Source organism: Mycobacterium sp. (assembly GCF_044370595.1).
Taxonomy (GTDB): domain Bacteria; phylum Actinomycetota; class Actinomycetes; order Mycobacteriales; family Mycobacteriaceae; genus Mycobacterium.
In genome coordinates, this window is the sequence record NZ_JBILVF010000011.1 from 1 (window position 1) to 49,001 (window position 49,001).

The following is a 49,001-nucleotide window of genomic DNA, read 5'->3' on the forward strand; positions in this document are numbered from 1 at the left end:
CCCGTCCCAGCCGCAGCGGGACGCCATCGTGCCGCACCGTGCCGGCCCGGTACACCATCGCCCACTCGTGCATCCCGAAGCAGCCGAATCGGGCCGGCCGGGAGGCGGTGGCGCGCAGCAACCCGGCGACGAAGCCCACCGTGGGGATCCGGGAGTGCAGATAGCGATCGCTGACCGTGACCCCGTCGCTGGTCTGCGCGTACCCGACCCGCCTCAGGTAGACCGTCGCGCCCGGGCCGGTCAGAACAGTCCCGTATCCGGGGTGCCAGACCCGCAATTGACGCGGGCGCTGGCTGTAGTAGGTGAAGAGGAAGTCCCACACGGGATGACTCTGACCAGTGCGGGCCCTTGCCCGGTGCGCGACCGTGAACTCATCGACTCTGTTCTGGTGGTCCTCGGCCCGGCGGGCCCAGTCCGCCGCAGATTCAGGCACGGTGCATGCCGTCGCGGACCGTGCCTACCAGGTCCTCGACCAGATCCTCCAACGTCACCATGCCGCACACCGCGCCGTCGTCGGTGGTGAGCAGGGCCAGATGGCTGTTGCTCTGGCGCAGTCGCGACAGCGCGTCGGGCAGTGCCATGTCGGCGGCAAGCCGCGGCAGGTGGCGAACGGTCGAGGCGCTGACCGCAGCGTCCGGGTGCTCGACGAGGTCGAGCATGTCCTTGATGTGGATGAATCCGGTGAATCGGCCGGCGTCGTCGACGACCGGGAAACGCGAATACCCGGTCTCGGCCAGTGCCTGTTCGATGGCCGCCACGCTCGGTCCGGTGCCGTCGGAGGCAGTCGGTATCGAACGGATCTTCTCCGCGGGGACCGCCACGTCACTGACCGCCCGATTGCGGATCTGCAAGGCGCGGGACAGCCGCTTGTGCTCCTCGGGGTCCAACAACCCCTCCGAGCGGGACTGCGCGATCATTTCCACGAGTTCCACCATCGAGACGCTGTTCTCAAGTTCGGTTTTGGGGGTGACGCCGACGGCCCGCAGTACAGTGCGTGCACACCAGTCGTAGATTGCGATGATCGGCCGAGTTAATTTGACCCACAACAGGTATGCGGGCACCAGCAGCATCGCGACCTTTTCCGGCCCGGCCAGGGCGATGTTCTTGGGCACCATTTCACCGAGCAGGACGTGCAGCACCACCACGATGGTGATGGCCAACACGAACGACACCGTGTGCAGCACCGCGTCGGGAATGCCGATCAGGTGAAAGACCGGCGACAACAGATGGGCGATCGCCGGTTCACCCACCCGGCCCAGGATGATCGAGCCGATCGTGATGCCCAACTGTGCGCCGGCCAGCATCACGGCCAGATTCTCGCCGGCCCGGATTACCGTCACAGCACTGCGCTTACCCTGCTCGGCCAGCGCGTTGAGGCGGTCGCGGCGGGCCGAGATCAGGGCGAACTCGGCGGCGACGAAGAATGCGTTGGCCGCGATCAGCAGCACCGTGAGCACCAGTGCGAAAAGGTCACCGCCCATCAGTGCCAGGCCCCTCTGCGGTCGGTGGAGTGAGGCGGACCAGGTCGAGCAGGTCGATGCGGCGGCCGTCCATTTTCGCCACCGTGGCCCGCCACACCGGTGGTTTGCCCAGGACGTCGGGTTCGAAGGCGGTGAGCTCCACCGACTCGCCCTCGGCAGGGATGTGCCCAAGGGCGTTCATGACCACCCCGCCGATCGTCTCGTAGTCGCCCTCGTGGGCCCGATAGCCCGTCTGGTCGGCCACCTCGTCGATCCGCAGTAGTCCTGAAACCCGGTGTCCGCCGGTGATTCTCACGACTTCAGGACTGAACGGGTCATGTTCGTCGCGGATGTCGCCGACGATCTCCTCGATCAGGTCCTCCACGGTCACCATCCCGGCTATACCGCCGTACTCATCGGCGACCAGCGCGGTCTGCAGGCCGTTGGCCCGGATCCGGTCCATCAGCGCGTCGCCGTCCAGAGTGGAGGGGACCACCGGCACGCTCATCGCGAAGCTGCCTACCCGGGTGCTGGACCGCTCGCCATGGGGTATCTCGAAGACCTGCTTGATGTGCACCACCCCGATGGTTTCGTCGAGATCGCCGCGGGTGACGGGGAAACGGGAGTGGCCGGTCTGGCGAACCTTCGCCAGCAGATCGGCAACCGTGTCGTCGGCCCCCAAGGATTCGATCTTAGAGCGGGGGGTCATGAATTCCTCAGCGCTGCGGGCACCGAACTGCAGGGACCGGTCGACCAGATCGGCGGTGGCCTGGTCCAACGAGCCCTGCTTGGCCGAGTTACGGACCAGCGAGGCCAATTCCTGCGGCGAGCGAGCCGAACTGAGTTCGTCGGCGGGTTCGATCCCGAAGCGGTGCAATATCCAGTTGGCTGTCCCGTTGGTCAGCCGGATCAGCGGGGTGACCGCCGCAGAGAAGAACACCTGGGGGCCGGCGACCACCCGCGCGGTCTGAAGCGGAACGGCGATTGCGAGGTACTGGGCCACCAACTCGCCGAACACCATGGACACCGAGGTCGCGATGACCAATGCCGTGATCAGGGCCACCCCCTCGACCCAGCCCGCAGGAACGCCGATCGCCGACAGCGGCGGCGCCAGCAGTCGCGCGATCACCGGTTCGGCCAGATAGCCGGTGATCAGCGTGGTGATCGAGATGCCGACCTGGGCACCGGAAAGCTGAAAGGACAGGGTTCGGTGGGCCCGCTGAACCATCCGGTCGCGGGGGCCGCCGGTGCGCGCATTGGCATCGACGGTGCTGCGTTCGAGTGCGGTCAGGGAGAACTCTGCCGCGACGAAAACCGCGGTGCCCAGGGTGAGGAGTACGAAGACGAGCAGGCTCAGCCCAACGGAGACGGTGCTCATCCGGTCTCCGCTGGGCGCACCAAGCAATTCAGACTGGGGGCCTGCGGCACGCCGACCCCTTTCCGCTCACAGGACAGACGACCATGGTAGCCGCTCGCGGTTCCCGCAGTTCCGGTTACCAACCCGTGGGCAACGGGTGGCCCTCGGCAAACCCGGCCGCCGACTGCACCCCGAGGATCGCCCGTTCGTGCAGTTCGGTGATGGTGCGGGCGCCGACGTAGGTGCAGGTGCTGCGCACCCCGGAGGTGATGTGGTCGAGCAGGTCCTCCACGCCGCCGCGGGACGGGTCCAGCGACATCCGGGAGCTGGAGATCCCCTCCTCGAAGAGTGCCTTGCGGGCCCGATCGAAGGCGCTGTCACCGGCGGTGCGGGCGGCGACGGCACGTTTGGAGGCCATCCCGTAACTCTCCTTGAACGGTCTGCCGTCGCGGTCGAACATCAAGTCCCCCGGGGACTCGTAGGTGCCCGCGAACCACGACCCGATCATCACGTTAGCCGCACCTGCTGCCAGGGCCAAGGCAACATCACGGGGGTGGCGCACACCGCCGTCCGCCCACACGTGTCCGCCGAGTTCCCCTGCCGCCGCTGCGCATTCGAGCACCGCAGAGAACTGAGGACGCCCGACTCCGGTCATCATTCGGGTGGTGCACATCGCACCCGGGCCCACTCCGACCTTGACGATCGACGCCCCCGCGGCGAGCAGGTCCCGGGTCCCCTCGGCGGAAACCACATTGCCGGCCGCCAGCGGAATGTCCAGATCCAGTGCGGCGACCGCCTTGATGGCCTCCAGCATCTTCATTTGATGGCCGTGGGCGGTGTCGATGACCAGCACGTCGATGCCCGACTCGGCCAGTGACCGTGCTTTGGCCGCCACATCGCCGTTGATGCCGACGGCCGCCGCGATGGCCAGCCGGCCTGCGCCGTCCAAAGCGGGGGAGTAGATGCCGGTCCGCACCGCGCCGGTGCGGGTGAGCACCCCACCCAGGGAGCCGTCCGGTGCGGTGAGTACCGCCACGTCGATCGGTGCGTGCTCGAGCAGTTCGAACACCGCGCGGGGGTCGGTATGCACCGGAGCGGTGACGAAGTCGCGTACGGCGATATCCCGGACTCGGGTGAACCGGTCCACCCCGGCCGTCGCGGCCGCGGTGACCAGTCCGACCGGTTTGTTCCCGTCGACGACGACGGCCGCGCCGTGGGCCCGCTTGTGGATCAGTGCCACCGCGTCGGAGACCGAGTCCTCGGCGGTCAGAGTGACCGGGGTGTCGGCGACCAGATCACGGCTTTTGACGAAGCCCACGGTCTGCCGAACCGCCTCGATGGGCAAGTCTTGGGGGAGCACCACCAGACCGCCGCGGCGGGCGACCGTCTCGGCCATCCGGCGGCCGGCCACCGCGGTCATATTGGCGACGACGACGGGGATGGTGGTGCCGGTTCCGTCGACGGTGGACAGATCGACGTCGAATCGCGAGGTCACCTCAGAGCGGCCCGGCACGATGAAGACGTCGTCGTAGGTCAGGTCTCCGTTCAGGCCGGAGCCTGGTCGGTGACCTTCGAGGAAGCGCACTGGGCAAGCCTAATCAGCAGGGCACTCGGAGACCGATGCCGGTGCGGTTCCCTCCAGTAGGTAGGTGTCGACGATACGAACGACGCACCGGTTGTAATCGGGGTACACCGCGTGCACGTCGGTATCGGCGACGATCAGGCGGGCCGATACCAGTTGGCTGGCCAGTGCCTTGGACCACTCGATTGGTGTGGCTCCGTCGTAGCGGGCGCCGACGACGAGAACGGGCGCGGCGCCGTCGCCGCGAACCGGTCGCGGACCAAGGGGGTCGCGCGCCGGAAAGTCGTTGCAGCGCAATCCTCCCCAGGCGTTGTTCGAGCCGAATATTGGCGCTTCGCGGTTCCAGTCCAGTGCCAGGTCCAAGGTCCCATCTAGGCCGGGGGTGGGTGTGGAATCGTAACAGTTGATGGCGTATAGGGCGTTGAGCATATTCGACGGCTTGGAGTCGGGGTTAACGCGTAGCCCGCCCAGTTCGGCCAGTTGGCGGCCATCGCCGGCCAGTCCGGCACGTAGGGCTGCGAGCAGTGCGGGAAAGGTGTTCGGTGGTACGTACATCGCACGGCTCAGAGCCGCCATGGCGTCACCGCGGGTGGCGACCGTGGGCGCCTCGGTCTCGGCCGGCAAACTCAGCAGGTAGCGCTTGAGGGTGGCCGTGGCAGCATCGGGATCGGCGGGAAGTGGACATTCGCCGGAACCGGTGCAGTAGTTCACGAAGCGCATCAACTGGGCCTCCAGGGCCCGTGACTGTCCCCGGTTGTAGTCGCTGATCGACAGCGAGGGATCGATGCCGCTGTCGAGCACCATGCGCCCTACTGAGCGCGGATACATGTCGATGTAGAGGGCCCCCAGTTTGGTTCCGTGCGACCAGCCAAGGTAGTTCAGTGTCGGCTCGCCGAGTGCCACTCGTAGGGATTCAAGATCCCGTGCGGAGTCGCGGGTGCCGATGTGCGGGAGAAGTCCGGGGTTGCGCTCGGCGCATCCGTCGGCGAAGGCCTGGGACTGCTCGGCCCATGCCGTGATCGCCCCGGCGGTGATGGCGGTCTCCCACTGAGCCGCGGCCAACGCGCGGGCGTAGTCACCCATCTGCTCCGGCGTGCGACACCACACCGGGTTGCTTGTGCCCACCCCACGCCGGTCCCAGCCCACCACGTCGTAGCGGGCCTCGACCTCGGGGCTCAACTGTTTGGGCAGCGACAGTATCTCGTCGACCCCGGAGATTCCCGGCCCGCCCGGATCGACCAGGATCGAGCCCAGGCGGGTGCCGGGACCCCGGGCCGGGATGCGGGCCAGCGCCAGCGTGATCGTCGGCCCCTTCGGATCGGCGTAGTCCAGTGGAACCTGCACGCTGGCGCATTCACGCACCTGACCGGCCAACTCACCACAGCTCGTCCACTCCAGGATCGGCGGACTCGCCGGCGGGGTAGCACATGAGGTAACGAGGACGACGCCGACCGCGGCTGCCGCTGCGAGGGTCCGCATTTCTTCTACATCTGTACTTCGGTGCGGTCACCACTCCACTGGGTATGGAACCGCGCGGCGGTGTCAGCGTCGATGCGGCCGTAGGTGTGGGCGCCGAAGAAGTCACGTTGACCCTGGATCAGAGCAGCCGGGAGGCGGTCGGTGCGCAGTGCGTCGTAGTAGGACAGTGCCGAGGCGAAACCGGGGATCGGAATGCCCAACTCGGTGGCCGTCACCACCACCCGCCGCCAGCCGTCGACGCTCGACTCGACGGCGCTACGGAAGTAAGGGTCGGCAATCAGGGTCGGCAGCGCCGGGTCGGCGTCGTAGGCGTCCTTGATCCGGTTGAGGAATTTCGCGCGAATGATGCAGCCACCACGCCAGATCGTGGCCAGGTCGCCGGGCTTGATGTCCCAGTCGTACTCGTCGGATCCGGCCTGGATCTGGTTGAAGCCCTGAGCGTAAGCAATGAGCTTGGAGGCATACAGCGATTGGCGGACGTCTTCGATGAATTGATGTGCGTCGGAGGGCTTTTGGCCCAGCTTTCCGGATGCGAATCCAGCTACCGCACGGCGCTGCGGCACCGATCCGGACAGTGCGCGGGCGAACACCGCCTCGGCGATACCGGTGACCGGGACACCGAGATCCAGCGCGGACTTCACCGTCCAGCGTCCGGTGCCCTTCTGCTCGGCCTCGTCGACGATCACGTCGACCAGCGGTTTACCGGTCTTGGCGTCGGTCTGGCGCAGCACCTCGGCGGTGATCTCGACCAAGAAGCTGTCCAGGTCGCCGGAGTTCCACTCGGTGAACACCTCGGCGATCTGCGGCGCGGTGAGTCCCAGACCGTCGCGCAGCAACTGGTAGGCCTCGCCGATGAGTTGCATGTCGGAGTACTCGATGCCGTTGTGCACCATCTTGACGAAGTGGCCGGCACCGTCCGGGCCGATATGGGTGCAGCACGGGACACCGTCGACATGGGCGGAGATCTCTTCGAGCAACGGCCCTAGCGATTCGTAGGATTCCCTGGGGCCGCCGGGCATGATGGACGGCCCGTTGAGCGCCCCTTCCTCACCACCGGAGATGCCCGCGCCGACGAAGTGCAGGCCGCGGTCAGCCATGGCCTTCTCCCGGCGGATGGTGTCGGTGTAGAGCGCGTTGCCTCCGTCGATGATGATGTCGCCCGGTTCCATGGCGTCGGCGAGTTCGTTGATCACCGCGTCGGTGGCCTCACCGGCCTTGACCATGATGAGAACCCGGCGCGGTCTTTCCAGCGCGGCCAAGAACTCCGCGACGCTTTCGGAACGGACGAAGTCGCCCTCGGCGCCGTGTTCGGCGAGCAGCGCGTCGGTTCTGGCGATGGAGCGGTTGTGCAGCGCCACGGTGTAGCCGTGCCGGGCGAAGTTGCGGGCGATATTGGAACCCATGACCGCTAGACCGGTAACACCGATCTGCGCGGTCGCCTTCTGCGAGGAGCTCATTGATCGCCTTTCTTGTTCGGGGCCCGTTACGGCCACAGCCGTTGCAGTTCAGTGAGCCATGGGATTGCCACCGCGATGGTCGGAATGACCAATACCGCCGCGGCGGACAGGTAGGCGGCGACGGCGACTCGCAGGCTGTTGGGGGGTCCGGACAGCCGCCGTACCCGGATCACCGTGCTAGGACCGCCGGCGGCCAGGGCACCGGCGGGGGTCGGTCCGCACGCGCAGGTCACCAGGGCCCGGGCCAGCGGCTTCGGGCCGGCCGCGTGCACAGCGGCGTCGTCGGCGAGTAGTTCGACCAGCAGTCGGACCGCGTTCAGAGCGCTGCCGCTGCGAACGAAACGCGGGAAGGCGGTGTGCACGGCGATGAACGCTTCGAGCACCAGATCGTGCCGGGCCCGCAAATGCGCCCGCTCGTGTCGAAGGATCGCGGCCAGTTCCGGCGCGCTCAGCGCCGCCAGGGTGCCCCGGCTGAGCACCACCCGGCTGCGTACGCCGGGCAGGCAGTAGGCCAGCGGTTCGGCGACGTCGAGGACCCGAACCCCGCCAAGTTCGCGGTGTCGTTCGGCCAGCAGGTCGACCAGCATGCGGTGGTGCGCCCGGCGCCGCCGGGTGCCGATACCCACCGCCGCGACGGCCACCATCAGGCGCGCGCCGATCAGCAGCGTCAACACCAGGACCAGCACCGCCGACAACCACAGCGGCCAGCCCAGCGCCGCGATCTGGTCGGCGTGATCGGCGGTCGGTCGGCCGTCGGGTCCGGGTACGAACAGCCGAACGGCCAGCGCCAGTCCGGCGCTGAACGCCGACAGGACCGCCGCCAGTGCAACGGCCTGCCAGAGCACCACCGCGGCCCGGGGCGCTCTCATCGGCCACTCGGCCCGGGCCAGCAGAGCCGGGACCGGCCCGGTGAGCACCAGGGCGAGGAGAGTGAAGGCCAGCGCTGACACGCCGCCAGTCTCCACTAGGTGCAGCGCTGGGCGCTAGCAGATCCGGTGTTTGGCTTCCAGGTCGGCTAAGGCGCGGCGCAGGGCATCGGCCTCGTCGGCGCCAACACGTTCGACGAAGTGCACGAGGGCTGCCTGGCGGTCGTCGGAATCGGCGGCCTGGGCCAGGGCGTCGACCATCAGGCCGGCCACCAGTTCATCGCGTCCGTGGGTGGGCGCATAGCGATGCGCGCGGTCGTCGCGGATCTGCACCACGAGGTCCTTGCGGGCCAGCCGTTGCAGCACGGTCATCACGGTGGTGTAGGCAAGGTCGCGCTGGGTGCACAGGGATTGGTGCACCTGGCGGACCGTCTGTGGCTGATCAGCACCCCACAGGTGATCCATCACGGCGCGTTCCAACTCCCCGAGTCCGGTCAGCTTTGCCATGTCCTCGTCGTCTCCTCGAACTGAGACTACTCCCGTTTACTACCGGTCGTCGTACCCAAACCTCTTCCATCAACTCGGCCGGCAGCGGGAAAGTTCCGCCAGCGGTGTAAACAAGGGGGCGTGCACTCGCCGGATGTCCCCGCCCCCGAACTGTCCGCTCCCTTCGACGCCGAGATCGGGTTGACCTACACCGAAGTGACTCCAGACGGGATCAAGGCCGAACTGACGGTCAAGCCCACGCTGTTGCAGCCGATGGGCATTGTGCACGGTGGGGTGTGGTGCTCGATGGTGGAGTCGCTGGCCAGTGTGTCGGCCTACGTCTGGTTGTCGGCCAATGGTGGCGGGAATGTGGTCGGGGTCAACAACAACACCGACTTCCTGCGGGCGGTCACCGGCGGCACCGTCTACGGGATGTCCGAGCCGGTGCACCGCGGCCGCCGTCAGCAGTTGTGGTTGGTGACGATCCGCGACGATCGGGATCGACTGGTCGCCCGCGGCCAGGTCCGGCTGCAGAATCTGGATTCCGACGCCTAACCGGCCCTAACCCGTATCGGTGGCCAAGCGCAGCGTCAGTCGCGCCCCACCGAGCGGGCTGGTGTCCAAAGATGCAGTGCCGCCATGTAGTTCGGCTTGTTGAGCGACCAGGGCCAGCCCGAGTCCGGAGCCGGCATGGATGACCTTGGAGCCGCGGGAGAAGCGTTCGAACACCGCGGTCCGCTCCTGCTCGGCTACCCCGCTGCCGTTGTCGTCGATGGTGACCTCCACCGCCGCGGGGGACTTGTGCACGGCCAACTGCACTTCGGTGGCGCCACCGTGTCGGACGGCGTTGACGATCGCGTTGTCGATGACCAGACGGAGGCCGGCCGGTAGCCCGACCATCGGTACCGCCGGCGAGGGCACCAGCGACACCGCGAGATCGGAGTAGATGCGCTCGGCATCGTGGGCGGCACGGTCGAGCAGTTCGGTGATATCGAAGGAGACGAAATCGTCGGCGGTGGTGAGTTCCCCTTGAGCGAGACGCTCCAGTGCGGTCAACGTCGCCTCGATACGGCTCTGCGTGCGCATGGTGTCGCCGATGACCTCCTTACGCTGTTCGTCACCGAGGTCGAGGGTGGACAGCACCTCGAGGTTGGTCCGCATCGCGGTCAGCGGTGTACGCAGTTCGTGTGAGGCGACCGCGGCGAAGTCGCGTGCAGACTCAAGGGCCGCTTTGGTTTTGGCCTGTTCGTCGCCGATGCGGGCCAGCATGCCCTCGACCGCCTCGCCGATCTCCACCGCTTCTCGTACCCCGCGGACCTGTACCTCATCGGGTTTGGACTGAGCGTTGATCGCCCGGGCCTGCTGGGCCAGCAGACGGAACGGGTCGATCATGATCAGCGAGAAGAACCAGCCGATCACCACCGTGCCGATGATGACACCACCGCAGATTCCCATTACGCGCCAATGCAATTCGGTGATTCGGCGCTGTGTCTCGGCCACCGGCGCCCCCAGCGCGATCGACGCGCCGCCCACCGAGAAGGTGCGGACCCGGTACTCCACGCCTTCAATGGTGGTGTTGGCGTACCCGTCGGGCAGCGCTGGTAGCACGACGCCGGTGGGTATCGACGTCGTTGAGGACCCGACCCGGACGGTGCGCACCAGATTCCCGTCCGCGCTCGGCGGGCCGGACGCCGGGGGACCGGTGAGCAGCGTGCTGAAGTCACCGAGGCTGCTCACAGAGTCCAGTCTCCGGTCCAACTGGCTGTACTGATCGTTGGTGACACCCACCCAGACCCAGGTTCCGAGGGTCAGCACCAGAACGACGACGGCGAGGGCCGCTGTGATGACGATGGTCCGCAGCGACAGCATTCGGTTCGGCAGCCGTTGCAGCAGCCGGTAGACGATTTCGTTGGGTTTCACCATGGCTGAGCAATGGCTACGCCGGCGGGGCCGGCAGGCTCGGCTAGATGAGGTCGGCGAGGATCAGCGCACGCTGGGGCAGATTGCAGCGGTCGCGGAAATCCCGCGAGGGTTTGCGGATGGCTTCGATCTCGTCGCGCACATCGGGGTTGGCGTTCAGATAGTCCTCGGTCTGCTCGCGTACCTCGGTCTTGGGCAGCCCCTGCAATCCGCTGAAGAACGCGTTGACGTCGGGATGGGTGAACAGGTACGCCGACATCGCCGCGGAGATCCCCGACATGACACCGGTCATATCCGCAGTGGTACAGCCTGGCGGGAGGTCGTCGGCGCGACTGAGACCTGCGGGTGCCATCAGGATCGCGCTGGCACCAAGAGTGATCGCGGCGCCCAGCAGCAGTGGCTTCATGGCTTCCCCTCATCGGATCAGTGCGGCTGAACACCATGCTATTTGCAGCGCAGCGATAGTTCGCGGCGGCCCTTTATCAGGAGGAGGCGGTGATCTCGTTGTCCTCGACCTGTTCGACTATTTCCTCAAGCTGCTCAATCCGGGTGCGGGCATAGGCCTGCTGCTCGGTGATGGTGAGCTGGCCGCGGTGGCTGCCGATGAAGGTCCCGACCCACGACAGCGCGGTGGTGAGGCGCGCCTTGAAACCGACCAGATAGAGCAGATGCAGGAAGAGCCAGGACAGCCAGCCGATGAACCCGCCGAACTCCAGTGGGCCGACCTGGACGACCGCCGAATAGCGCGACACGGTCGCCATCGAGCCCTTGTCGAAGTATTTGAAGGGGACCCGGGCCGCCGGGTCGGCGCCCTTGAGCTCGGCCTTGATCAGCCGCGCCGCGTACCGAGCCCCCTGGATCGCACCCTGCGCCTGCCCGGGGACGCCCTCGACTGCCGCCATATCGCCGATCACGAAGACCTCCGGGTGGCCCGGCACCGTGAGGTCCGGTAGCACCTTGACCCGACCGGCCCGGTCGGCCTCGGCGCCGCTCTGGTCGGCGATGTGCTTGCCCAACGGGCTGGCCGCGACACCGGCCGACCACACCTTGGTCTGGCACTCGATGCGCTCCTCGCGCCCGTCGCTGTACTTGACGTTGATCCCGTTGCGGTCGACGTTGGTGACCATGGCACCGAGTTGGATTTCCACTCCGAGCTTTTCCAGCCGCGCGGCGGCCTTCTTGCCCAGCTTCTCGCCCATCGGCGGCAGCACGGCCGAGGCGGCATCGAGCAGGATCACCCGCGCCTTGGTGGAGTCGATGTGCCGGAACGCGCCCTTGAGGGTGTGGTCGGCGAGTTCGGCGATCTGGCCGGCCATCTCCACGCCGGTGGGGCCGGCACCGACGACCACGAAGGTCAACAGTTTGGCCCGGCGCTCCGGATCGCTGGAGCGTTCGGCCTGCTCGAAGGCGCCCAGAATGCGGCCGCGCAGTTCCAGGGCGTCGTCGATGGTCTTCATGCCGGGCGCCCATTCGGCAAAGTGATCGTTGCCGAAGTAGGACTGGCCGGCGCCCGCCGCGACGATCAGGGAGTCGTAGGGGGTCCGGTAGGTGTGGCCGAGCAGCACCGAGTCGACAGTCTTGCGGGCGAGGTCGATGTAGGTGACCTCGCCGAGCAGCACCTGGCAGTTCTTCTGATTACGCAGGACGACCCGGGTCAGCGGCGCAATCTCGCCTTCGGAGATGATGCCGGTCGCCACCTGGTAGAGCAGCGGCTGGAACAGGTGGTGGGTGGTCTTGGCGATCATCTTGATGTCGACGTCGGCCCGCTTGAGCTTCTTGGCGGCGTTGAGACCGCCGAAGCCCGAGCCGATGATGACGACCTTGTGCTTATCCGACGGAGTGGCACCGGGGTGGGTCATCTTCGCTCCTCAGGTCTATCTCACGTGGTGCAGGCGCCTACCGAATTACATGCATAAGGTAACCCCGCCAGGTCATCGTCCCACGACCGGTCTGAGCGCCTCGCCGACCGCCGCGATCGAGCCGGGGACGTAGCTGGGCAGATTGACGATGACACCGTCGATACCGGCATCGACCACGCTGGTCTGGACCGCATCGGCGATCCGTTGCGGGCTGCCGACCACCATCCGACCGCGCATCGGCGCGGGGACCATCTCCGCGGTGAAGTTCGGGTCGGGAATCGCGGTCAGCAGGACGCTTGTCTCCAGGCTGGCCGGATCTCTCTCGACCTCTTCGCAGCGGCGCGCCAGAGCCGCCACTTTGCCGGGGAGTTCGTCGAGAGCCGCAATGATGTTGAGGTGGTCGAAATAGCGCGCTGCCAGGCCGAATGTTTTCTTTTCACCACTTCCGCCGATCAGCAGCGGAATGCGGTCACCGAAACGCGGCACCGCGACGGCATCTTCGGTGCGGTAGTACCGCCCGGCGAAACTGACCCGCTCGCCGCCAATCATCGGCAGCATGATGTGCAGCGCCTCATCCAGCTTGGCGAACCGCTCGGTGAAGGTACCGAACTCGAAACCGAGTTGGGTGTGCTCGAGTTCGAACCAGCCGGTCCCCACGCCCAGCACCGCGCGGCCCTGGCTGACGACGTCCAACGTGGTGATGATCTTGGCCAGCAGGGTCGGGTTGCGGTACGTGTTGCCGGTTACCAGCGTCCCCAACAGAACCCGTTCTGTGGCCGTCGCCAGTGCACCGAGGGCGGTGTAAGCCTCCAGCATCGGCTGATCGGGTGAGCCCAGCATGGGCAGTTGGTAGAAGTGGTCCATCACAAAGACGGCGTCGAAGCCGGCAGCCTCGGCCTCCCGGGCCTGGGCGACCACGGTGGGGAACAGCTCGGTCACCGGTGTGCCGTAGGAGAAATTCGGGATCTGCAGGCCCATTCGGATGGTCACGCCTGCACAGTAGCGGTGGGACCTGACCGCTGGCCTGCGGCCGAACCGCAGCCGGTGCCGCCGGCTTTAGGCTGACACGGATGAGGGCGATCGTGTCGTCGCCAGTGGGTCTGCCGCGCTGGGTCTACCTTCCGGCCGCGGCCGGGGTTGTGTTTGTGGCCTTGCCGCTGGTGGCGCTGGCCGTCAACGCCGACTGGGCGCGGTTCGGGTTCCTCGTGACCAGTCCGACCTCGCAGACCGCGTTACTGCTCAGTTTGCGGACCGCGGCCGCGAGCACCCTGCTGTGTTTGGTGCTCGGTGTTCCACTCGCGCTGGTGCTGGCCCGCCACGACGGCCGGGTAGCTCGGCTACTGCGTCCGATCGTGCTGTTGCCGCTGGTGCTGCCGCCGGTGGTGGGTGGTCTTGCGCTGCTGTACGTGTTCGGCCGACTCGGCTTGCTCGGCCAGTACCTGGAGGCGGCCGGAATCCGGGTCGCGTTCAGCACCGCAGCGGTGGTGCTGGCGCAGACTTTCGTGTCGTTGCCGTTCCTCGTCATCGCCCTGGAGGGTGCCGCCCGCACCGCCGGGCGCGGCTACGACACCGTGGCCGCCACGCTGGGTGCGCGCCCCTCGGCGGTGTGGTGGCGGGTGACCCTGCCACTGCTGGGACCCGGACTGGTGTCAGGGGCGGTTCTGGCCTTCGCCCGGGCCCTGGGAGAGTTCGGTGCGACGTTGACCTTCGCCGGCTCCAGACCGGGTGTCACCCGCACTCTGCCCCTGGAGATTTATCTCCAACGCGAGGCCGACCCCGACGCGGCGGTGGCGCTTTCGGTCCTGCTGGTCGCTGTCGCCGCGGTCGTCGTCCTGGGATTGGGTTCCGGCCGCATCACCGGACGGCGAAGCGGTGTCTGACCTCGAAGTGACTGTCGCGGTAGCGGACCGCGGCGTGGACGTCGCCTTCACCGTCGCGGCTGGGGAGGTCCTGGCGGTGGTCGGGCCCAACGGTGCGGGGAAGTCCACCGCCGTGTCGGTGGTGGCCGGGTTGCTGCATGCCGACCGGGCGAGGGTGCGAGTTGGGGACCGGACCCTGACCGATACCGACACCGGGGTGCACGTTGCGGTGCACGACCGCAGAGTCGGCCTACTGCAGCAGGATCCTCTGCTATTCCCGCACATGACGGTGATGGACAACGTGGTGTTTGCCGCACGGCACGGCAGGCGGGTGACGAGGTCTGGTCCCGGCGCCCAGCACTGGCTGGATTGGGTGGGGGCGGCAGAAATGGCAAACCGGCGGCCCGCGGAATTGTCCGGTGGGCAGGCCCAGCGGGTAGCCCTGGCCCGTGCGCTGGCCGCCGACCCCGACGTGCTGCTGCTCGACGAGCCACTCGCGGGACTTGACGTGGCCGGCGCGGCGGCGGTGCGTCCGGTGCTGCGCGACGTGCTCACCCACGCAGGCGTGTCGTCTCGGCCCGCGGTCCTGGTCACCCACGACCTGCTCGACGTGCTCGGCATCGCCGACCGAGTCCTCGTGCTTGAACGGGGAGTCGTTGCTGAATCGGGGCCGGTAGCCGGCTTTCTGGCCGCGCCGCGGAGCCGGTTCGGCGCCCGGATCGCCGGAGTCAACGTGGTGCGGGGCGTTCTTACGGGCCCGACCACCACAGGCCCGACCAGGCTGAGCAGTGCCGGCGCGGTTTGGCACGGCGTTCCGGCTGAAATCCTGGCGGAGACATCGGAGGTGGTGGCGGTCTTTCCCCCGGCCGCAGTCGCGGTCTATCCGGACAAGCCGCGTGGCAGTCCGCGCAACAGCATCGAGGTCCGCATCGCCGCGATCGACATGACCGGCGGGGCGATCCGGGTGCGAGGCACCGAGCAGCCAGACGGAGCGCCGGGTCTGGCCGCCGACATCACCCCCGAAGCGGTTGCCGAATTGCGCTTGGCTGTCGGGAAAACCGTGTGGATGGTGGTTAAAACGCAGTCGGTGAGTTTGCACGGCGGTCATCGTTCGGTTCAGTCACCATGAAATGTCACCGTTGTGACTCGACAGCCGACACAGCCCGCCACGAACTTGCGTCATGGCGGCAACACGGTAGGTTTTGCGCCATGACGCAGTCGGACCCGACTTCACGACGCCCGAAACTGTGGTCGGCCTTGGCCGCCACGGCCTTAGCTGGTGCCACCGTGGTGACGATGGCGCTGCCGCCGATCGCGGCAGCTGAACCCGTTCCTCCGCCGCCACCTCCGGCCCCCACAACCGCACCTCCGGCCGCCCCGGCGCCTCCACCGGCTCCCGCGCCGCCCCCGCCTGCGCCGACGCCGGCACCTGCCGGGCAACCGGCGCCCCCCGCGCCCCCGGCAGATCCCAACGCGCCTGCCCCGGCCCCCGCCGCGCCGCCGCCTGCGGCTCCTGTCGATCCGGCGGCACCGCCACCGCCTGCGGCCCCACCTGCGCCCGGCGCCCCTGCTCCCGGGCCGCTCGACCCCAACGCACCTGCGCCGGCAACTGCGCCCGCAGCCGAGGCCGGCCGCGTCGAGAACGCCGCCGGTGGGTTCAGCTACGTCCTGCCCGCGGGCTGGGAGGCGGCCGACGCCTCCCGGTTGAGCTACGGACAGGCTTTGCTGCTCAAGCAGATCGGCCCTGCCCCGCTGCCCGGTCAGCCCGCCCAGACCGCCACTGACACCAGCATTCTGCTGGGACGGCTGGACATGAAACTGTTCGCCGGTGCTGAGCAGGACAATGGCAAGGCCGCCGTTCGACTCGCCTCGGATATGGGCGAGTTCTTCATGCCGTTCGCCGGCACCCGCCTCAATCAGCAGACCACCAGTCTCCAGGCCGGCGATATGCCCGGCTCGGCATCGTCCTATGACGTGAAGTTCACCGACACCGCCAAGCCGAACGGCCAGATCTGGGCCAGTGTGGTTGGGACGGCGGGGGGCGGCAGCGATCCGGGCAACCGGTGGTTTGTGGTTTGGCTGGGTACCGCCAAGGATCCGATCGACACTGCGTCGGCGAAGGCGTTGGCGGAGTCGATCCGGCCGTACACCTCACCGGCGCCCGCTTCGGCACCGGCCGCGGACCCCAACGCGCCGGTACCACCGGCGCCGCCCGCGGACCCCAACGCGCCGCCGCCACCGCCGCCGCCCGCGGACCCCAACGCGCCGCCGCCACCGCCGCCACCGGCCTGATTGCCCGCAGCGGATCGTCCTTGGGCTGTAGCGTTCACAAGACACGGCCGGTGCGCACGTCGGCCGACGAACTGAGGGGATCCTCGGATGGACATCATCGCTGCAACTGAACTGCTGGCTCGGTCGTCGACGACCACGAGCGTCGGGTGGATCGGTTACATCATCATCGGCTCGATCGCCGGGTGGATCGCCGGCAAGCTCGTCAAAGGTGGCGGCTCCGGCCTGCTGATGAACATTGTCATCGGCATCGTCGGCGCTCTGATCGGCGGTTTCCTACTCAGCTTCTTCCTGAACACCGCCGGTGGCGGGTGGTGGTTCACACTGTTCACTGCGATCCTGGGCTCGGTGGTTCTGCTCTGGATCGTGGGGAAGGTTCGCAGCAGGGCCTGATCGACTCCGGGCGTGCAGCATGGGGGTATGACGGTTCCCACCACGATGCGTGCCTGGCGGGTGCGTGAACCCGGACCGGTCCGCAGCCGCCCGCTGGAGTTCGACGAACGCGCTGAGGTTCCCCAACCCGCTGCCGGTGAGTTGTTGGTGGCGGTTCGTGCCTGCGGCGTGTGCCGGACCGACCTGCACGTCGCCGAAGGAGACCTTGCAGTCCACCGGCCGGGTGTCACGCCCGGGCATGAGGTTGTCGGCGAGGTGGTGTCGCTCGGGGCGGGTGCTGAGCGTTTCTCGCTCGGGGACCGGGTAGGCATCGCCTGGTTGCGGCACACTTGCGGCCGGTGTGTCTACTGCCGGCGTGGTGCGGAGAATCTGTGCCAGGGCTCTCGCTACACCGGATGGGACGCCGACGGCGGTTACGCCGACTTTGCCACGGTGCCAGCAGCTTTCGCGCATCGACTGCCCGGCGGGTACAGCGACGCCGAACTCGCACCGTTGCTGTGCGCCGGCATCATCGGCTTCCGCGCGCTGATGCGCGCGGATCTTCCGCCGGGCGGCAGACTCGGTTTGTACGGGTTCGGGGGCAGCGCCCACATCACCGCGCAGGTGGCGCTGGCTCAAGGCGCCGAGGTTCATGTGATGACCCGTGGCGGGCTGGCCCGCGACTTGGCGCTGGCATTGGGGGTCGCCTCGGCCCAGGGTGCCGCGCAGCCCCCGCCGGTCAAATTGGACGCTGCGATCTTGTTCGCTCCGGTCGGAGATCTGGTGCCGCCAGCGCTGGAGGCGCTCGATCGGGGCGGCACGCTGGCGGTGGCGGGTATCCACCTCAGCGATATCCCGGCACTGAACTACCAACGTCACCTTTTCCAGGAGCGTCAGATCCGCTCTGTGAGCTCCAACACCCGCGCCGATGCCCGGGAGTTTCTGGCCTTCGCGGGACGGCACCACATCGAGGTGACTGCGCCGCAATACCGGCTTACCGAGGCTGACCGCGCGCTGTCAGACCTCGCCGAAGGCCGCATCGCCGGGGCGGCTGTGCTCGTGCCGTAACGCCACCGGTCGCGCAACCAGTCCTAGGAGAGCTGCCAGACCAGGGCGGCCGCGAGTGCGCCCATGCCGTTGAGCGACCAGTGCAACGCGATCGGTGCCAGCAGGCTGCCGCTGCGCCGCCGCAGCCAGGTGAAGACGAAACCGGCCGCCGCGGTGGCCAGCACAGCGCCCAGTACGCCGGCGATCATTCCGAACACGCCGCCGCCGAGGATCCGGGTGAAGCCGGCGTTGCCGGCGGTCAAACCCAGCGACGACGCGATATGCCACAGGCCGAACAGCAACGAACCGGCGGCAGCCACGCCGCGGAAACCCCAGGCCCGGTCCAGAGCCCCGTGCAGAACTCCGCGGAAAGCCAGTTCCTCGGGGATGACCGTCTGCAGTGGAATGATGATCATCGACGCCACCAGCGCACCGGACAGGGTTGCGTAACGGTCATTGAGGAACATCGGCCGCGTCCACGGCAGCAGCGCCCCGATGGCGATCACGGCGAGCACCAGCCCGACCGCCGCGGCCGCGTAGCCTGCACCGGATTTCCAATGTTCGCGGCCCAGACCGAGTTCCGACCAGCCCAGTCCGCGGGCGCGCACCAGCAGCACCAGCATCAGCGCGGCTGCCGGGACGGTAGCGATGTTCGCCCACGGGGTGGTGAAGTGGGCGATCAGGTTCGAGATCGCCAGCACCACGATCACCACGGCGATGTCGAGGTACACCCGCAAGTGGTGCAATGCGGCCAATTGCGCCAGCGCAGGGTGAGGCGGCGCGGCCTCCGCGCTGTGATTAGGCATTTGCTCTTCATTCTACCTGCGGTTCCGACACCTCCAATACGACGTAGAACACACCGATTAAGCTCGTCGCGGACGACGGAAGAGGCTGCCTTGGTCGACAATGACACCGGAAATGGGCCGCTGCTGGCCGGACTTCGGGTGCTCGATCTCTGCGACGGTCGCGCCGACACCGTCACCCGGTTGCTGGCCGACCTGGGTGCCGACGTCCTCAAAGTGGAACCCCCCGGCGGTAGCCCGACTCGGCGGCAGCTACCCACAGTGGGTGGGGTCAGCATCCCGTTCGCCCTGCATAACGCCAACAAACGCACGGTCATGCTCGACCCGGCCGGGGAATCCGACCGGAACAGGCTGATCGCCCTGGCCGCCGAAGCCGACATCGTCATCGACACCGGATCACTTGCGGGCTACGGCACCTCCTGCGCAGATCTGGCCGACCGGTTCAGCCACTTGGTCACCATGCTGGTCAGCGACTTCGGCAGCACCGGACCGTACGCATCGTGGCGGGCTACCGACCCGGTTCTCTACGCCATGTGCACCGCGCTGTCCCGGTCGGGTCCGACCGTCGGTACGCCCGTGTTGCCCCCGGACGGCATCGCGTCGGCGACGGCCGCGGTACAGGCGACGTGGGTGCTGTTGGTGGCCTATTTCAACCGGGTGCGCTGCGGAGCGGGTGACTACATCGACTTTTCCCGGTTTGACGCGGTGGTTATGGCGTTGGATCCGCCGTTCGGAACCCAGGGCCAGGCGGCCACCGCCCGCAAGGGCGGCGAACGCTGGCGGGGCAGGCCGCGAAACCAGGACCTCTATCCCATCTTCAAGTGCAGCGACGGGTTCGTCCGGATTTGTGTGATGGCGCCCCGGCAGTGGCACGGCTTGCGCGCCTGGCTCGGTGAGCCGGAGCGGTTCCAGGACCCGCGCTTTGACACCCTCGCCGCCCGGGCCCAGGCGTTCGACGAACTCGGCGCGCTGATCGGCGCGATGTTCACCCAGCGCACCAGAGACCAACTGGTCGCCGAGGGGCAACGCCATGGCGTCCCGATCGCCGCTGTGCTGACCGCCTCGGAGGCACTGCACTCCGACCATCTCGACGCCGTGGGCGCCCTCACCGACGCCGAACTGGCCCCCGGCGTGACGGCCCGGGTACCGGTCGGGTACTGGTCAGTGGACGGCGAGCGGGCCGGTTTCCGGACCGCCGCCCGGCCGGTCGGGGCCGAGGAGCCCTGCTGGCGGGGGGAGCGGTTCGACCCTGTGCCGGGGGCGCCCGTCGGAGGCCTGCCGCTGGAGGGCATTCGGGTCGCCGACCTCGGCATCATCGTCGCCGGCGGCGAATTGAGCAGACTATTCGGCGACCTCGGTGCGGAGGTCGTCAAGGTCGAAAGCGCCGCCTACCCGGACGGTCTGCGGCAGAAACGTCCCCACCAGGCGATCGGCGACTCCTTCGCGCGCGCCCACCGCAACCATCTGGGTTTCGGTGTCGATCTGCGCAACCCGGCAGGTGCGGGGGTATTCGCCGAACTCGTCGGGACCGCCGACGCACTCTTCGCCAACTTCAAGCCGGGAACGTTGGCCGCCTTGGGTTTTGGACCCCAACGGCTCGAAGAACTCAACCCCTCGCTGGTGATCGCCGAGAGCAGCGCCTACGGCGATCAAGGGCCGTGGAGCACCCGACTGGGCTATGGGCCGCTGGTGCGGGCCGCGACGGGTGTTACCAGCCTGTGGACCTCTGATCAACCCAATCCCGCTGCGCGCCATCCGTTTTACGACGCCACCACCATCTTCCCGGATCATGTGGTGGGCCGGATCAGTGCGATCGGAGCGTTGGCCGGGTTGATCCGCAGGCGGCGCAGCGGGGTGGGAGCGCGGATTCACGTTTCGCAGGCCGAGGCGGGCATCAACCAGCTGGACACCCGGTTCGTGCTGCTGGCCGCCGAGGCCGCCGAGGCCGCCGGCGACGGCACGTCCATCTGCCACGACGAGGAAGTGCACCTGGTACTGCGCTGCGCCGGGGACGATGAATGGTGTGTGGTGTCGCTGCTGTCGGAGTCCGACAAGCGCGCAGCGGCCACTATCAGCGGCGGTGTGGAACTGAGCCGGTGGGCGGCGCAACACCCACCACAGGAGGTGGCCGAACGGCTGCAGGCCGCCGGCGTCGCGGCGGGCCCGATGAACCGGCCCGACGAGGTCTACGACCATCCCCAGTTGCGCTGGCGCAATGTGTTGGTGGACATGACGCATCCCCTGTTCGAGATGCCCTTACCTGCTGAAACCGGGCCGGCCCCGTTCCGGAACATTCCGGCGTCGCCGCAACGTCCGGCGCCACTGCCCGGCGCAGACACCCGTCGGGTGTGCCGCGACGTGCTGGGGATGACGGCGACACAGATCGACGAGTTGATCGCCAGCGGCGCCCTGTTCGCCGCCGAGGATCGAGAAGGGGTTCCGCAATGAAAACCACCAACAGCTCGGCCACCGACGGCCCGCAGTTGTACATCGACGGGAGGTTCCGGATCGCCGACAAGGCCGAACCGGTTCTCGAGGCGGCGACCGGTGAACTTCTCGGTGACGGCGCCAGCGCAACTGAGGCCGACATCGACGCGGCCGTGGCCGCCGCGCGGGCGGCGCTGCCGGGCTGGCGATCGGCCTCACCGGATCACCGGGCGAAAGCATTGATGGACTTCGCTGCGGCACTGCATGCGCGTGCGGCCAGCACCACCGAATTGGTGACCCGCGAGAACGGCATGCCGATGCGGTTGTCCCGCGGCGCCAATGGCCTTTTCCCGGCCGCTCTGATGGCCTACTACGCCAAGCTGATCACTGAAACGCCCATAGAGGAAATCCGGCCGAGCAGGACCGGCCACACCATCGTCCGCCGGGAACCGGTCGGAGTGGTCGCTGCAATCGTGCCGTGGAACTACCCACAAGCCCTGGCCGCGTTCAAGCTGGCCCCGGCGCTGGCCGCCGGATGCACGGTCGTGCTCAAGGCGTCACCCGAAACCGCCTTGGATGCATTGGTTTTCGCGGAAGCCGCAGAGGAAGCCGGAATCCCCCCCGGTGTGCTCAACGTGGTCCCGGGTGCAACGCAGGCCGGTGCCCACCTGGTGTCCCACCCCGGTGTCGACAAGGTCAGCTTCACCGGTTCGACGGCGGTCGGCCGGATCATCGGCGAGGTGTGCGGCAGGTTGTTGCGGCCGGTCACCCTCGAACTTGGCGGCAAGTCAGCCGCCATCATCCTCGACGACGCCGATCTGGACGCCACCATGGCCGGCCTGAAGTCGGTATCGCTGGTCAACAACGGCCAGACATGCTTCCTGGGTTCGCGGATCCTGGCGCCTCGGTCCCGCTACGGCGAGGTGGTCGACGCCCTGGCCGACCTGATTAACGGACTCGCCGTGGGTGATCCGCTGGACATGGCCACCGACATAGGGCCGGTCGTCAGTGCCCGCCAGCGTGAACGCGTCCTGGGCTACATCGAGGACGGCAAGCGCAGTGGCGCGAAACTGGTTGCCGGCGGCGATGTTCCGGCCGACCAGCCGCGCGGCTGGTTCGTCGAGCCGACGGTGTTCGCCGACGTCGACAACTCGGCCCGGATCGCCCAGGAAGAGATATTCGGGCCGGTGCTCGCGGTGATTCCTTACGACAGCGATGCGCACGCCATCGAGTTGGCCAACGACAGCGAGTTCGGGTTGGCCGGAACGGTGTGGTCCACCGATACCGACCGGGCCACCGAGGTGGCGCGCGAAATCCACACCGGCACAGTCGGTATCAACGACTACCAACTCGACATGGCCGCGCCCTTCGGCGGGGTCAAGGCCAGCGGTATCGGCCGGGAACTCGGCCCGGAGGGGCTGGCGGAATTCTTCTCGCTGAAGTCCATCTACCGGGTCGGCCCGGCCGACGGCTGAGCGGCGTTGAGCCCGGTTCAGCCCGGCCCGGGGGAGTGGGTCAGTCGCGGGCGAAGGCCGCTGCCGCCTCCCGTTCCAGATCGAGGTACTGCTCCTCGCCGATGTCAACGCCCACACCGAGGATCACTCCGCCTTTGAACGGGAAGCCCGGCGGGTAGGAACGGCTCACCGGATCAGCGCTGTCGAATCCGACGCACAGCCCGTCGCCGGACAGGGTGAACTTGCCGACCTGCGCACGCATGGGTCCCTCGGCGACCACCTTGTCGTCAACGTAGAGTTTGGCCGTCCCAGTCGATTCGCCGTGTTCGCCGGCATTCTCGCGAATGAACTCGACCCCCAGCGTTCGCTTTCCGGCTTCGAGTTTGCCGGAGGTGAACGTCTGCTCGGGCTTGATTCCGAGGAAGTTGTAGACATAGTTCAGCTTGCCGTCCTTGATGAACAAGGTGTGTCCGCCGAAGCGTGAGCCGTGCGCGAAGATCACCCCTTCGGTGTCCGGGGTGACCTCCACGTCGGCGAGGATCTTGTAGGAACGGCCGCGCACATTGACCGCCGCCCCCTCGGGTACCGGAGCGGTGTCTGGGTAGTAGATGTAACGGCTGCGCGGGGGCTCGGCCTGCGGCCGGACGTTGCCCAGCTGCTCGACGGCGGTCCGATCGTCAAGGGGTAGAACGAAGTTCGCCTCGGCCTCCTCGAACCAGGCGTCGATGAGCTCCTTGAGCTTCTCCGGGTGCTCCTTGGCCAGGTTCTTCGACTCGGCACGGTCTGCGTCGACGTGATAGAGCTCCCAGACGTCTTTGTCGAAGTTGCCCTTACCGCTGATCGGGGCATGGATGGCGGATGCCTTCCAGCCGTCCTGCCAGATCCCGCGGGTGCCCAGCATCGTGTAGTACTGACGTTTCTTCTGTGTCGCGGAGTCGGCGGAGTCGAAGCTGTAACGCATCGAGACGCCGTTGAGTGGGTACTGCTCGACGCCGCGGTACACCTTGGGCATCTCCAGACCGGTCACATCGAGGATGGTCGATACGACATCGGTGGAGTGGTGGTACTGGTGGCGCACCTCGCCCTTGGCCTTGATGCCCTTGGGCCAGTGGATCACCATCGGGTCACAGGTGCCGCCGGAGAACTGGGAGTAGCGCTTAAACATCTGGAATGGCGTCGAGAACGCCACCGCCCACCCGGTGGGGTAGTGGTTGTAGGTCTCCGGGCTGCCCAGGGTGTCGAGGTACTGCATGTTCTCGCTCAACTCGTCGGGGTAGCCGTTGAAGAACTTGTTCTCGTTGACCGACCCGTTGGGCGAACCCTCGCCGGACGCGCCGTTGTCGGCGCAGTAGAAGATCAGCGTGTTCTCCAGTTGGCCGGTCTTCTCCAGGTAGTCGACGATCCGGCCGACCTGGGCATCGGTGTACTCCGAGAAGCCGGCGAACACCTCGGCCATCCGGGCGAACAGACTCTTCTCGTCGGCGTTGAGTTCCGCCCATGGCCGAACGTAGTCGTCTTTGTTGGCCATGTCCTCCGGCATCGGATTGAGCGGGGTCAGTTCGGTGCCCTCCGGCATGATGCCGCGCTCGATCATCCGCGCCAGGACCCAGTCCCGATAGGCCTCGTAGCCGTCGTCGAACTTGCCCTTGTACTTGTCGATGTAGTCCTGCGGCGCATGGTGTGGGGCATGGTTGGCGCCTGGGCAGAACCACATGAACCAGGGCTTGGACGGGGTGGCCGAGTGCTGGTCGCGCAGCATCCGAAGTGCTTGGTCTGCAAGATCTTTGGAGAGGTGGTAGCCCCCCTCCGGGGTGGCCGGCGGCTCGATGAAGCGGTTGTCCTCGACCAGGTCGGGATACCAGTTGTTGGTCTCGCCGCCCAGGAACCCGTAGAACCTGTCGAACCCTTTCGACAGCGGCCATTCTGAGCGGCTTCCGCCGGCGGAGATATCTTCCTCCGGTACGTTGTGGTTCTTGCCGATCCAGTAGGTGCTGTAGCCGTTGTCCTGGAGCACCTGGCCGATAGTGGCGCACTCGGCGGGCAGTCGCCCGGCCGCCCCGGGGAATCCGTTGGACCCCTCGGTGATGGCCGCGCACCGGTTGACGTGATGGTTGCGGCCGGTCAGGAAGGTTGACCGGGTGGGGGAGCACAGGGCAGTGGTGTGCCACTGGGAGTAGGTGAGACCGTTTTCGGCCAACCGGTCCAGGGTCGGCATGTTGATGCCGCCGCCGTAGGGCGACCAGGCAGCCAGTCCGGTGTCGTCATAGAGAACGATCAGGATGTTCGGTGAACCCTCTGGTGCCCGGGTGAGTTCATAGGGTCCCCAGTCCGGGGTGGAGTCTCGCACATCCAGTTTGATGACTCCGTTGAACTCTTTCTTGGGCTTTGAGGCCACGCGTATCTCCTTGTTCTCGGCACAATTCGCCCCCATGATGTCACGGTCCGTTGCCGATTCATAGGTTCACCATCTGTATTGCCTTGCGTGTCGCTGAACCGTGTTAGCGCACTACATAGGCATCCCGGGACGTGTGGTGTGTTTTGCGAGAATCCGCTCTCCGGGCTTCCGTTGAGGACGGTGCTAGGTTTTGACGGGCGTCAAAGGAACGGAGAGGTGCCGGCATGACCCTGGATCCGCGGACACCGGTGCTGATCGGGGCCGGGCAGATCAATCAGCGCACCGAGGACGCCGGTGTCGAACCGGTGGACCTGATGGCCGCCGCGGCGAGGGAGGCCGCTGACCCCCGGGTGCTGGCCGCCGTCGACTCCATCCGGGTGGTGAACCTGCTGTCCTGGCGCTATCGCGACCCCGGCCTGCTGTTGGGGCGGCAGATCGGCGCGCCGCACGCCGCCACGCAATACACCGGTATCGGCGGCAACACTCCGCAGTCACTGGTCAACCAGACCTGCCTGGACATCCTGAGCGGCGGCGCCGACGCGGTGCTCCTGGCCGGCGGCGAGACCTGGCGGACCCGGATGCGGCTGCGGGCCAGAGGGATCCGTCCGGACTGGACCAGCCAAGACGAGTCGGTTCCGGTGCCCCCGGGCGCGGGGGCGGACGTCCCGATGTCAGGACCGGCCGACGAGCGCATCGGGCTGGACCGCCCGTCGTTCGTCTACCCCCTGTTCGAAGAAGCGCTGCGGATCGCCGATGGGGAATCGGTCGACGCCCACCGCCGGCGGATCGGGGAATTGTGGGCCCAGTTCAGCGCGGTCGCGGCAGTCAACCCGCATGCCTGGGTCCGCGAGCCACTCTCGGGGGAGCAGATCACACAGCCCGGTCCCGGCAATCGCATGATCAGCTGGCCCTACCCGAAGCTGATGAACTCCAACAATATGGTCGATCAGGCGGCCGCGGTGCTGCTGTGCTCGGTGGAGAAGGCTACCCACCTGCAAATCCCCCGTGACAGTTGGGTTTTCCCGTATGCCGGCACCGATTCACACGACACCTATAGCTTCGCCGAACGTCACGAATTGCACCGCAGCCCGGCAATCCGGATCGCCGGCGCCCGGGTGCTGGAACTGGCCGGCATGGGGCTCGACGACCTCGACTATGTCGACCTGTACTCCTGCTTCCCGTCGGCCGTGCAGGTGGCCGCCCGCGAGTTAGGCCTTCCGGTTGGCGATCCGGGCCGCCCGCTGACAGTTACCGGCGGGCTGACGTTCGCTGGTGGTCCGTGGAACAACTACGTCATGCATTCGATCGCCACGATGGCGCAACGGCTGCGGGACAACCCCGGATCGCGTGGACTGGTGACGGCCAACGGCGGCTACCTGACCAAGCACAGCTTCGGTGTCTATAGCGCCACACCGCCGCCGCAGGACTACCGCTGGGAGGACGTCCAGGATGTCGTCGACGCCGAGCCCACCCGCACCGCACTGGTGCAGTGGGACGGTGTCGGAACCGTTGAATCCTGGACCACCCCGCATGACCGGGACGGCGACCCGGAAAAGGCTTTCCTGACGGTCCGCACACCGGACGGCGCGCGGGTGCTGGCAGTCATCAGCGACGCCGCAGAGGCCGCTGTCACGGTTTCCGAGGATATCGCCGGTGCGAAGGTGAGGGTTCGATCCGACGGTCGGGCTTCCTTGGGGGCGACGGCGTAGCGCCGGTCCCGCTCCCACTCCGCTCCGGGAGTTTCACCGCACGGCGCAAGGGTGTTTCGCACCGTCACACCGCTGCCGGAGTTCGCCGGTGCCAAACATGACAGCAGGCCTGTCGCCGGCGGGCGACAGGCCTGCTGGTTACGGAATTCTCAGGCGCGGGATGGGGTAGCGCCGAGAACCCGCTGCATATCGGGAATCATCTGCTGAAGTTGGGCGCCCCAGTAACCCCAGCTGTGGGTGCCGTTGGCCGGGAAGTTGAACACGCCGTTCTTGCCGCCTGCGGCGAGGTAGTTGTCCATGAAGGTCTTGTTGGTGCGCAAGGTGAAGCCCTCCAGGAACTGTGCGGCCATCAGGTTCCCACCGCCGCCCGAGGTATCCAGATCCGACGGCGTGCCGGTGCCGCAGTAGATCCAGATCCGGGTGTTGTTGGCGACGAGTTGGTTGACGTTCACCATCGGGTCGTTACGGCGCCACGCCGGGTCCGAAGAGGGGCCCCACATGCTCTGGGCGTTGAACCCGCCGGCGTCGTTCATCGCCAGACCGATCAGCATCGGCCACCAACCCTCGGAGGGGTTGAGGAAGCCGGACAGCGAAGCCGCGTAGGGGTACTTCTGCGGGTAGTAGACGGCATAGGTCAGCGCTGAGCTGCCCGCCATCGAGATCCCGACCACCGCATTGCCGTTCGGGTCGATGCCGTGTTTGTCCTTGAGATAGACCGGCAACTCCTGGTTCATGAACGTTTCCCACTTGTAGGTGTAGTTCTGACCGTTGCCCTGCGACGGCTGATACCAGTCGGTGTAGAAACTGGACTGCCCACCAACGGGCATGACCACCGACAGGCCGGAGTTGAGGAACCACTCGAAGGCTGGTGTGTTGATGTCCCAGCCATTGAAGTCGTCCTGGGCGCGAAGCCCGTCCATCAGGAACACCGCATGCGGGCCGCCGCCCTGGAACTGGATGCGGATGTTGCGCCCCATCGATGGCGACGGAACATCCAGGTAGAGCACCGGGAGACCGGGCCGCGAGAAAGCGGACGCCGTCGCCGAACCGCCGGCGACTCCGATCAGGCCGGGCAAGACGGCTACAGCGGCTACGGCTGCAGCCGCTCGGCGCATCCATATGCCGCGCAACTTCTCGACGATCTTCATGAGGACTCCCATCACCTTTCGTACCGGAGCAGCTGTGGACTGCTGTGTTCGGTAGTCAAGCACCGCAGCACAGGGTGATGGGTCATGCGACGCGGTGCGCCAAGTCGCAGTTGCGCAACGATCAGATCACGCGATGTGCTACCGCACGGTCAGGAAGCGTCCTGCTTTTCCGAATCCGTTGTACCGGTGCGGCCTTCGGCTGCTGCTACCGCAGCCTGGGCGCGGTGCCGACGCTCATCAATGGCCTGGCTGAGATCCTGGAGCAGCTGTGGTTTGCGGAAAGCCAACTGCTCCACGGTATCTCGATCGATCCGCAGGACGGTCACCTCACCGATCGCATAGGCGTCTCCGGCAACCGGTTCGCGGGTCAGCGCCGTCTGTCCGATGAAGTCGCCCTCATGCAGCGTCGTCAACGGAATCATCTCGCCTGCTGCGCCGATAACGGTCAGACGGACCCGGCCCTTGATGATGAATCTCATCGCCGAGGGCACCTCGCCGCCTTTCTGCATCACCTCATCGGCGCCGTACCGGCTGACCACGACGTGCGGGAGAAGTGCTTCAAGTTCGGGACTGCCGGCTCGCAGCACCGGCGCGATCTTGCGCAACGCCTCCGCCCGCCGTGCAGTGGTGGAGAAGTCGTCCTCCAACCCGTCTAGATGCAGTCCGGACCGGCGGGCGGCGTACCAGAGCCAGCGTTGGAACGTCGAACGGGCCAGGGTGTCATCCGCCGGGGAACGCACCGGGATCGTCACGGTGTAATCGGTGCTGTTCACCGCGTTGGCCACCGGGTGGCCATCGGGGTGCAGGTGCGGAAGACTGGCGGCGACTGCGGTCAGCAGCGCGCACACTTCGTCGGGGGCGTCGCTGCCGGAGAACTTGGCGGCGACCGTGATGGTGTGCCCGCCAGCCGGACGGCTGAGGTTGGCGAAGGCCTGTCCCGCCAGGACCGAGTTGGGGATGATCTCCAGGCCGCTGCCGGTGTTGATGTGAGTGGCCCGCCAATTCACCTCGACGACCCGGCCGCGCGCTGACGTGGTTTCGACCCAGTCGCCCATCTGGAAGGGCTGCTCAAACAGCAGCAGCAGGCCGGAGATGATCTGCCCCACGGAGTTCTGCAGGGTCAGGCCGAGCACGATCGAGCTCACGCCCAGGGCGGTGAACAGACCGCCGACATTGGCGCCCCATACATAGGCGAGGATGATCGCCACGCCCACGGCGATGATCGCGAAGCGTGCGACGTCGATGAAGATCGACGGCATCCGGTGCCGCCAGCTTCCGGCGGGTGCATTGGCGAAGACCGTTGCGCTGACACCGGACAGCGCCATGACCAGGATCAAGAATCCCAGCACCGTGGCAATCATCCGGATGCCGGTGGTCTCGAACGAGATATTCGTGGTCTGTGTCAGCAGCAGCAGCAGCGCACCCAGCGGCACGATGAAGCTGCGCAGCAGGCTGATGGGGCGGGCCAGGAAACTGTTGCGCCGGTTCAGGGTGATCTGAAGCTCGGTCAGCAGCACCAGCACCACCGGCAGTGCAACCGCGATGATCACCGACCAGTAGAACCACGGGGCGGTGAGAAAATTCATGCGCGGTCCTCGGCCAGCCTCCAGGTGGGCTCCTGGCGGTCACCGACCTCAATGCTGCCCGCGGAGGTGTAGCGCAGGGTGTCGCGGGTGGCTTCGTAGACGTCCTGGCTGACGTAGACGCCCGGCTGCGACGATCCGCGCCGCATCTTCGACGCAAGCTGCACCGCCGCGCCCCACAAGTCGTACACCAGCCCGGCCCGGCCCACCAGGCCGCTGGTGACCGTGCCGGTGTCGATACCGGCCCGCAATTTGATGGTGCGGCCGCTCTCGGCATTGAACCGGTCGACGATGCGCTGCATCTCGATGGCGAAATCGACGGTGCGGTGGATGTTGTCCAGGCGCGGGACGGTCAACCCGCAACTGGCCAGATAGCCGTTGTGGGTGTTGCGCACCCGTTCGATCCCGTGGCTTTCGGCCGCCGCGTCGAACTGGCGCACCAGTTTGTTGATGATCTGCAGTGACTCCTCGGCCTCAAGCTCGCTGGACAGTTCGTCCACGCCGACGAAGTCGGCGAAGATCACCGTGACGTCCTGATGCTCCTCGGCGATGGTTTCCTCACCGTCGCGATACCGGGCCACCACCGACTCCGGCATCAGCGAGAGCAGCAGCCGGTCGTTCTCCGCGCGCTGTTCACCGAGCAGTTGGTCCTTGATCGCGAGGTTGCGGCTCATCTCGTTGAAGGCCATGGTGAGGTCACCGAATTCGTCGTTCGAGTCCACCGGCAGCGTGACGTTGTAGTCGCCGGTGCTGATCTGTTCGGCGCCCTGCTCAAGCCGCTTGATCGGCCGGACGAAGAATTTCGCCCACAACATCGCGGCAAGGCAGGCGATGAAGATGATCAGCGCGGTCGACCGGACCAATCGATGTGCGAAGTGGCGCTCCGGTGCGAACGCCTCGTCAGAGTCGACCGACGCGATGATTATCCAGTCCAGTCCCTGGAGGTTGAGCGGCGAATACGCCTGCAGGGCGCGGTGGCCGAGGTAGTCGGTGGCCACGAGCGTGCCGGTTTCACCCCGCTGTGCAGCTTCGGTGGCTTTGGTGCCGACCGGCTGGATCAGCACTGTGGTGCCCTGTTTGATCGCCCGGTCGGCGACCTCCGGGGGTGTTCCGGCGGCGATGACGTCGGAGCGGTAGGCATCCGGATCCTGAAGAAACAGGCGCGAGTCCGAGCGCATCAGGTCGTCTTTGCCCACCAGGAAGGTCTCGCCGGTATCACCCATGCCGGCGCGTTCCCACTGCCGATCGGCAGTCATCAGCCCATTGACAATGGCGACCGGATACTCCACCGCCAGAACGCCGTTGGCGCGTCCCGGCGGGCCGATCGGAACCAGCATCCAGGCCGTGGGCTGGCCAGAGGGGAGGTACTCGGCGAAATCGGTGCTGTCCACATAATCGATGTCGTTGGATGCCATAGCTTTACGAAACGCATCGGGCAGATTTCCCTCACCCCGGTAGGGGCCGGTGAGGACGTTGTTGCCGAGTTCAACTCCTTTGTGGGCGCTGTAGACCACGTCGCCGCGCGGGTTGATCAGGAACGCGTCCCGGAATCCCATTCGGGTGACGATCTCCCGGAAGTACCCGTTGAACCGGGCGTTGGCCACCGACCAGGCGCTGCCGTCCCTGGCGTCGTCGACGCGGACGGCTTTGTCGCGGTCCGGAAACGGCACGGTGTAGTTCGCCTGGAGGTATGCGGCGGCGTTGGAGGTGGGGATGAGTGCGCCGATGTCCAGGCGGCCATCGGCGGCGCCGCTGAACCGTTTGGTGTAGTAGTCGAGAATGGACTGGTTCTGAGCGGGGCTGATGGTGGCGTCGGAAAGTTGATCGAAGGCACTGTTGAAGGCGTTCAGCGCTCCGGTAACCGTTTCACCGCGGGCGAAGATGACCAGCGATCCGGTGATGTTTTTGATGCCCAGTTCCAGCACCCGGGCTTGCGCCTCGCGAATGCTTGTCAGCCGATCGAAGACCGCTTCCCGAAGTGAGGAGCGGCCGGACTGGAAGCCGATGCCGCCGGCGATGGCGGTCGCCAGCACGCTCATGGTGAGCAGCATCAGCAACAGTTTGGATTGGATGCTGACCCGCTCCAGCAACCCGCGCTTGGACCGGCGTCGCCGCAGGCGATCGGCCAAGGCGGACCGGGAGTCCGGCGAAACCGTCTCTTCGGCGGTCTCCGGCGGTGCCGACATCGAGTTCCTTCGCGGGTGCCTGGGTGAATGGGACACGCCGAGGGTAGCTTGTCGAGCGTGGGCGACCCCTACAACCTGCAGCGTTTCGTTGATGCGCAGTGGAATGGCTACGGCGATGTGGTGCGTCAACTACGTGACGGCCGCAAAACCACGCACTGGATGTGGTTCATTTTTCCGCAGTTGCAGGGACTCAGGCCACACCCAGATCGCCGAGCACTTCGGGATCGCTTCGCTGGCTGAGGCACGGGCATATCGACCGTTACTACAGCGGCGAGTCGGACGACAGCACGCTGAAGATGCTCAGCGTCGGCTGAGGATCAACCATCCGTAAGGGGCCACCTCGGTGTGGCTGACAACCTCCGCGGGAGGCGCCCCGGAACCGGCGAGCACCTCTGCAGGCGCACCGGTGAGTTCGGCCACCGGGAGCGGCATCGCGGCGTCCTCAAGGTTGAGGGCGACTATCAGGGCGTCGTCTCCATGCCGGGTTTCATAGACGTAGCCGCGGTTTTCTAACCGCAGCGGGGTGGTGCGCGCCAGATGCAGCCACGGATGCCGGCGGCGCAGGCCGATGAGGTGCCGGTGCAAGTTGAGAATGTCGCGGGCCTCGTCGGGGGGATCCATTGGGGGGCTGTAGAACTCGGGCCGCACCGCATCATCGCCCCCGGCGCGGTCCTCCTTGATGCCGAGATATCCGAACTCGTCGCCGGCGTAGATGCAGGGCACCCCGCCGGTGGTGAACAACACCACTAGAGCATGGCCCACGCACTCCGGCCGGTTCAACTTGCTGGCGATACGGGTGACATCGTGATTTCCCACGAACGTCAGCGGGCTGAACGTGTCCAGAAATCCGTTGTGGCGCTGGAGCGCCCAGTCCAACTCGTGGAAATTGCCGTCATTGAGGCTGCTCCAGATCGCTTTCCACAATTCATACTGGGTGACCGAGTCGACGGTGGACTCCGCGACGAATCCGCTGTAGTCACCGTGGATCACCTCGGCGACGAACCAGGCATCGGGGTGGCGGGCGCGGACTCGCGGGAGCACCATGGCCCAGAAAGACTCCGGTACCGCGTAGGCGGCGTCAAGCCGCCAGCCGTCGGCTCCGCGACCGAGCCAGTGCGCCATCACCTCGACGGTGTAGTCCACGACGGCGGGATGGCGGTGGTTCAGGGTGATCAGATCGCCGTGGCCCTCAAAGGTGTGGAAGCGTCCGGGACGTCCGCGGAACCACTGCGCGGCCTGGGTGTCACCATGTTCGACCGCGTCCCGGTAGCGAGCGAACTCGGTACCGACATGGTTGAACACGCCGTCGAGCAGCACCCGCAGTCCTCGCCGGTGGGCCTCGTCGATCAACCGGTCGAAGTCGCTGTCGTCGCCCAGACGTGGGTCGATCCGATAGTGGTCGGTGGTGTCGTATCCGTGGGTACGGGAGGCGAAGATCGGTCCCAGCGCCACCCCGGACGCGCCCAGTTCGATGGCGTGATCCAACCAGTCCACCAGTCGGCCGAGCCGGTGCTCGTCGGGACCCGGCGGTTGAGCCGCCGGAAACGCGCCGACGAATCCGAGTGGGTAGACGTGCCACCAGATCGCGTGGCCTACCCAGTCCGGCATGGGCCCAGGTTAGACACCGTCGGCCGCTCCGTGTTCTAGTGCAGGAATGTTGGACTTCACCGTCGAGGACTGGTCGGCTGAGGACGTCGCCCGCCTGCGCGGCATCTATGGGCCGCTGGCGGAGTCAGTCCGAGCGTTGGTGGACGCCACCATTCGCACCGAGGCCGACGCAGCGACGGTCGCGGAGGTCACGCGTGGTATCGACGCTGCGGTGGCCCGCCTGCGGCAACGGCAGATCGACGGGGCTTTCGGGGTCCGCGTCAGCGCCGAGGGCCAGGGTCTGAGCTGGGGTAACGCAGTGATCGGCCTTCGCAATGCGCTGGCCCCGCCGGTGCTCACACATCGCGACGACTCCGGTCGGGTATGGGCGGACTTCGATTTGGGCGCGGCCTACGAGGGCCCTCCCGGCCACGTGCACGGCGGGGTGTCGGCGCTGATCCTCGATCATGTGCTGGGCGAGGCGGCCAGCCCCGACCAGAAGCCGCGTTTCACCGGCAGCATCACCGTGCGTTACCTTCGCGCCACCCCGTTGGGTGCGCTGCACGTCGAAGCGATCCGCACGCGTGCCGACGGCGTCAAGACCTACTGCACCGGCACCATCGCCGACGCCGTGGGCGTCACCGTCGAGGCCGAGGGCGTGTTCATCACCCCGCGATGGTTGAGGGACTGACGGGACTGATGGAGAAGGTGATCATCGCGGTGCGGTCGGAGGCCGGCGACCTCTCGCCGCAGTTATTGGGGCCGGTCGCCGAGGCCCTGCTCGACCTGGATCTGCCGGGTGTCACGGTCAATGTCCGCGACGCGGCGGTGCGCGACTCGTTGATGACGCTGACGACGCTGGCCCCGCCGGTCCAGGCATTCGTCAGCCTGTGGGTCGAGCAGCACTACGCACCGCAGGTGAGCGCGGCGATTCAAGCCCTGCGGCCGGTAGCGGAATCGGTGGCGGCCTATCTGGTCACCGAATCGGCTCCGATGCCGCCGCCGCCGTCACCGCCGGGTCAGCGCGCAGCGGGCCTGGTCAACGTCGCCCTGCTGCGCCGGCCGGCCGAACTGGACGAGGCGACATGGCTGACTCGCTGGCAGCGGGACCACACCCCGGTGGCCATCGAAACCCAGTCGACCTTCGGCTACGTGCAGAACTATGTCGTGCGGCCGTTGACGCCGGATGCGCCGCCGGTGTCGGCCATCGTCGAGGAGATGTTTCCCATCGAGGCGGTGAGCAGCGTGCACGCCTTCTTCGGTGCCGCCGACGACGCCGATCTGGCTGATCGGATGGGCAGGATGATCGCCAGCACCGCGGCCTTCGGGGCGAACGTCAACATCGACGTCGTACCCACCGGGCGGTATGTGTTCCGCACCCCGTACGCCACCTAGGCTGACGCAGGTGACGCTTCTCATCGCCGATGAACATCGGGTCCGGACGATGACCCTGAATCGACCGGATGCGCTGAACGCCTTCAACGAGGCCCTCTACGACGCGGTCACCGAAGCGTTGACCGAAGCCGCCGAGGAACCGGACGTCGCGGTGGTCGTCATCACCGGTGCCGGCCGCGCGTTCTGCGCCGGCCAGGACCTCGTCGAAATGCATGCCCGCATCACCGATCCGCAGTTCACTCCCGGGCGGCACGGGTTTCCCGGACTCATCGACGCCCTGGCGCGATTCCCCAAGCCGTTGATCTGTGCGGTCAACGGAGTGGCGGTGGGCCTGGGAACCACGATCCTCGGCTACGCCGACCTTGCCTTCATCTCGTCAGCGGCGCGGCTGAAGTGCCCCTTCACCGATCTCGGTGTCGCCCCGGAGGCGGCCTCGTCCTACCTGTTGCCGCAATTGGTCGGCCGGCAGAACGCGGCCTGGATGCTGCTGTCCTCGGAGTGGGTGAGCGCCGAGGAAGCTTTGCGGATGGGCCTGGTGTGGAAGCTCTGCGAGCCGGGCGATCTGCTGGCCGAAGTGCGCCGCCACGCCGAAATCCTTGCTGTCAAACCTATTGCGAGCCTGATCGCCGTCAAGCAGTCGATGGCTGAGCATGTCCGGCCCGGCATCGCCGATGCCCGTGCACGCGAGGACGGCTACTTCGCCGAGATGATGGGTGCGGCGGCCAACGCCGAGGCACTGGCCGATTTCCAGCGCGGTCGAGGCTAACCCGCTGCCGCGACAAGCGCGGCCGACTCTGACTCGATTACCTCGAAACCCAGGTACAGCTGATGAACAAGCTCGGCCTACTCGGCGTATAGGATTGACGGCCATGAGTGAATCCAGGAACGCTGATCGTCGGCTTTCGCAGTTCGGTGTGGCTGCTGGCCTGGCCAGCCTTGCTCTTGCGGTGGCGGGGCCCGCGAATGCCGACGACCTCAACACCACGACATGCTCCGAACAGCAAGTGGTCGCGTCGATTCAGAAGAACGACCCCCTGATCTGGGGCCGGATCGACAGCAATCCGAAGCTGGAGGAAGAACTGCGGGTCGGACTCGCTGCGCTTCTTGCTGCCCCTCCGGGTCAGCGTCAGCAGCAAGTCAATGCGTTGGAGCAGACGCTGGGCCAACAGCAGTGGTCCGGTGTCAGCGATGACATCATGAACTCCGCCTACGGCCCGATTGGCAGAGCCGTCAACAACTGCCACAGCGCCTGACCCGTCGCAGCCTTGGGGGGCTGGGGCCGCCACCTAGTTCAACCGTTATCGCACTTCGCGCGTTGTGCTGGCGCGGGCTAGCATCGCGTCCATGAGCCGCATCGGAGACTTCGCCGACGATGACGTCGCCGGGTGGATCGCACTCTCACCTGATCTTGGCAGGGCCATGGCTGCCTTCAGTGCTGCGGTATACAACCGCAACCGGCTTCCGATGCGAGTCCGGGAGATCGCCCGCATCGCCATTGCGCACGACAACGAATGCGTGGTCTGCATCAACACCCGCGACGCCGACGGCCCTGCCGCCGGCGTCGACGAAGACCTTTACCGGCATGCTCTTCAGTGGCGGACCTGGCGTGGCTTCACCGAGCAGGAGCGATTAGCCGCGGAATTCGCCCACCGATTCGCCACCGATCACACCGGGCTGCGTGATGACGATGCGTTCTGGCAGCGGTGTCGCGAGCACTTCAGCGATGAGTTGCTCACCGACCTGGCACTGTCGTGTGCCATGTGGGTCGGAATGGGCCGCATGCTGCGAACTCTCGACATCGGACAGGCCTGCACAATCACGCTGCCGAGCCGGTCCTGAGCATGCTTCCCGAGGGGCCGGTCAACGGAATTCTCGTCGGGACGATCGTCAACCCCGCGGGGTTGACACTGGCCAAAGTCGTCTCGGCCAGAGCCGCGGCGACGTTCGCCGACCCCGGCCTCGGTGCCAGTCCCACCTGGCACGGCTTCGCCATCGACCGCTCGGGCATCGCCTTCACCGATGCCATCAGCGTGGTCGGGGACCAGCGATTGCGCATCGACCGTCATGCGATACGGCTCATCGACGATGGTCTGGCCTGGGCGCCGGCGTCCTTCTTCGACCAGGACGGCAATCCGGTGGCCGCCTGCGCCCGTGGAACCCTGGCCCGGGTGGAATCCCGGCTCGCGGAGGCCGGTCTGCGGGCACTGGTGGGCCATGAGATCGAGTTCGTTCTGGTCGGTCCCGAGGGTCAGCGGCTACCGGGCCAGCTGTGGGCGCAGTACGGATTGGCCGGCGTACTGGAATATGAGGGTTTCATCCGCGACGTCATGGCGGCCATGCCGGCAGCCGGGGTGGCGGTCGAGCAGTTCCACCCCGAGTACGGGATCAATCAATTCGAGTTGTCTTTGTCGCCGGCAGCTCCGGTGTCCGCCGCCGACCAGTTGGTGCTGGCCCGGCTGCTGATCGGGCGGGTGGCCCGAAAACACGGACTACGGGTGAGCCTGTCGCCGGTGCCGTTCGCCGATGGCGCTGGTTCCGGTGCCCACCAGCACTTTTCACTCCACAAAGCAGAAACGCCAATCCTCTCCGGCGGGTATGGCCCGCACGGACTCACCGCTGACGGTGCTGCGGCGATCGGGGGACTGCTCTCCGGCTTGGAGCAGGCACTGCTGGTCTTCGCCGGTTCCGTCGTGTCGGGGCTGCGGATGCGTCCCGGACAGTGGGCCGGCGCCTACGTCTGCTGGGGCACCGAGAACCGCGAGGCCGCAGTGCGATTCCTGCCCGCCACACACGGCAATCCGCACGGCGCCAACATCGAAGTAAAAGTCGCCGACCCCTCGGCGAACCCCTACCTCGCGACCGCCGCGATCCTGGGTCTGGCTCTCGACGGCATCGAACACGGCACCGTTCTGCCCGCCGAGATCACTGTCGACCCCGACACCTTGACTGCCGGACAGCGAGCCGAGGCGGGCGTGGTCGCGCTCTCCAGTCGGCAGTCCGATTCCCTTACGGCACTGGCTGGGTCAGCGCGGCTTCGGGCCATTCTCGGCGACGTGGCGGTGGACGCACTACTGGCAGTGCGCCGCTACGAACAGCAGACCTACGGTGATCTGACTCCCGAGGAACTGACCGAGACGTTCAGATTGGCCTGGAGTTTGTGAACGCGCGCCGCGTCCTCGACGAACACCTCGCAGGCCTAACCCTGGTCGATGATCACGTGCACGGCTTCTGGACATCCACCACCGATAGAACGCATTTCGAGAATGGTCTCAACGAAGCCAATACCGAACCCCTCTCCGACTTCGACTCCAGCTTCGACACCCAACTCGGATTCGCGATCCGGACCCACTGCGCACCGCTTCTCGGCCTGCCGCGGCACGCCGACCCGGATAGTTACTGGCAGCGGAGAAGCGGCAAGACCGCAGCGGACCTTGCGTCACTGTTCCTCGCCGCTTAGGGTGTGAGCGACTGGCTGGTCGACACCGGACTGACCGATGTGGCCGGGTTAACGGCGATGGCGGATGCGTCCGGGGGGCGCGTGCACGAAGTCATCAGACTGGAGCAGGTTGCCGAACAAGCCGCCGCAGCACCGGGTAACTACATCTCGAATTTCCGCGAATCACTTTGCGAGCGAACCGGTTCGGCTGTCGCAACCAAGACTGTCCTGGCCTACCGGGGCGGATTCCTCGGCGATCTGTCCGAGCCGGCGGAACCGGAGGTCAGCGAGGCCGCGCAGCGGTGGCGCGACACCGGGGCCACCCGGCTGACCGACCGGGTGCTGTTGCGATTCGGACTGCACGAGGCGCTTCGACTGGGCAAGCCGTTGCAGTTCCACGTCGGCTTGGGGGATCGCGACTGCGAGTTGCACCGCACCAACCCGATGCACCTGCTCGACTTCCTGCGCGAGTCCGGAAGTGTCCCGGTCGTGCTGCTGCACTGCTACCCCTACGAGCGGGAGGCCGGGTATCTGGCGAGCGCCTTCAATGGCGTTCACCTCGATGTCGGCTTGAGCGTCAACCATCTGGGCGCCAGGTCGGCTGCATTCATCGGCCGCACACTGGAACTGGCGCCATTGCGGAAGATCCTCTATTCCTCAGACGCCTACGGGCCGCCCGAACTGCACTATCTGGGGTCGGTGCTGTGGCGGCAGGGCATCGCCGAGGTGCTCGCCGGCTTTGTCGACCGTGCGCAGTGGTCAATCGATGATGCGCTGCGGGTAACCGATCTCATCGGCCGCCAGAACGCGACCCGGCTCTATCTGCTCTGACTCAAATCAGCCCCGTCGCGTCGAACATCCACGACATATCAGCGGCTTGCAACTGCTGCATCCAATCCTTCGGGGCATGGTTGGCGAGCCCGCCGAAGTCCCAATAATCCTTCCACAGGGTGATCTGGCCGTCGTGGACCTTGTGCACGGTCACGAACTGCAATACCGCGCTCTCGCCGCTGACCCACGTCCAAGTCTCGGAATGCTCGTACATGACGTCGACGCCGTTGCTCAGCAGCAGACCGTCGTGGTTGAGGTAGCCGGCCAGCGACTCCAGGCCGACCTTGAGTCGTTTGACGATGTTCTCTGGTCCCCGCGCCGCGACGGCAGGCCCCAGTGGCATATCCACATAGATGCAGTCCTGCGCCAGAAACGGCGTCATCGCCGCCCAGTCGCGGTCAGAGATCGCTTTCCACATGCCGAGGACAACGGCCTCGACGTCAGTAGGCATGCGCCACCGCCGCGGTCCGCTGCCCAGCCCTCAGGAAGCTGCCGGTCCGCTCGGTGCCGAGGATTTCCGTCGGCCTCCCCTGCCGGACCACGGCCCGGCCGCCGATGAGTACCAGGTCGACGGCTCCGTCGTTGCGGTTGACCATCCGGGGGAGGTTGTCGTACTGGGGCACCGGGGATTCGGCATAGTCGTTGAGGTGGGCATCCAGATGATCGGGATTGATGATGACCAGATCGGCGCGGTCACCGATCCGCAGATGGCCGGCGTCGATGCCGTACCAGTCCGCCAGTTCACCGGTCAGTCGATGCACGGCCCGTTCGACGGTCATGAACGGCTCGCCCTGCGCCTCGGCGTCGCGGATATGCCGCAGCAGCCTCAGCCCGAAGTTGTAGAAAGCCATATTGCGCAGATGCGCACCGGCGTCGGAGAAACCCATCTGTATACCGTCGTCGCGGGCCAGCTTTCTGAGTACTTCGGGTCGGTGGTTGGAGATCGTGGTGCGCCAGCGCAGTTTTCTACCGTGCTCGACGACGAGATCGAGGAAGGCGTCGACCGGGTGCACACCGCCGCGGTCGATTCCGACCTCGCCGAAGGACTTGCCGATGACGGATTCGTCCGGGCAGTCCACGATCTCGGCGTCGAAGAAGTCCCGGTGCCACACCCGCATTCCGAACTTGCTGTCGTAATCCTGGCGGAAGCGGCGCCGGTACTCTTCGTCGGCCAGCAGTGCGTTGCGTTCGACTTCGTCCCGTAGATGCAGGGCTGCCGCGCCGGAGCCGAACTCCTCGAACACGACCAGGTCGATACCGTCGGCGTACACCTCGAACGGCACCGGCAGATGCTGCCAGCGGAAGTCGGCGCCGAAGCGGTTGACCAGCCTGGCCGCAGGGCCTAGTACGGCGATGGCCAGCGGATTGGACTTGACGTCTGCCGCCGAGAGCAGGCTGGTCTTGAGTTTGTTGCGCAGAACGGGAAGTGACTGGGCGATCTGCGATACCAGGTTGAACGGGTTGGCGATATCCGGTCCGGACTGCAGGACCCGGTCCCGACGGCGCAACTGGGCCTTCAGCCGCCGCAGTTCACGAGGTCTGGCGAAGGTGGACGGCAGCGTTCGGGACCGGCAGTTCTCCCCGTCGATCTTGTCGAAGAGCAGTTGCTGCGAGGACATGCCGAGGAATCCGGCGTCGAGTGCCTCGCTGAGCATCCGCTCCATCTCAGCCTGTTCGCTGACAGTTGGGCGCACGTCGTCGCGGGTTGCTCGGTCCAAACCCATTGTGGCGGTGCGCATATCGGAGTGTCCGATGAACGCCGCGATATTTGGTCCAAGCGGGCGCTCCTCGAGGGCCTCGATGTACTCACCGGCGGTTTTCCACGTCTTCGCGGAGTCAATGGTGCCGATGACGTGCTCGCGGGGGATCGCCTCCACGCGGCCGAACAGATCCCCGGCGTCGACCCCGCCGACGTGGACGGTGGACAGTGAGCAGGAACCGATCAGCACCGTCGTCACCCCATGGCGCACCGACTCCGGCAGCCCTGGGCCGCCGAGGACTTCGACGTCGTAGTGGGTGTGGATGTCGACGAATCCGGGGATCAACCATCTACCGGCCCCATCGAGGACCTCAGAGCAGTGGGACTCGTCGAGCGGATCCGGGGTCACCGCCGCGATGCGCCCGTCACGGATGCCGATGGTGCGCACCGCCGACGGCGCACCGGTTCCGTCGAACCAGCGGGCGTTGCGAATGATGATGTCGTAGTCGCGGGCCATGGTCACAGGAAACCGCCCAGCCCGACGGGTGTCAATGTCTCTCGCGGCGATCTCTCAGGCCGGGTGTCCCGGCTCCAAATCCTTCAATGGTTTGGGGAGCAGCCAGGACGGGAAGAGCAGGCCTATGGATAACACCGTGTGGATCGTCATCGCCGTCATCGCCGCACTTGTGCTCATCGCCGGCCTGCTGGTCGGCCGGCGGAGACGTGATGTGCACCGCCACGCCGAGGCCGAGGAGATCCGTGAACATCTGCGCCTGGACGAAGCCGAAGTGCGCCATCGCGGGTCGCTTGCTGCCGAGACGGAGGCCCTAGCCCGGTCGGCGAGGGCTCAGGCCGACGCCAAGGCGGCCGAGGCCGAGCGACTTCACAGCGCCGCGGAGTCCTATCGTGGCGAGGTCAGCGCGTCGCTGGAGAAGTTGGACCAGCAGCGTCAGCGGGCCGAGGCCTTGGACCCGCTGCCCTCCGAACCCGCGCCGCGCAGCGGCAGGCCCGGCAGCTAGCTGTCGACGGTCGCCGGCTTACCGAGCCGGACCGGGAGATTCGCCCATCCCCGCAGCACCCGGGTGTCGCGGCGGGTACCGGTACCGGCCAATTGGACATCCGGATAGCGGGTGAAGAACTCTCGTAACCCGACTTCACCTTCGATGCGGGCCAGCGCGGCGCCCAGGCAGAAGTGCCGGCCGCCGGAGAACGACAGGTGTTTGCCGGCGTTGGGTCGGGTGACGTCGAATCGGTGCGGGTCGGGGAATATCGACGGGTCGCGGTTGGCGGCGGCCAGGTAAATCACCGTCAACTCGCCGCGGCGCACTGGGATACCGGCCACCTCGGTGTCGGTGCGGGCCACCCGCGCGGTCAGTTGCACCGGGGAGTCCATCCGCAGTACTTCCTCGACGGCATTCGGCCACAGCGACGGATCGCGCTGTAGGAGCGCCAACTGGTCCGGAGAGTTCAGCAGCATCCGAATTCCGTTACCCAGCAGGTTCACCGTGGTCTCGAAACCTGCCGCCAGCACGAGGCCGGCGATGGCACGCAGTTCGTTCTCGTTGAGGCGGACGCCACCCTCAGACGCCTCGATCAGCTGACTCATCAGATCGCTGCCGGGCTGATCGCGCAGCTTCTGCAAATGAGCGCCCAGCCAGCCGTTGAAGCCCTTCAGGCCGCGTTGGACGGTCTGGTACTGATCCCAAGACAGCCCGAAATCCAAACTGGGTGCTGCTAATTCACCGAATTCAAGGATTCGGGCGCGGTCGTCCTCCGGCACCCCGAGAACATCGCTGATGATCGCGACCGGCAGCTGTGAGCAGTACCGCTCGACAATATCGACGGTGCCCGGTCCATCGGCCAGTTGCAGAAGCAGTTCGCCGGCGGTGTCATCGACCCGGTCACGCAGCGCCGTGACAGCGCGGCTGGTGAACACCGACGACACCGTCTTGCGGTAGCGGGTGTGTTCGGGCGGCTCGACGGCCAGCAGCGATGGCGGCAGCAGGGGATGCAACAAATCGGCTCGGGTCCGGCGCTCCAGCCAACTCAGCGGCTTCGGCAGCGTCGAGCCCATCGAGATCACCCGGAAGTCATCAGAACGCAGCAGTTCGTGGGCAACGGCATGGTCGACGGTCAGAAAGCTAACCCGGGCCCGCACCAGTGGCCCCTGCTCGCGAAGCTCCTCGAAGAATCCCACCGGGTCGGAACGCACCGCCGGGTCGGCGATGAAGCGCGACTGCGGATCGCCACGGCGGGCCGACACGTTGACCACCGACCGGACCACGCCGTGCATGGCCAGCCAGTGCAGCCGTTCGCGTGCGGATGCCATGCTCAAGCCGGGGGAGTCCAGCTGACCGGAAGCCTCTTGATCCCGTGAATGAACGCCGAGAGCAGCATCGCCGGGTCCTCGGTCACAGCGATGTCCGGTATCCGGTTGTGCAGTTCCTCGAACACCACCGCGATCTCGCGGCGGGCGAGGTTGGCGCCCAGACAGAAATGGGTTCCTCCACCGCCGAATCCGACGTGGTGGTTGGGGGTGCGGGTGACGTCGAACAACCACGGATTGACGAACTTGTCCTCGTCACGGTTGGCTGAGGCGTACCACATCGAAACCTTGTCACCGGCCCGGATCGATACACCGCTGACCTCGACGTCGCGAGTGGCAGTGCGCCGCATGTAGACCACCGGGGACGCCCAGCGGACGATCTCCTCGACCGCACTGTGGGTGTGGGTCTCGAAGTCGTTCCACCAGATCTCGCGCTGTTCGGGATACCGGGTCAACGCCAGCACACCGTGGCTGATGGCGTTGCGGGTGGTCTCGTTTCCGGCCACCGCCAGCAGGATGAAGAACGAGGCGATCTCCGCTGAGGTCAGCTGCTCGCCGTCGACCTCGGCTGCCACCAGTGCGGTGGTGAGGTCATCCCGTGGATTGGACCGGCGGTCCTCGGCCAGTGCGGTGGCGTAGGCGCCGATGTCGACGGCGACCTTGAGGAATTCCTCGTAATCGGTGGTCAAATCCGGATCGCCGAAGCCGAGGATGATGTTGGTCCAGTGGAAGATCTGATGGTGATCGGAATCGGGGATGCCCATCATGTCGCAGATCACCTGCAGGGGCAGTGGGCCGGACACCTCCGAGACCAGTTCGCCGTTGCCGTCGGGGTGATTGGCGATGAGGTCTTCCACCAACCGTCGGGCGCGGGCGCGTACCGACTCCTCGGTGCGGGCGACCACCCTGGGGGTGAAGGCGCTGCGGACGATGCCTCGCAACCGGGCGTGGCGGGGATCGTCCAGGGCGATCATCGACCCGAAGTACTCGGCTACCTCGGGTTGCTGGTCGGCGATGGTGATGTTGGGGTGCGAACTGAAGATCTCGGGGTGCCGACTGGCGAAGTGGACGTCGTCGAACTTCATCAGTGCCCAATGGCCGGCGCCGGCCTCAAAGCCCTCGAATTCGATCTCGCGGAAGAATTTGATCGGCGCCTCGCGTCGCAGGGTTGCGAAGGCGCCGTCGCGGATCGAGTCGTCCAGCCCCCAGAAGTCGAGGGTTCCCAGATTGATGTCCTCGAGGGGAACGGGGGGCGGAGGTTGGCCGTTGATGCGGGTCGCGATGCCCATAAAAGTGTCGTCCCCTCAAATCGGCAGTGGGTCTCACCACCACCATAAGACGCTACGGCGTGTCTGCCTCGACAACCTTCTTGATGCGTTCCAGCGTGGTCCGCATGTCCCGCACGTTGCGTCGGCCGCGGAAATGGCCGGCGAACATCCAGAAAACTCGAACCGGAAGCGCGCTGTTGAGCCGGAATGACTCCGTCACGTCGGTGCCCTCGCCGCGCGGGGTCAGCCGGTAGTGCCAGTTGTTGATTGCCTGGTCGCCGGGGCCAAGGACCGCGAAGCCGAACTCCCGGCCCGGCTCACAGGCCGTCACTCGGCAGGTTGTCCAGTACACCGGGCCGATTTCGTTGCGGCGGACGTGGCCGCGGAACTTCGCGCCCAGAGCCGGCCCGTCGGCCCCGTCGAGCCACTCGGCCTCGAAGACCTCGGGGGAGAACCGGCCGGTGTTGCGCACGTCGGCGATCAGGTTCCAGATCTTGTCGGCCGGGGCGGACATGTGGACCGTCGCAGAACCTTCCATGCCGCAATCCTATGGCGGCTACAGCTTGTAGACGTTGTCCGGGGTGATCACCGAGGTGATGGCGGTCGCCAGTACGGTGCTGGGATCTCCCCCGCCGGGCACCGCGGTGTCGGTGTTGATCATCACCACCAGCGTGGTCTCGCGCTCCGGTAGATACACCGCGACGGTCTGGTAGCCCGGCACGCTGCCGTTGTGGCCGATCCACCCCGCTACCGTGAAAATCCCCATGCCGTAACCGAAGTCGGCCGGGCCGCCCGGTTCGGGGGTGGTCTGGAGCCGCTGCCTCTGGAGTTCGGGACTCAGCAGCGCGCCGGTTGCCAGGGCTGGTACCCAGATGCGCATGTCCTGGAGGGTCGACGTCATGGCGCCGGCCGCCCAGGTGAAACTGGCCGTCCAGTCTGTGGCGTCCAGGGGCGGCCCACCGTCTTCGAACGAGTCGGTGTAACCGTGGGCGTGCGGGACGGGGAACTGGGTCCCGGCCGGGAACGCGGTCTGCGCGAGGCTCAACGGGGCCAGGATGCTCTCAGACAGATAGTCGCCGAACGGTTTTCCGCTGACCCGCTCCACGAGTAGTCCGAGCAGGATGTAGTTGGTGTTGGAGTATTCGAATCTCTCCCCGGGGGTAAACTGCGCAGGGGCGGTGAAGGCCCAACCGAGCAGTTCGGCCGGAGGGAAGTCCCGCCGCGGGTCGGCGGCCACCGTTTCCTCGAACCCGTCGACCTTGGTGTAGTCAGTCAGGCCGCTGCGCATGGCGGCCAGGTGGCGCACCGTGATCACTTCGCCACCCGGTACACCGTCAACGTACAAGGAGATTGGGTCATCCAATCCGACCTTGCCCTCGTCGACCAGTTTGAGCACGGCGGTGGCGGTGAAAGTCTTGGTGACGCTTCCGATCCTGTTATAGAAGTCGACCCGCATGGGACTGCCGGTCGCGGTGTCGGCGATCCCGAAAGCCTTGACGTACTCCTCGTTGCGGGACCAGATCCCGACAATAGTGCCTGGAATGCCAACGGAGTTCATGGCGTCCGGGATGGCTTCGTCGAGCAATTGCGACCGGATGGGGTCCATCGAGCGGTCCACCTCGGCCGGAGCAGCCACGTCCGATCCCGGCCGGGTTGTCGTGGTCGTGCAGCCACCGGTCAGCAGCGCCACCGCGAGAATCGCTGCGATCCAGCGGCACGATTCGACCGTCACATCCCCAACCTCTCGCGCGTAGCGTCTCGGCCATGGGTATCACACTGGGGCCTCCCGCCGTCGATCGGCGCATCGGCGCGCCGCCCGAGGCGGTGTGGCGACTGCTCGTCGACATCGATCAATGGCCATTGTGGGGGCCGTCGGTGCGCCGTGCTGAGTTGGCCGGGGGAGGCACTCAGTTGACCCGGGGCGCCCATGGAACGGTGTGGACGGCGGTGGGCGCGGCGCTGCCATTCCGGATCACCGAGTTCGAACCCGGCCAGCGATGGGGCTGGACCGTGGCCGGGGTACCAGCCACCGGGCACGAGGTCAGTGCGGCCCCGGGCGGGTGCGTGGTGCGGTTCGAGACGCCCTGGTGGGCAGCGGCGTACCTGCCGGTGTGCGCGGCAGCGTTGGCCCGAATCGACAAACTGGTTCGTTAGGTGCAATACGAGCGGGTGGCGGTGTCCAGCGCTTGCCGGTACAGCGGGTCGAGTCGGCGTTCGTCGGCTACCACCGTCTTGGCTGCGGCGAGCCGTAGCGGGCAATCCGGGGAGCGCAGAACCGGCCACTGTTCAGCGATCTCACCGACCATCCGGCGGTTGAGTCCGTCGATCAAGGCACGCGAGGCAGACAAGTCGGGGGCCGCACTCGGGGCTGCGCCCGGGTCGAATTTCCACCAGGAGAACCGGCTGTACTGGATCGCCTCGGTGGCGTCGATCTGGGCGGCGAACAATCGGGTCACGTACTCGGTGGGCAGTTGGGCAATTTGGGCTTCAGTGGTGACGGCGTCGAGGACTTGCTGCACTCGGACCGGATCGGTGATTGGTCCGCCATTGAGCCATTTGGTCGCGGCCACCGGATCAGCAGTGAGCAGGCGTTGCGTAGCGGCGTCGATCAGTTCGTAGAGCGGTTCGGTGTTGCTCGCATGGGCGCTGCTGCCGGCCGCGATTGGACTGCCCAGTGCGACCATCGCACCGAGTGCTGCCACACCGGCCCGAATACCGATCAACCGACCGGACCCTTGGCCAGCACTACCGGGACGGTACGCGGGAGGCCGGCGCGGTCGATCCAGGTCAGCATGATGGTGTTGCCGGGCCGGCGCTGGTCCATGATGTTGGACAAATCCGTCGCGGAGTTGACCGGGATGCCGTCGACCGCGGTGATGACGTCCCCGGCCCGCAGACCGGCGATTCCCGCCGGGGTGTTCGGCAGTACCTGCCGCACCACCGCCCCTGCCGGCCCACGGAACGGGAGCGCGTCGGCGATGCCAACGCCGATGAAGGCCGAGTCACCCAGGTGTACCCCGGGCGCTGGTGCGCCCGAACGGATTTGGTTGGCAATTCCGACTGCCCGGTCGATGGGAATGGCGAACCCCTCACCACCGGACACCCCTCCCATGTGGAAGTCGAGGGTCGCCGCGACGGTCACCCCCACCACCTGTCCGGCGCTGTTGACCAGCGGTCCGCCCGAGTCGCCCGGACGTATTTGGGCCGCGACCCGAATCAGATCGAACAGTTCCCGGACGTCACCGCCGGCCTCGTTAGTCGCACGGACCGAAGCACCGAGCTGGGTGACCGTTCCCGGTGCGTAACTCGGCGGGCCGCCGGTGCCGTTGGAGTTTCCGATCGCCGCGATCGGGTCACCCACCCTGACGGTGGCAGACGTTCCCAACATCGCGGTGGGTAAATTGTTGGCGCCACGCAGCCGGATGACCGCGATGTCGTTGGCGCGATCGAAGCCAAGGACATCGACTTGATAGGACTGGCTGTTGGCCAGGCTGACCGCGCGGATTTCGGTGGAGCCCTCAATGACGTGGTTGTTGGTCAGTACGTCGCCGTTGGGGCTCAACACGATGCCCGTGCCCGCCCCGGCAGCACCCTGGTAGCCCAGTGTGGTGTCGATGTCGACCAGGCCTGGAACCACCCGGCTCAGCAGCGCCGACTGGTCCAGCGGAATGGCCGGCGCGGGTGCGGCGGGTTCCGCGGTTGCGGGAGCCACCGTCAGTCCGAGGAGCAGCGTCAGTGCCGCCAGAACTCCGGAAAGCCGACGGGCTCGGCGCCCTCTGGGGCGTGGATGCAAGGAATCCATGTGCTCAACTCTGCCTGAAAACCTGGCAAAAAGGCACTTCGCTGGGTGATTACGCGTCCCGAATGTTTGATCCCGGCGAACTACGGGCACCCCTGGAGAGGTCGCGATGGCTTGTGCGCGCAGAACCTGCGGGTGGCAGCGGGTGGCGTAGGTCAGTTATTGCGTTCCAACGAGAGTTTCGTCACAGGTCTGGGCGCCAGAGACCGCGTTTAGGAATGGACACCGCATTGACAGAAACATCCGCCCGGGAGCTGGAACCGTACTTCGGTGACGTTCAGCACCACTACGACCTGTCCGACGACTTCTACCGGCTGTTTCTCGACCCGAGCCAGACTTATAGCTGCGCTTTTTTCGAGCGGGATGGCATGACCCTCGAGGAAGCGCAGCGGGCCAAGATCGACCTTGCGCTGGGCAAACTCGGCCTGCGGCCCGGGATGACCCTGCTCGATATCGGCTGCGGATGGGGCGGCACGATGATGCGGGCTCTGCGCCACCACGACGTCAACGTGATCGGTCTGACGTTGAGCCAAAACCAGGCTCTGCATGTTCGTAACCTGCTCGACGCCGACGACAGTCCCCGTTCCAAGCGGGTTCTGCTGGAGGGGTGGGAGCAATTCCACGAGCCGGTGGATCGGATCGTCTCGATCGGCGCTTTCGAACACTTCGGCCGTGAGCGCTACAGCCGGTTCTTCCAGATGGCGTACGACATTCTGCCCCCCGACGGGGTGATGTTGCTGCACACAATCATTCGGCCCAGCGACGAGGACTTCGCGCATCGCAAGTTGTCGATCACCATGCGTCACATGCGCTTTGCGAGGTTCATCCAAACTGAGATATTCCCCGGCGGTGATCTGCCCCAGCCCAAGGACGTCATCAACCACGCCGACATGTCAGGTTTTAGCTTGCAGCGTGTGCAGTC

General features: G+C 66.5%; 43 protein-coding genes and 3 pseudogenes. 20 read left to right on the forward strand and 26 right to left on the reverse strand.

Annotated elements, in window-relative coordinates; genetic code table 11:
• The 8 genes and pseudogenes from ADBZ5N_RS02880 to ADBZ5N_RS02915 all read right to left on the reverse strand — a co-directional run.
• A pseudogene (locus tag ADBZ5N_RS02880) lies at positions 1–433 on the reverse strand (3-methyladenine DNA glycosylase); the annotation flags it as partial.
• The gene (locus ADBZ5N_RS02885; protein ID WP_526255984.1) at positions 426–1,481 is read right to left on the reverse strand and encodes a CBS domain-containing protein; all 1,056 of its coding nucleotides are present in this window, start codon (positions 1,479–1,481) and stop codon (positions 426–428) included. The pseudogene ADBZ5N_RS02880 and the gene ADBZ5N_RS02885, both read right to left, overlap by 8 nt.
• Positions 1,471–2,838: a CNNM domain-containing protein gene (locus ADBZ5N_RS02890; protein WP_526255985.1), complete on the reverse strand. Its 1,368-nt coding sequence runs from the start codon at positions 2,836–2,838 to the stop codon at positions 1,471–1,473. The genes ADBZ5N_RS02885 and ADBZ5N_RS02890 overlap by 11 nt, the downstream gene beginning before the upstream one ends.
• A gap of 115 nt (positions 2,839–2,953) precedes the next feature.
• Positions 2,954–4,402 carry a GuaB1 family IMP dehydrogenase-related protein gene (locus ADBZ5N_RS02895; RefSeq protein ID WP_526255986.1) on the reverse strand — a complete coding sequence of 483 codons (1,449 nt, stop codon included), beginning with the start codon at positions 4,400–4,402 and terminating at the stop codon, positions 2,954–2,956.
• Positions 4,403–4,411: 9 nt separating this feature from the next.
• Complete coding sequence (locus ADBZ5N_RS02900; protein ID WP_526255987.1) at positions 4,412–5,878, reverse strand: alpha/beta fold hydrolase; 1,467 nt, start codon at positions 5,876–5,878, stop codon at positions 4,412–4,414.
• Between the two features lie 5 nt (positions 5,879–5,883).
• Positions 5,884–7,335, reverse strand: coding sequence for an NADP-dependent phosphogluconate dehydrogenase (gene gnd / locus ADBZ5N_RS02905; RefSeq protein ID WP_526255988.1), 1,452 nt, complete (start codon positions 7,333–7,335; stop codon positions 5,884–5,886).
• 26 nt (positions 7,336–7,361) lie between these two features.
• Complete coding sequence (locus tag ADBZ5N_RS02910; protein ID WP_526255989.1) at positions 7,362–8,285, reverse strand: M56 family metallopeptidase; 924 nt, start codon at positions 8,283–8,285, stop codon at positions 7,362–7,364.
• Positions 8,286–8,318: 33 nt separating this feature from the next.
• Entirely contained in the window at positions 8,319–8,708 is a 390-nt protein-coding gene (locus ADBZ5N_RS02915; protein WP_526255990.1) for a BlaI/MecI/CopY family transcriptional regulator, read from the reverse strand.
• A gap of 120 nt (positions 8,709–8,828) precedes the next feature.
• Between ADBZ5N_RS02915 and ADBZ5N_RS02920 the strand changes: the two genes are divergently transcribed.
• On the forward strand, positions 8,829–9,242 hold the full coding sequence (locus ADBZ5N_RS02920; protein WP_526255991.1) for a PaaI family thioesterase: 414 nt from the start codon (positions 8,829–8,831) through the stop codon (positions 9,240–9,242).
• A 6-nt stretch (positions 9,243–9,248) separates the two neighbouring features.
• On the opposite strand, the gene ADBZ5N_RS02925 is transcribed toward ADBZ5N_RS02920, so the two are convergent.
• The 4 genes from ADBZ5N_RS02925 to ADBZ5N_RS02940 form a co-directional block, all read right to left on the reverse strand.
• Complete coding sequence (locus tag ADBZ5N_RS02925) at positions 9,249–10,610, reverse strand: sensor histidine kinase (RefSeq protein WP_526255992.1); 1,362 nt, start codon at positions 10,608–10,610, stop codon at positions 9,249–9,251.
• Between the two features lie 40 nt (positions 10,611–10,650).
• Positions 10,651–11,013: a hemophore-related protein gene (locus tag ADBZ5N_RS02930; protein ID WP_526255993.1), complete on the reverse strand. Its 363-nt coding sequence runs from the start codon at positions 11,011–11,013 to the stop codon at positions 10,651–10,653.
• Between the two features lie 76 nt (positions 11,014–11,089).
• Positions 11,090–12,466, reverse strand: coding sequence for a type II NADH:quinone oxidoreductase Ndh (gene ndh, locus ADBZ5N_RS02935; RefSeq protein WP_526255994.1), 1,377 nt, complete (start codon positions 12,464–12,466; stop codon positions 11,090–11,092).
• A gap of 72 nt (positions 12,467–12,538) precedes the next feature.
• The gene (locus tag ADBZ5N_RS02940; protein ID WP_526255995.1) at positions 12,539–13,456 is read right to left on the reverse strand and encodes an LLM class F420-dependent oxidoreductase; all 918 of its coding nucleotides are present in this window, start codon (positions 13,454–13,456) and stop codon (positions 12,539–12,541) included.
• A gap of 80 nt (positions 13,457–13,536) precedes the next feature.
• Here ADBZ5N_RS02940 and ADBZ5N_RS02945 point away from each other — a divergent pair, with 80 nt between their 5' ends.
• The 5 genes from ADBZ5N_RS02945 to ADBZ5N_RS02965 all read left to right on the forward strand — a co-directional run bounded on the left by ADBZ5N_RS02945 (position 13,537) and on the right by ADBZ5N_RS02965 (position 18,054).
• Positions 13,537–14,346 (forward strand): ABC transporter permease, encoded by an 810-nt coding sequence (locus tag ADBZ5N_RS02945; protein WP_526255996.1) that lies wholly within the window; start codon positions 13,537–13,539, stop codon positions 14,344–14,346.
• Complete coding sequence (locus ADBZ5N_RS02950; RefSeq protein ID WP_526255997.1) at positions 14,339–15,454, forward strand: sulfate/molybdate ABC transporter ATP-binding protein; 1,116 nt, start codon at positions 14,339–14,341, stop codon at positions 15,452–15,454. Before ADBZ5N_RS02945 ends, ADBZ5N_RS02950 begins: the two co-directional genes overlap by 8 nt.
• A gap of 80 nt (positions 15,455–15,534) precedes the next feature.
• Entirely contained in the window at positions 15,535–16,617 is a 1,083-nt protein-coding gene (locus ADBZ5N_RS02955) for an APA family fibronectin-binding glycoprotein (protein ID WP_526255998.1), read from the forward strand.
• 87 nt (positions 16,618–16,704) lie between these two features.
• Positions 16,705–17,007, forward strand: a complete 303-nt coding sequence (locus tag ADBZ5N_RS02960) for a GlsB/YeaQ/YmgE family stress response membrane protein (protein ID WP_526255999.1) — start codon at positions 16,705–16,707, stop codon at positions 17,005–17,007.
• Between the two features lie 27 nt (positions 17,008–17,034).
• The gene (locus ADBZ5N_RS02965) at positions 17,035–18,054 is read left to right on the forward strand and encodes a zinc-binding alcohol dehydrogenase family protein (RefSeq protein ID WP_526256000.1); all 1,020 of its coding nucleotides are present in this window, start codon (positions 17,035–17,037) and stop codon (positions 18,052–18,054) included.
• A 23-nt stretch (positions 18,055–18,077) separates the two neighbouring features.
• Here ADBZ5N_RS02965 and ADBZ5N_RS02970 read toward each other — a convergent pair whose 3' ends face one another.
• Positions 18,078–18,839, reverse strand: a complete 762-nt coding sequence (locus tag ADBZ5N_RS02970; protein ID WP_526256001.1) for a CPBP family intramembrane glutamic endopeptidase — start codon at positions 18,837–18,839, stop codon at positions 18,078–18,080.
• 90 nt (positions 18,840–18,929) lie between these two features.
• Here ADBZ5N_RS02970 and ADBZ5N_RS02975 point away from each other — a divergent pair, with 90 nt between their 5' ends.
• On the forward strand, positions 18,930–21,284 hold the full coding sequence (locus ADBZ5N_RS02975; RefSeq protein ID WP_526256002.1) for a CaiB/BaiF CoA transferase family protein: 2,355 nt from the start codon (positions 18,930–18,932) through the stop codon (positions 21,282–21,284).
• On the forward strand, positions 21,281–22,738 hold the full coding sequence (locus tag ADBZ5N_RS02980; protein WP_526256003.1) for an aldehyde dehydrogenase: 1,458 nt from the start codon (positions 21,281–21,283) through the stop codon (positions 22,736–22,738). The genes ADBZ5N_RS02975 and ADBZ5N_RS02980 overlap by 4 nt, the downstream gene beginning before the upstream one ends.
• A gap of 40 nt (positions 22,739–22,778) precedes the next feature.
• Here the strand turns inward: ADBZ5N_RS02980 and ADBZ5N_RS02985 are convergent, their stop codons facing one another.
• Positions 22,779–25,148 carry an arylsulfatase gene (locus ADBZ5N_RS02985; RefSeq protein WP_526256004.1) on the reverse strand — a complete coding sequence of 790 codons (2,370 nt, stop codon included), beginning with the start codon at positions 25,146–25,148 and terminating at the stop codon, positions 22,779–22,781.
• A gap of 188 nt (positions 25,149–25,336) precedes the next feature.
• On the opposite strand from ADBZ5N_RS02985, the gene ADBZ5N_RS02990 reads away from it, so the two are divergent.
• Positions 25,337–26,821: an acetyl-CoA acetyltransferase gene (locus ADBZ5N_RS02990; protein WP_526256005.1), complete on the forward strand. Its 1,485-nt coding sequence runs from the start codon at positions 25,337–25,339 to the stop codon at positions 26,819–26,821.
• Between the two features lie 149 nt (positions 26,822–26,970).
• On the opposite strand, the gene ADBZ5N_RS02995 is transcribed toward ADBZ5N_RS02990, so the two are convergent.
• From ADBZ5N_RS02995 to ADBZ5N_RS03005, 3 genes are all read right to left on the reverse strand, one after another.
• Positions 26,971–27,969: an alpha/beta hydrolase gene (locus ADBZ5N_RS02995; protein ID WP_526256025.1), complete on the reverse strand. Its 999-nt coding sequence runs from the start codon at positions 27,967–27,969 to the stop codon at positions 26,971–26,973.
• Between the two features lie 149 nt (positions 27,970–28,118).
• Entirely contained in the window at positions 28,119–29,555 is a 1,437-nt protein-coding gene (locus ADBZ5N_RS03000) for a mechanosensitive ion channel domain-containing protein (RefSeq protein ID WP_526256006.1), read from the reverse strand.
• Entirely contained in the window at positions 29,552–31,738 is a 2,187-nt protein-coding gene (locus tag ADBZ5N_RS03005) for an adenylate/guanylate cyclase domain-containing protein (protein ID WP_526256007.1), read from the reverse strand. Before ADBZ5N_RS03005 ends, ADBZ5N_RS03000 begins: the two co-directional genes overlap by 4 nt.
• Before the next feature lie 48 nt (positions 31,739–31,786).
• Here ADBZ5N_RS03005 and ADBZ5N_RS03010 point away from each other — a divergent pair.
• Positions 31,787–31,991: pseudogene (locus ADBZ5N_RS03010) on the forward strand (DUF1810 family protein); the annotation flags it as partial.
• A gap of 47 nt (positions 31,992–32,038) precedes the next feature.
• Here the strand turns inward: ADBZ5N_RS03010 and ADBZ5N_RS03015 are convergent.
• On the reverse strand, positions 32,039–33,346 hold the full coding sequence (locus ADBZ5N_RS03015) for an alpha-amylase family protein (protein WP_526256008.1): 1,308 nt from the start codon (positions 33,344–33,346) through the stop codon (positions 32,039–32,041).
• Positions 33,347–33,392: 46 nt separating this feature from the next.
• Here ADBZ5N_RS03015 and ADBZ5N_RS03020 point away from each other — a divergent pair, with 46 nt between their 5' ends.
• The 7 genes and pseudogenes from ADBZ5N_RS03020 (at position 33,393) to ADBZ5N_RS03050 (ending at position 38,987) form a co-directional block, all read left to right on the forward strand.
• Entirely contained in the window at positions 33,393–34,016 is a 624-nt protein-coding gene (locus tag ADBZ5N_RS03020) for a PaaI family thioesterase (RefSeq protein WP_526256009.1), read from the forward strand.
• Positions 34,017–34,024: 8 nt separating this feature from the next.
• Positions 34,025–34,720 (forward strand): EthD domain-containing protein, encoded by a 696-nt coding sequence (locus ADBZ5N_RS03025; protein ID WP_526256026.1) that lies wholly within the window; start codon positions 34,025–34,027, stop codon positions 34,718–34,720.
• A 10-nt stretch (positions 34,721–34,730) separates the two neighbouring features.
• On the forward strand, positions 34,731–35,486 hold the full coding sequence (locus ADBZ5N_RS03030) for an enoyl-CoA hydratase/isomerase family protein (protein ID WP_526256010.1): 756 nt from the start codon (positions 34,731–34,733) through the stop codon (positions 35,484–35,486).
• A 103-nt stretch (positions 35,487–35,589) separates the two neighbouring features.
• Positions 35,590–35,973: a hypothetical protein gene (locus tag ADBZ5N_RS03035; protein WP_526256011.1), complete on the forward strand. Its 384-nt coding sequence runs from the start codon at positions 35,590–35,592 to the stop codon at positions 35,971–35,973.
• A 91-nt stretch (positions 35,974–36,064) separates the two neighbouring features.
• On the forward strand, positions 36,065–36,559 hold the full coding sequence (locus tag ADBZ5N_RS03040; protein WP_526256012.1) for a carboxymuconolactone decarboxylase family protein: 495 nt from the start codon (positions 36,065–36,067) through the stop codon (positions 36,557–36,559).
• A 2-nt stretch (positions 36,560–36,561) separates the two neighbouring features.
• Positions 36,562–37,881 carry a type I glutamate--ammonia ligase gene (locus tag ADBZ5N_RS03045; protein ID WP_526256013.1) on the forward strand — a complete coding sequence of 440 codons (1,320 nt, stop codon included), beginning with the start codon at positions 36,562–36,564 and terminating at the stop codon, positions 37,879–37,881.
• A pseudogene (locus ADBZ5N_RS03050) lies at positions 37,878–38,987 on the forward strand (amidohydrolase family protein). The gene ADBZ5N_RS03045 and the pseudogene ADBZ5N_RS03050 overlap by 4 nt, the downstream one beginning before the upstream one ends.
• A gap of 1 nt (position 38,988) precedes the next feature.
• Here ADBZ5N_RS03050 and ADBZ5N_RS03055 read toward each other — a convergent pair.
• Positions 38,989–39,438: a limonene-1,2-epoxide hydrolase family protein gene (locus ADBZ5N_RS03055; protein WP_526256014.1), complete on the reverse strand. Its 450-nt coding sequence runs from the start codon at positions 39,436–39,438 to the stop codon at positions 38,989–38,991.
• A complete protein-coding gene (locus tag ADBZ5N_RS03060; RefSeq protein WP_526256015.1) occupies positions 39,428–41,203 on the reverse strand; it encodes an N-acyl-D-amino-acid deacylase family protein in 1,776 nt (591 codons plus the stop codon). The genes ADBZ5N_RS03055 and ADBZ5N_RS03060 overlap by 11 nt, the downstream gene beginning before the upstream one ends.
• Positions 41,204–41,327: 124 nt before the next feature.
• Here ADBZ5N_RS03060 and ADBZ5N_RS03065 point away from each other — a divergent pair, with 124 nt between their 5' ends.
• The gene (locus ADBZ5N_RS03065) at positions 41,328–41,705 is read left to right on the forward strand and encodes an LPXTG cell wall anchor domain-containing protein (protein ID WP_526256016.1); all 378 of its coding nucleotides are present in this window, start codon (positions 41,328–41,330) and stop codon (positions 41,703–41,705) included.
• Here the strand turns inward: ADBZ5N_RS03065 and ADBZ5N_RS03070 are convergent.
• Genes ADBZ5N_RS03070 through ADBZ5N_RS03085 form a run of 4 tightly spaced genes read right to left on the reverse strand, consistent with a single transcriptional unit; the run spans position 41,702 to position 46,012 of the window.
• Positions 41,702–43,015 carry a cytochrome P450 gene (locus ADBZ5N_RS03070; protein WP_526256017.1) on the reverse strand — a complete coding sequence of 438 codons (1,314 nt, stop codon included), beginning with the start codon at positions 43,013–43,015 and terminating at the stop codon, positions 41,702–41,704. The two genes, ADBZ5N_RS03065 and ADBZ5N_RS03070, sit on opposite strands and share 4 nt — an antisense overlap.
• A 2-nt stretch (positions 43,016–43,017) precedes the next feature.
• A complete protein-coding gene (locus tag ADBZ5N_RS03075) occupies positions 43,018–44,301 on the reverse strand; it encodes a cytochrome P450 (protein WP_526256018.1) in 1,284 nt (427 codons plus the stop codon).
• A gap of 52 nt (positions 44,302–44,353) precedes the next feature.
• On the reverse strand, positions 44,354–44,818 hold the full coding sequence (locus tag ADBZ5N_RS03080; RefSeq protein WP_526256019.1) for an SRPBCC family protein: 465 nt from the start codon (positions 44,816–44,818) through the stop codon (positions 44,354–44,356).
• A gap of 18 nt (positions 44,819–44,836) precedes the next feature.
• Positions 44,837–46,012, reverse strand: a complete 1,176-nt coding sequence (locus ADBZ5N_RS03085) for a serine hydrolase domain-containing protein (protein WP_526256020.1) — start codon at positions 46,010–46,012, stop codon at positions 44,837–44,839.
• A 32-nt stretch (positions 46,013–46,044) separates the two neighbouring features.
• Here ADBZ5N_RS03085 and ADBZ5N_RS03090 point away from each other — a divergent pair, with 32 nt between their 5' ends.
• Positions 46,045–46,434, forward strand: coding sequence for an SRPBCC family protein (locus ADBZ5N_RS03090; protein WP_526256021.1), 390 nt, complete (start codon positions 46,045–46,047; stop codon positions 46,432–46,434).
• Here ADBZ5N_RS03090 and ADBZ5N_RS03095 read toward each other — a convergent pair.
• Together ADBZ5N_RS03095 and ADBZ5N_RS03100 are read right to left on the reverse strand one after the other, a co-directional pair.
• Positions 46,431–47,003 carry a chorismate mutase gene (locus tag ADBZ5N_RS03095; protein WP_526256022.1) on the reverse strand — a complete coding sequence of 191 codons (573 nt, stop codon included), beginning with the start codon at positions 47,001–47,003 and terminating at the stop codon, positions 46,431–46,433. The genes ADBZ5N_RS03090 and ADBZ5N_RS03095 overlap by 4 nt on opposite strands.
• A complete protein-coding gene (locus tag ADBZ5N_RS03100) occupies positions 47,000–48,082 on the reverse strand; it encodes a S1C family serine protease (protein ID WP_526256023.1) in 1,083 nt (360 codons plus the stop codon). The genes ADBZ5N_RS03095 and ADBZ5N_RS03100 overlap by 4 nt, the downstream gene beginning before the upstream one ends.
• Positions 48,083–48,309: 227 nt before the next feature.
• Here ADBZ5N_RS03100 and ADBZ5N_RS03105 point away from each other — a divergent pair.
• Positions 48,310–49,001 (forward strand): class I SAM-dependent methyltransferase (locus ADBZ5N_RS03105; protein ID WP_526256024.1); only part of this gene is annotated, 692 nt, incomplete at its 3' end.

Bases quoted from the DNA above. Each gene is read 5' to 3' on its own strand.
- ADBZ5N_RS03060 (WP_526256015.1), bottom strand. From the start codon at position 41,203: ATGGCCCGCGACTACGACATCATCATTCGCAACGCCCGCTGGTTCGAC.
- ADBZ5N_RS02985 (WP_526256004.1), bottom strand. From the start codon at position 25,148: ATGGGGGCGAATTGTGCCGAGAACAAGGAGATACGCGTGGCCTCAAAG.
- ADBZ5N_RS02915 (WP_526255990.1), bottom strand. From the start codon at position 8,708: ATGGCAAAGCTGACCGGACTCGGGGAGTTGGAACGCGCCGTGATGGAT.
- ADBZ5N_RS02930 (WP_526255993.1), bottom strand. From the start codon at position 11,013: ATGAAGCCACTGCTGCTGGGCGCCGCGATCACTCTTGGTGCCAGCGCG.
- ADBZ5N_RS03035 (WP_526256011.1), top strand. From the start codon at position 35,590: ATGAGTGAATCCAGGAACGCTGATCGTCGGCTTTCGCAGTTCGGTGTG.
- ADBZ5N_RS02960 (WP_526255999.1), top strand. From the start codon at position 16,705: ATGGACATCATCGCTGCAACTGAACTGCTGGCTCGGTCGTCGACGACC.
- ADBZ5N_RS02995 (WP_526256025.1), bottom strand. From the start codon at position 27,969: ATGAAGATCGTCGAGAAGTTGCGCGGCATATGGATGCGCCGAGCGGCT.
- ADBZ5N_RS02900 (WP_526255987.1), bottom strand. From the start codon at position 5,878: ATGCGGACCCTCGCAGCGGCAGCCGCGGTCGGCGTCGTCCTCGTTACC.
- ADBZ5N_RS02955 (WP_526255998.1), top strand. From the start codon at position 15,535: ATGACGCAGTCGGACCCGACTTCACGACGCCCGAAACTGTGGTCGGCC.
- ADBZ5N_RS03045 (WP_526256013.1), top strand. From the start codon at position 36,562: ATGCTTCCCGAGGGGCCGGTCAACGGAATTCTCGTCGGGACGATCGTC.
- ADBZ5N_RS03000 (WP_526256006.1), bottom strand. From the start codon at position 29,555: ATGAATTTTCTCACCGCCCCGTGGTTCTACTGGTCGGTGATCATCGCG.
- ADBZ5N_RS03070 (WP_526256017.1), bottom strand. From the start codon at position 43,015: ATGGCATCCGCACGCGAACGGCTGCACTGGCTGGCCATGCACGGCGTG.
- ADBZ5N_RS02925 (WP_526255992.1), bottom strand. From the start codon at position 10,610: ATGGTGAAACCCAACGAAATCGTCTACCGGCTGCTGCAACGGCTGCCG.
- ADBZ5N_RS03040 (WP_526256012.1), top strand. From the start codon at position 36,065: ATGAGCCGCATCGGAGACTTCGCCGACGATGACGTCGCCGGGTGGATC.
- ADBZ5N_RS03090 (WP_526256021.1), top strand. From the start codon at position 46,045: ATGGGTATCACACTGGGGCCTCCCGCCGTCGATCGGCGCATCGGCGCG.
- ADBZ5N_RS03025 (WP_526256026.1), top strand. From the start codon at position 34,025: ATGGAGAAGGTGATCATCGCGGTGCGGTCGGAGGCCGGCGACCTCTCG.
- ADBZ5N_RS03015 (WP_526256008.1), bottom strand. From the start codon at position 33,346: ATGCCGGACTGGGTAGGCCACGCGATCTGGTGGCACGTCTACCCACTC.
- ADBZ5N_RS03005 (WP_526256007.1), bottom strand. From the start codon at position 31,738: ATGTCGGCACCGCCGGAGACCGCCGAAGAGACGGTTTCGCCGGACTCC.
- ADBZ5N_RS02980 (WP_526256003.1), top strand. From the start codon at position 21,281: ATGAAAACCACCAACAGCTCGGCCACCGACGGCCCGCAGTTGTACATC.
- ADBZ5N_RS02890 (WP_526255985.1), bottom strand. From the start codon at position 2,838: ATGAGCACCGTCTCCGTTGGGCTGAGCCTGCTCGTCTTCGTACTCCTC.
- ADBZ5N_RS03075 (WP_526256018.1), bottom strand. From the start codon at position 44,301: ATGGGCATCGCGACCCGCATCAACGGCCAACCTCCGCCCCCCGTTCCC.
- ADBZ5N_RS03055 (WP_526256014.1), bottom strand. From the start codon at position 39,438: ATGCCTACTGACGTCGAGGCCGTTGTCCTCGGCATGTGGAAAGCGATC.
- ADBZ5N_RS03065 (WP_526256016.1), top strand. From the start codon at position 41,328: ATGGATAACACCGTGTGGATCGTCATCGCCGTCATCGCCGCACTTGTG.
- ADBZ5N_RS03020 (WP_526256009.1), top strand. From the start codon at position 33,393: ATGTTGGACTTCACCGTCGAGGACTGGTCGGCTGAGGACGTCGCCCGC.
- ADBZ5N_RS02990 (WP_526256005.1), top strand. From the start codon at position 25,337: ATGACCCTGGATCCGCGGACACCGGTGCTGATCGGGGCCGGGCAGATC.
- ADBZ5N_RS02885 (WP_526255984.1), bottom strand. From the start codon at position 1,481: ATGGGCGGTGACCTTTTCGCACTGGTGCTCACGGTGCTGCTGATCGCG.
- ADBZ5N_RS02945 (WP_526255996.1), top strand. From the start codon at position 13,537: ATGAGGGCGATCGTGTCGTCGCCAGTGGGTCTGCCGCGCTGGGTCTAC.
- ADBZ5N_RS02965 (WP_526256000.1), top strand. From the start codon at position 17,035: ATGACGGTTCCCACCACGATGCGTGCCTGGCGGGTGCGTGAACCCGGA.
- ADBZ5N_RS03100 (WP_526256023.1), bottom strand. From the start codon at position 48,082: ATGGATTCCTTGCATCCACGCCCCAGAGGGCGCCGAGCCCGTCGGCTT.
- ADBZ5N_RS03080 (WP_526256019.1), bottom strand. From the start codon at position 44,818: ATGGAAGGTTCTGCGACGGTCCACATGTCCGCCCCGGCCGACAAGATC.
- ndh (WP_526255994.1), bottom strand. From the start codon at position 12,466: ATGACCCACCCCGGTGCCACTCCGTCGGATAAGCACAAGGTCGTCATC.
- ADBZ5N_RS02970 (WP_526256001.1), bottom strand. From the start codon at position 18,839: ATGCCTAATCACAGCGCGGAGGCCGCGCCGCCTCACCCTGCGCTGGCG.
- gnd (WP_526255988.1), bottom strand. From the start codon at position 7,335: ATGAGCTCCTCGCAGAAGGCGACCGCGCAGATCGGTGTTACCGGTCTA.